This window comes from Sphingosinicella microcystinivorans, assembly GCF_003634215.1.
GTDB classification, from domain to species: Bacteria; Pseudomonadota; Alphaproteobacteria; order Sphingomonadales; family Sphingomonadaceae; genus Sphingosinicella; species Sphingosinicella microcystinivorans.
The window spans coordinates 1,702,870-1,759,934 of record NZ_RBWX01000007.1 but is presented as its reverse complement, the minus strand read 5'-3'; the positions used below and the strand labels follow the sequence as shown (position 1 = coordinate 1,759,934).

Here is a 57,065-nt window from a genome sequence, read left to right as displayed (position 1 = left end):
CTGAACGGCGCCCGCCTCTATGTCGATGTGATCGAAATCAATCCGCCACTGGCGTTCTATGTAACGGCTCCACCGATTCTCGTATCTCAATGGGTAGGAGACGGGAGTACGCAAGCATTTTTGCTTTATACCGCAGCCCTTCTGTTCGTATCTCTTGTGTGGTCTGGACGGATCATCTCGGCAAGCGATGATTTAACACGGATCGAACGCATCGCCCTTTTTGCGGGTGCGATCGCATCGCTGATCGTGCTGCCAATCCCTTTCGTTGGCCAGCGCGAACATCTCATGATCATTTTTTCGCTGCCGTATTTCCTAGCACTTTGTCTCGACGTTTCGGGCTCCAAGAGAAAGCCCTTAGAAGCTTTTGCCCTCGGCGTATTTGCGTTCTTTGGTTTGGCGATGAAGCCCTATTTTCTGTTTGCACCGCTGATCGTCACGGTAGTGACGTATTTACAGAAAAGGAGCGTAAGGCGTGTTTTTTGTATAGAAAATATAACAATTGCAATTTTGTGTATATTTTACTTCGCTTTTATAATTGTTTTTCATCAGGAGTACGTGGAGCATATTGTTCCAATGGCGGCAGAGGTTTACCATGCCTATGGATATGCATATTTATTGGTTGTGACGAAGCTGCATTTTTTAGTATTTCCGGTTGTTTTGTATTTACTGGTTCTTCAGTTTGAACTTTCCAAAAATTCCTACACGCTTAGATTTGCCGCTGTGGCAAGCGGCTTTTGCGGTGCCTATTTGGTCCAATTCAAGGGCTGGCCCTCGCACGCATACCCGATGAACGTATTCCTGTTACTCACGCTCTGCGTGATGATTGTGCGAGGTTTTTCAAAGAAACTCCACACGGTGACGGCGATTATGGCACTCGCGGTGATGGTTTTGCCGCCTGTCATTGAGGGGCCATACAAGTCACGGCTCCTTCGCCCCTTCCTCGCTTCCTACCCGGTGCCCGGCGTTGCCCCGTCCGTTTTGGTATTGTCATCGAATCTCAGGGCGAGCTTCCCTTTTGTCAACTTGACTGGTGCAACCTGGACAAGCCGCTTTCCAGCCCAATGGCTGGTTCCCGGTGCGGTTGGTCGGCTTGCTGGTTCCAATTGCCAAAACGATCACAATTCATGCAGAAAAGTGAGGGAAATATTGAACTATTCCCGCCGTGCAACGGTGGACGATTTAATTGCTTACAAGCCTGGCCATGTTTTCATCGACGAGCGGAAACGGAAATCATACTTTGTTGATGGAAAGTTCAACTATCTCGCATATCTCTCTGCCGATCCTCGGTTTGCGGATGTTTGGAAAAACTATCGCAAGGCCGCTACTATTCAGGGCTACGTGCTCTGGGTTCGCGTAGACCAGCCAGACGCGCCGCGGTAGTTAACCCGCCGTCCCGATCCCGTCGCAGTCCAACCCGAACGCCGCGAGCCCCGTTTCAAGGAGTGAGGCGAGCATGGGGGTGCGCATGAGGGCATCGGGGATGTCGCGGATTTCGTCGGTGACGGTGGCGATGGCTTCCTCCCATTCGGCGGCGTCGTAGTCGCCGGCGCCGAGCAGCATGAGCGTGTAGAGTTCGACCTGCTCGTCGTCGTTCAGGTCCTCGATCATGCTGCGAAGCTCTTCCTCGACAGAGGTGTTCGTGGAATCTTCCAGGACATCCACGGCCTTGTCATCGGCCATGTTCGAGCTGTCGTCGGGATCGACCGCGGGAACCTGTGCGTCGTATTCGCGTGCCCTCAGCACGATGCGGCATACGTCTTCGAGCGAAATCGTCAGTTCCATCGTGCGGCTCCGATCCTTGCCTTCGAGTCTCTGCTTCCTGAAGCCGATCATGCCACGGGTGCGCGGCACTTTCTTGAGGCTCGTCAAAAAGAACGGTTCAGGCGGCGCAGAGTTTCGCTTTTGCGGCGTCGTATTCGCGTTTCAGGCGGGCGACGAGTTCGGCGGCGGGGAGAACGGCCTTCACTGCGCCGATGCCTTGGCCGCAGCCCCAGATGTCTTTCCACGCCTTGGCGCCGGTGTTTCCGCCGCTGCCGAAGTCCATCTTCGACGGGTCGCTGACGGGGAGGTTCGCGGGATCAAGGCCCGCATTCACGATGGACGGGGCAAGGTAGTTGCCGTGCACGCCGGTGAAGAGGTTCGAATAGACGATGTCCGACGCGCGGCTATCGACGATCATCTGCTTGTAGCGCTCGTCGGCGCGCGCTTCGGTGGTGGCGATGAAGGCCGAGCCGATATAGCCGAAATCGGCGCCCATGGCCTGGGCGGCGAGCACGGCGCTGCCGGTCGCGATGGAGCCGGAAAGCGCGATCGGTCCATCGAACCATTCGCGGATTTCCTGCACGAGCGCGAAGGGGGAGAGCGTGCCGGCATGGCCGCCCGCACCTGCCGCGACCGGGATGAGGCCGTCCGCGCCCTTTTCGATGGCCTTCCTTGCGAAGGCGCCCGTGATGACATCGTGGAAGACGAGGCCGCCGTAGCTGTGGATCGCTGCGTTCACATCCTCGCGCGCGCCGAGCGAGGTGATGATGAGCGGCACCTTGTATTTCACGCAGAGCGCGAGGTCGTCCATCAGCCGGTCGTTCGACTTGTGGACGATGAGGTTGACCGCGTAGGGCGCGTCCTTCTCCGTCAGCTCGCTTGAAAGGCGCTGCAGCCATTCTTCGAACTGCGCCAGCGGGCGTGCGTTCAGCGACGGGAAGCTGCCGACGATGCCCGCGCGGCACTGCGCAATGACGAGATCGGGGTTCGAAATGATGAACAGCGGCGACCCGATCACCGGGATCGAAAGCCGCCCACGAAACAGCGCTGGCATGGTCAAGGCGAGAAACTCCCTATGATGCGGCCAGGAGCTCCTTCAGCGGTGTGCCGGCATCGGCGAGGCGGGCGGGCTCGATGACCGCGCCTTTTTCGACGAGTGCACGCCCCTGAATGAAATCCTTCGCCGCACTGATGCAATCGAGCGCGATGACCCGGCCACCCTTCAAATAGATAAGGCTGAAGCTGCGCGCGCTCGGTTCGCCGCGAAGTACGGTGGCATCGTGGCCCGTGGAGAGGCCGACGGTTTGCAGGCGGAGGTCATACTGGTTGGACCAGAACCACGGCGTCGCCGTGTAGGGCTGCGGGTTGCCGAGGATGGCGCCGACAGCGGTTTTCGCCTGATCGACGGCATTCTGCACCGACTCGAGGCGGATACGTGCGCCTTCCGCGAAACGGCTCTCGTGGGCCGCACAATCGCCGATCGCGTAGACGTGGGGAAGGGCCGTGCGGCAGAAAGGGTCGACATCCACACCATTGCCGCCGCTCGCCCCCGCATCGAGAAGCGGCTCGACCGAAGGCATGAGGCCGATGCCGACGATCACCGCGGCCGCGGGAAGCCGCTCGCCGCTGGCGAGACGTACAGCCGTGACGCGGCCGGCATCTGTTTCCAGCGCTTCAATGGCGGCGGAGAGGCGCAGGTCGACGCCGTGGGCGCGGTGCTCCTCTTCATAGAAGCGGGACACCGTCTCTCCGGCAACGCGCGCGAGCACGCGCGGAAGCGCTTCGAGCAGCGTGACCTTGTGACCCTGTTTGACGAGGACAGCCGCCGCCTCAAGGCCGATGTAGCCGCCACCGATGATCACCACCGGCCCGCCGCCTTCAAGGTCGGCGCGGAGCGCATCGACGTCCGCGATCGTGCGGATCATGTGGACGTTGTGGCTGTCAGCGCCGGGCAGGGGCAGGGGGCGCGGGCTGCCGCCGGCTGCCCAGATGAGATCGCCGTAGCCGAGATGCTCGCCCGCATCCGTTGTGACGGTGCGTGCTTCGGGGTTCACCGCGACGACGCGCGTGCCGAGATGCAGGGTGACGTTCTTGTCCGCCCAGAACGTCTCCGGACGGAGTAGCAGCCGGGGGGCTTCCTTTTCGCCGGCAAGGTAATCCTTGGAGAGCGGCGGGCGTTCATAGGGCGGAACGGCTTCGGCGCCGACCATGGTGATGGTGCCCGTGAAATTCGCCATCCGCAAGCTGATGGCGGCCTGGGCGGCGGCCTGTCCCGCGCCCACGATCAGAACGTCGCTTGTGCTCAATCTTCATCCCCATAGATATGAACGGCGAATTCTCCGCCGGAGGTTGCACGGCCGCGATACATGCCGGGCGTGTTGAACGAAAAGGCCGACGTGCCGTCTGGAGATACGGCGATGACACCGCCGACGCCGCCAAGAGCTTTCACTTCTGCCTGTACGGCGTCGACCGCTGTCTGCACGTTTTCCTTGCCGAAACGCATGCGCGCGCAGATTTCGTGCGCAACGCCGACACGGATGTAATATTCGCCCGATCCTGTCGCCGAGACGGCGCAGCCGCGGTTGTCGGCATATGTGCCCGCACCGAGCACGGGCGAATCACCAACGCGGCCCCAGCGCTTGCCCGTAAGCCCGCCAGTCGACGTGGCGGCGGCGAGGTTGCCATGCACATCCTTCGCGACGGCGCCAACAGTGCCGTATTTCATGTCGGCGTCGAACACCGCACCGGTCTTTGCATTCTCCTTCATTTTCTGGAGTTGCTGCCAGCGCTCCTCAGTCCGGAAGTATGAAGGATCGACCTGATCAAGGCCACGCTCGCGGGCGAAGCGGTCTGCCCCGGGCCCTTGCAGCATGACGTGCGGGCTCTTTTCCATCACGGCGCGGGCCGCAGTGACGGGATTGCGTGTGCGGGTGAGGCCTGCAACCGCACCAGCCGCGCGGTTGCGGCCGTCCATAATGGCGGCATCAAGCTCGTTCACGCCTTCATAGGTGAACACTGAGCCCCGGCCAGCATTGAAACCGGGATCGTCCTCCAGAACCTTTACGGCGGCCTCAACGGCATCTAGCGCGCTGCCGCCAGATGCCAACACAGCCTTCCCGGCTTCAAGCGCAGCCGCGAGCCCGGCCCGGCGGGCGGCGTCCTGCGCCGGCTCCAGCTTGCCCGGTGCCATCGCCCCGGCGCCGCCGTGGATGAGAAGCGTCCAATCCTGCATGGCGAAGGCCCCATTCGAAATGAAAAAGGCGGCGAAGGCGGCTGCAATGCCAAGCGAATTTCGCATCATGGCCCAGTTTTCCCCCAACCGTTGGCGCAGGGCTTACCCAGTGCGGGGAAGGAGCGCAACAGGTCGCTATCAGGATGCGGGAAACGCGCCTTCGAACCGCGCGAGGGCGGCATCGAGAAGGCGCTGATCCGCGTTTTCCGCGCGGGGGCGGCTTGCGCTGAGTTTCTGCGTCGGAGCGTCTCTAAGCGCGATCGGTATGCCAGTGGCCGCTTCGTAGCGCGAAGCCACGAGGCCCAACCACCCCTTCGGATCGTCGCAAATGGCCTTGTAGGCGTAGGTCTGAACAGTGGCCTGTGGAAGCCCGCCCAGGTCGCGGTCTATAATCGCGCGCGTCGCTGAAACCTGAGCGGCGATCTGCTCGTGGACGCTGAAATAGTCGGAAAGCTCCAGCGTCGAGGGGCGCACCGAGAACCAGCCGGCCTCGCCCCCATGGCTCTGGCGCCGTGCCGAAAGGATCGAGAGCGCGGTTTCGAGCGGATCGCGCGTTATCTCGATGAAGACGCTGCCCGGGAACAAATCCGCCAGAAACGGGATGCGGAGCCCATTCTTCTGCCACTTGTTGATAAAGGGGCCGCCCGCGATGCCCTGAAGCGCGGCAATCGTCTGGCGCATCATGGCCTTCCTGGCCTCGTCGAGCGGGGCGGGGGTCTCCGATGTGCCGAGATGCAGATTCCAGAACCGGTAGCCCTGGCTCGGCCCCTGCGAACAGTTGGTCTCGCCGAAACGGTTTGCAAGATCATCGGTGCCGCCGAACGCGCGCCGAGGCCCGGCAAGCATTGCCGTCAACACCGGGCTTGCGGGCGTTGCCATCAGGAGGTTCGAAAAATATGCGCATCGGAGATGCCGGGTCGCCAGAATGGAGGCGAGGGTGGAGCCGACGCGCGGGAGGCCCACGATGAAGATAGGCGGAATATCAAGTTTTGGCGCAATTCGGCGCGCGATAGGCTCAAGCTGCGCGAACACGGCGCGCGCGATATCCCTCCCCGGTTTCACGTTTTTCCCCATTCTGCCCAGTTGCATAGTAGCGCGGAATCGAAATGGATTGAACCTCTAACGGGCGAGTGCCGAGGAACGATTGACCGGGGAAGCCCCCGCGCCTATATGACCCCCGCTTTCGGGCCCAACAGGTCTTCGGGGCGGAGTAGCTCAGCTGGTTAGAGCAGCGGAATCATAATCCGCGTGTCGGGGGTTCAAGTCCCTCCTCCGCTACCAACCCACACAACCGATACGGTGCGGCTTGTCTGCCTTGCGATGTTATGTCGTTGATGGCAGTTTGGGAAAAAATTTGTCCCGAAGAGAAAGCTCATGACGCTCGGCTCGAAGATGTGGTTGTGGGCTCGCCGTGTCGCGATCGGGCTTTTCGTATTTCTGCTGCTCGCCGTGCTCGTTGGCGCGGTCTACGAGTTCTTCGCGCGGCGCAGCGCGGATTTTCAGTATTCGGCGCCGGGAACATTGGTCGATATCGGCGGACGCAGGATCCATCTGGACTGCCGGGGCGGCGGTTCGCCGACCGTGATCCTCGAATCCGGGCTAGACCTCAATGGATCGCTGGCGTGGTACAAGGTGCACGATACACTTGCGAAGACGACGCGCACCTGCGCTTACGACCGCGCCGGAATCATGTGGAGCGACCCGTCGCCGGACGTGCGCGACGGTGATCATGTTGCGCAGGACCTCCACGCGGCGCTGACCGCAGCAGGCGTCGACGGACCTCTCGTTCTCGTCGGCCATTCGCTCGGCGGCCCGTACATCATGAACTACACGCGCCAGTTCGGCGCATCGGTCGCCGGGCTGGTGTTCGTGGACGCATCGCATCCCGATCAACTCGAGAAGCTGGCCAAGCCCGGCGAGAAAAAGCTGAAAGTGGAGCTGCCGCTTGCAGCGCGGGCCATGGGTGCGCTCGGTTGGACAGGACTGCCCCGCGTGCTTTCGGGGGCGCTTTTCCCCGAAGAGGACAGCCCCATCGCCCCGCAGCGCAAGGCTTATTCGCCCACCAGCATGCCCGGTATGCTCGATGAGCTCGACTCGCTGGAAACGACGCTTCATCAGGGCGGCGCCCTCAGGAGCCTCGGCGATCGGCCGCTTGTCGTGCTCACCGGATCGAAGCCCTATCCGAAGGAAGCCCTGGCGGCACAGGGCATCACGGAAGCGGAAGGCCGTGTCCAAATGCAGAAGTGGGTTGATCTTCACCGTGACGAAGCGCGCTGGTCGACAGAGTCACGGCATGAAATCCTTCCCGATGCAGGGCACTATATCCAGATCGACCGCCCGGATGCTGTTGTAAGCGCGGTGAACGAAGTGGTGGGCAAAGTCCGCAGCGGTACAAAAGGGTAGAGTGTCGGAATTTTTGACATGTCTTTTTCCGTTACTTAACGGTTAACCATTACTTGACCTAATATTTCGACAAATTTGAAAATTGGCACACCGGTTGCTTGTTGTTTGCGCAATACAAGAGATTTGGAGTTGTGTTGCGATGAACATCAAGATGATCGGTGGAGCAGCGCTTCTGTTTGCGGCGTCGACCGCACAGGCTGCGACGATGAGCGTTACTTACGAAGCGCCGGGTGCGACGAATACGACGGCGACCTTCGACTATTATGGCGTCGAGACGTTCAATGGAAAAGCCGGGGACACGAGTTTCACCTCGTCGTTCACCTATGACGGCAATACGATCGAACTGACCTACAACGACGTGAAGGTGATCGGCGCGAACCAGTATGGCGGCGACGGCGGTTCGGACTATGCGGTTGCGGGCCTCGGCTACGGCACGCTGAGCTACTCGATCGACATCACGCAGTCGGGCAGCGCCGGTGTGAACTACTTCGGCTACTGGCTGTCGGCGCTCGACGCGGGCAACACCGTGAAGTTCTACAGCGGCGCTTCGGAGGTTTTCGCCTTCGCCCCCGTGAACGTCCTCGCGCTTGTCAGCGGCCAGCCCGACTACTGGGGCCACCCGGTGACGGGCGAGAACGCGGGCGAACCCTACGTTTTCCTGAACTTCTTCTACGATGGCGGCACGTTCGACCGCATTGAGTTCATCCAGGCGCCGGGCGGTGCCGGGTATGAATCCGACAATCACACGGTCGGCTTCTTCAAGGACAAGGGTGACGGGACGCCCGTGACGGACGTACCGGAACCGGGTGCGCTCGGCCTCCTCGGCCTTGGTCTCGCACTTGCAGTGGTGGCGCGTCGCCGCAAGGCTTGAAGCACGCTTTGATCGCTGAACTTCGCGCCGGGGTGGCTGGTCCATCCCGGCGCGATGCTATTTGGCGAGCCAGTCTGTAATTGCCGTGAAGAGCGCTTGCCGCGCTTCGGGGCGGGTCAGCGTGTGATCGGCGTTTTCGAGCCATACGGGTTGGACGTGCGCGCCGAGCGCGGGAAGCAGCGCGGCGAACGCCTCTGCCGTCGCGTCGCCGCGTGAGAGCGGCACGAGGATGGGCCCCGGAAACGCGTTGATCGCAACGATGAGGCGCGCGGAAAGGGCGCTTTCCGGGGCGGTGTCTCTGTTGAGCAGGGTTTTCAGCGCACCCTTCACATCGATCCCGCCAGACAGGATACGTAGCCAGTTGCGCGGATCGAGAAGGCGTTTCAGCGTGCGGTTGCGCTGCGCGGCGGCCGGCATTTCGGCGACATCGCTGTCGAAACTCCACGGATTGAGCAGGACGAGGCGCTGAATGCCGCTTGCAGCACCGAACAGCGCGAGCGCTGCCGCGCCGTCGCAAAGGCCGATGCCGACGATATCCGAGCTGCCTTCGGTGCGAAGCACGGATGCGGCGGCGGCGATGTCGTCCGCGCTGCCGAGAAAGCCCGTGTCCTCGCCCTCGCTGTCTCCAACGCCGCGCCGGTCGAAGCGCAGCGCGGCCATTCCTTGGCCGCCGAGCGCCTCCGCAAGCCGGGTGAACAGCCGATGCGGCCCGACCCTTGTCTGGACGCCGCCCGAAACGATAAGCGCGGCGCGCGGCGCTTCGCCGGGGTGAAGCGTGGCGGCGAGGGGCGTTCCTCCGCAGGATATGGCGAGCGGGCGGATCATCGCATCCACCCGGTGATGTCGTCCGCAAGTGCGGAGGCGAATGCCGGAGCCGGGGCGGGCTCGGCCTGACGCCAGACCGGCGGGCCTTCCACCGAGGACACGCGCAGCGACACGGCAGCTTCCGGTAGCGTCAAGGCCGTGAGCTGCGCGGCTAGCGCGGGCGTTACGTCATAGCCGGTCAGCGCGACCGTTTCGCCGCGCCCAAAGCGAGTTTCGTAAACCGACGGCGAGACGCGAACGCCCTCGCGTTCCTGATCCGCGATCGCCTGCGCGCGCATCATTTCGCGCAGGAGGCTGGCGCCGGAGGCGGCGGGAGAGATGCGGTAGAGGCCTTGGCTTCCGGAACCGTCCGTAAGCAAGGCGCCGCCGCGCACGGCGACCACACGAAGCGGGCGCTGCGCGAGCGCTTCGATCAGATGCGCCGTCGCAGTTTGCCACGCCGCCACATCGGGCACCCCCGCCGCATCGCCCGTGCCCGGCAAATCTGGAAGGAGGCTGCCGATTCCGCGCGCCGCGAGCGCGCGGCCGAGATCGGCGAGCAGCCGCCGCGTGCGGTTCATCTCTTCAAACAGTGGCGGCAGGAACAGGACGCACGGCCCGGTATCGGGGCCGCGCAGGATCGTCGGCAGGTCGTATGGCCCGGCGCTGAGCAGCGTGAACCGGAACGGATCCACCTAGGCGGTAGCCTTCCGCGCGATGAAATCGACGAGGTTGCCGAACGTGGCAAAAAGATCGGCATCGACTTCATCGTCGTCGATCACGATGCCGAAGCGGTCTTCCATCTCAGTGAGAAGGCCCGCAACCGCCATCGAATCGATCTCGGGCAGCGCGCCGAACAGCGGCGAGGACGCATCCAGACCGGCGGCGGCCGTTTCGGGAACGCCCAGCACCTCGATGAGAATGCGCCGCATCTGATCGGCGTGGGAAGCGGTGTCTGCTGTCATCTCAACCCTGTATGCACTGTCGTTGCCCGCGGGCGGTATACTGGCGCCGTTTGCAGAGGTAAATGCAGGCCAGACGGCGGAGCGTAGAGGGGCGGACAAAGGGGCGGATGTCGTTTCGGGAAACATGGCGGACGCTGGGTACGGCGACGACGCTGTCTTACGCGCTCGGGCGCGTGGCGGCGCGGATTCCGGGCGTGTCCTGGCATCGCTACCGGCTGATCGCCGTGCCGCTCTCGGGTATGCCCAAAATGCCGCGCGGCCATGTGGTGCGTGAACTTTCCGCAGGCGAACTCAAGACTTTAGTCATTGATGCCCCCCTAGACGTACAGGCAGATCGGTTTGCGCGCGGGCTCATCTGCCTCGGCGCGTTCGATGGCGAGGTGCTGGTCGGGGTCAACTGGCTGGCGCGGGGGCAATATGACGAGGACGAGGTGGACGTGCGGTTTCTGCTCCCCGATGACGCGGCGTGGGATACGGGGCTCTGGATACGCGAGGACCGGAGGCTCGGCCGTGCGTTCGCGGCGCTGTGGGCGGGAACCGGTGCCTGGCTCGCGGCGCAGGGCCTCAAACGCTCGTTGAGCCGTATTGCGGACTACAATCTCGGCTCGCTGCGCCCGCATGAGCGCATGGGCGGCAGAACGCTCGGTATGCTCGCAGCGGCAAGGCTTGGCGCACTCCAGGTCGCGACGGGCGTGCGGCCGGCGGCTGTTCGTGCCGGGGCGGGGACGCCTGCGGTCTGCGACCTGAGGGGCCGCTGAACCATGCGGGTTGATGCGCTTCATCTCGGCCACGACGGTGCGCGCGCGGCGCTTATCGAAGGCGCGCACACCACAACCTACGCCGAACTCGAAGCGCTCGTCGGCCAGATGGCGAGCGGGCTTGCCGCGACCGGTGTTCGCCCCGGTGACCGGGTCGCGGTGTGGCTCAGCAAGACCACGGGTAATATCGCGGCGCTGCTGGGCGCGATGCGGGCCGGTGCGGTCGCGATCCCTGTCAATCCGGTACTGAAGGCGCCGCAGGTCGAGCACATCCTTGCCGACAGCGGCGCGACGGTGCTGCTGACCAACAATGCGCGTGCGGAGACGCTGCGCAACACGCCGCGGGCATGCCGTGTGCTGCGCGCGGAGAAGGACTGGGGCGCGCTGATGACGGGTGCGCCTGTGGCGGTGGACCGTACGCCGGAGGACCTTGCCGCGATTCTCTATACCTCGGGCAGCACCGGGCGGCCGAAAGGCGTGATGCTCTCGCACGCCAATCTCGTGCTCGGTGCGGCAAGCGTGTCTGAATATCTCGGCGTCACCGCTGAAGAGCGCATCCTGTGCGTGCTGCCGCTTGCGTTCGATTACGGCCTTAACCAGGTGCTGACAGCACTGAAACAGGGCGGGGCGGGGATCCTGCTCGACTATCTCTTGCCGCGCGACGTCGTGAAGGCGGTGGCCCGGCACAAGGCAACCGCGCTGGCCGGCGTGCCGCCGCTCTGGATGCAGCTTGCCGAGGTGGAGTGGCCCGCAGAGGCGCGCGGTCTGCGCTACATCACGAACTCTGGCGGGCGAATGCCTGCAGCACTGACCAAACGCCTGCGCACACTTCTGCCCGATACGAAAATCTACCTGATGTACGGTCTCACCGAGGCGTTTCGTTCGACCTACCTCGATCCGGCGCTCGTCGATTCCCACCCTGATTCGATCGGCAGGGCGATTCCCCGCGCCGAACTGCATGTTTTGCGCGCCGATGGAACATCCGCATCGACGGGTGAGCCGGGCGAGCTGGTTCACGCCGGGCCGCTGGTCGCGCAGGGCTATTGGAACGACCCCGAGCGGACCGCGGTGCGTTTTCGCCCCGCGCCTGCGTTCTTCGAACACACGGGCATGGCCGTATGGTCGGGCGACACGGTGATGCGGGACGGGGAAGGGCTGCTCTATTTCGTCGGCCGCGACGATGAGATGATGAAGATCTCAGGGAATCGCGTGAGCCCCACGGAGGTGGAGGAAGCGATCTTCGCGACCGGCGCCGTGAGCGCGGTCGCGGTGTTCGGCGTGGCGGACGAGCGGCTGGGCCAGGCGATGGTCGCTGTGGGCGTGCGGGCCGCCGGGCTCGGCGAGGCGGAAGCGGAGGCGCTTGCGCGGCGGGAGCTTGCCGGATTAGTGCCTGCCTATATGGTGCCGCGCCACTTCATCTGGGAGACCGACTTGCCGCGCAATCCGAACGGCAAGATCGACCGCGCGGCACTTCGCGCGAGGCACGTTCAATGAGCCGCGATCCGCGAATCCATCCGCTGTTCCGCGAACAGGACGGCGAACTCGCGATCGCAGGGCGCACCGTGGGCGAATGGATCGCGGCGGCAGGCGGGCGGACGCCGCTCTTCATCTACGACCGGGCGATTATCGCTGCGAAAATCGCGGACTTGCGCGCGGCTCTGCCGACCGAGGTCGGCATCCATTACGCCATGAAGGCGAATCCGATGCCGCAGCTCGTCGCGTGGATGGCGGGGCAGGTGGATGGGCTCGATGTCGCTTCGGCGGGCGAACTGCGTGTCGCGCTCGCGGCCGGTGTTGATCCGGCGCATATCAGCTTCGCAGGGCCGGGGAAGCGCGATTTCGAGCTGGAGCTCGCGATCGGTGCGGGTGTCACGCTCAACATCGAATCCGCGCGGGAGTTCGCACGCGCCGCGGCGATCGGTGACAGGCTCGGGAAGCGAGTGCGTGCTGCCGTGCGCGTCAATCCGCCGTTCGACCTCAAGGCCTCCGGGATGCGGATGGGCGGCGGGGCGAAGCCGTTTGGGGTCGATGCCGACAAGGTGCCGGCACTGCTCACAGAAATTGCAGCCGAAGGTGCCGATTTCCGGGGGTTTCATGTCTTCGCCGGGTCGCAGAACCTCTCCGCGGAGGCGATCATCGAGGCGCAGAGGAAGACGCTGGACCTTGTCGCTGACCTTTCGGAGTATGCGGAGGTGCCGCCGCCGCTCGTCAATCTCGGAGGCGGCTTCGGCCTGCCGTATTTTCCGGGCGATCAGTCGCTTGACCTCGCCGCCGTCGGACAGGCGCTCGGCAAGGCCCTCGCCGCGCGCGATCCCATCCTGGCGGAAACACGTTTCGTCGTGGAACTCGGGCGGTATCTGGTCGGCGAAAGCGGCGTTTATCTGACGCGCGCGATCGACCGGAAGATGAGCCAGGACGAAGTCTTCATCATCACCGACGGCGGCCTGCATCACCAGCTCGCCGCAAGCGGCAACTTCGGCACGGTGATCCGGCGCAACTATCCCCTTGTGAATGCAAGCCGTTTCGGGGCGCGGGATGCGGAGAATCTGAACGTTGTCGGCTGCCTGTGCACACCGCTCGACAAGCTGGGTGACAAGGTCGTTCTACCCGCCACCGAAGTCGGGGACATCATTGCGGTTTTCATGGCGGGCGCCTATGGCCTTACCGCCAGTCCAACAGCCTTCCTGAGCCACGACCCTCCCGCCGAAATGCTTGCGTAAATAGCAAAATTTGCTATTGGAAAGGTCGGGAAAAGAACGATGCCGTAACCTTTTGACGGTATCGGGTTCAGGGGCGGAAAGGCGGCCAGCCGGCACGCATAGGGCGTGTCGGCCTGATTTTGTCTCCCGCGGACGCGGGGGCGTTTGAAGAGGGGACTCATCTCAGATGGCGAAATCTTTTAATGTGGTCGTTCCGGCCCTGGCGGCGGCCCTGGCGCTTTCCGCCTGCGCCTCGAACGGTGGGCTGCCGACCTTGCCGCCCGCGCAATTCCAGGCTTCCGAAGACGGCCCCGGCGCCGAATATATTGTGGGTCCGCTCGACTCCCTCAGCATCTTCGTGTGGCGCAACCCCGAGCTTTCGACGTCTGTGACCGTGCGTCCCGACGGCCGCTTCACGACGCCGCTCATCGAAGACATGGTGGCGACGGGCAAGACCCCCTCGGCGCTCGCCCGCGAGATCGAACAGAAGCTCGCGACCTACATTCAGGAGCCGATCGTTTCGGTGATCGTGAACAACTTCAACGGTCCGCTTTCGCAGCAGGTCCGCGTCGTTGGCGAAGCGGCTCGTCCGCAGGCGATCCCGTTCCGTTCGAACATGACCCTTCTTGACGTCATGATCGCGGTCGGCGGTCTTACCGAATACGCCGCCGGCGACAGCGCCCGTCTCATTCGCTACGACAAGGCGAGCAATTCCCAGAAAGAATATGCGGTCAAGATCGAAAGCCTGCTGAAGGGTGGCAAGACGAATGCGAACGTCGCCGTGCAGCCCGGTGACGTGATCATCATTCCGGAAAGCTTTTTCTAAGCTTTCCGGAATAGTTACGGAGATCGGCCCCAGGCCATTCATCCTTGTCAGGCAGGTGGTCCGCAAAAGCCATGAATTCGATCCAGGAAGAAGTGATGACGACCCTTTACGGGGTCTGGCGCAAGCGCTGGTACGGGCTTGCGCTGATGTGGGCCGTGTGCCTCGTCGGCTGGGTGTTCGTGGCGACGATCCCCAACACCTATGAATCGCGCGCCCGCGTCTACGTCGATTGGGCATCGCTGATCCCGGAAAAGCTCGGTTATCAGGGCGCAAACCTGTTGCGGCAGGTGGACGTCGTTCGGCGGACACTGACATCGCGCGTGAACATGGAGAAGGTCGTTCGCCGCACCGAGCTTGATGTCGGCCTCGAAAACGACAAGGAACTGGATGCGCTGATTGCGCGGATGACGAACAACATCTCCGTCCAGAGCCAGCAGGCAGACCTTTTCACGATCGTTTACAGGTCAGACGATCCCGACCGCAGCAACGCCCAGAACGCCAACCTGGCGCGTCGCGTCGTCGACAACCTTATCCAGATCTTCATGGAAGAGAATGTCGCCTCCGACCGGGACGACATCAACGAGGCGATCCGCTTCTTCGAAGATCAGTTGGCCGAGCGCGCGCGTCAGCTTGAAGAGGCGGAACGTCGCAAAGCGGAATTCGAGGAGAAATACCTCGGAATGCTTCCCGGCGAGGGGAGCATCTCAACGCGGCTGGCGGATGCGCGCAACAAGCTCGACAATGTCGAGATCGAACTGGCACAGGCGCGGAACTCGCTTCAGGCCTTGCAGCGCCAGATTGGTGGAACGCCTTCGACCATCAATGCGCCTTCGTTCGTGATCGAAGGATCGTCGATGGCATCGAGCCCGACGCAGCAGCAGATCGCAGCGCTCGGCCGCAGTCTCAGCGACATGTACGCACGTGGCTGGACCGATCAGCACCCCGATGTGGTTGCAACCAAGGCGCAGGTGCGGCGTCTTGAGCAGCAGGCTGCGCGCGAGGCGAAAGACCCGGCGCTCCGTCAACAGGCCGCTCAGGCGAATCCCGTCTACGTCAACCTCAGAAGCATGGTTTTCGAGCGTCAATCCGCCGTCGCAGCGCTTGAAGCGCGGCGCGCTCAGCTTCAGAACACAATTTCCCAAATGTCGTCGCGGCAGGTCCAGCAGCCCGGCATCGTCGCCGAGCAGGCGAAGCTCAATCGCGATTACGACGTGCTGCAGTCGCAGTACAACCAGCTGCTGAAATCGCGTGAGGAAATCCGCCTCCGCAGCGATGTCGAAACCAAGACGCAGCAGGTGAAATTCCGCGTCGTCGATCCTCCTTCGCAGCCGCGTGAGCCGATCGCACCGAACCGTCCGCTCTATCTCAGCCTGGTGCTGCTGGTCGGGCTTGGAGCGGGCGCGGCGGTGTCGTTTCTGCTGAGCCAGCTGCACACGACCTGCATCACGGCGGCACAGCTGGAAAAACGCTTCGACTATCCGGTGCTGGGTTCGGTCACGGAGATCGTTTCGGACAACCAGCGCGCCCAGAACAGGGTGTGGCTATGGGGGTTCGGCGTGCTCAGCCTTGGGCTCATCGTGATCTATCTTGCCCTGCTGCTGTATGAACTCGTTTAACGCCCTGGCCTTGGCTGTGTGTGCGGAAGGTAATGAAGATGAGTGAAGAGAAACCGTCCGAAACGCCGCGCGCCTCTCTGCTTGAGCGGGCGGCTGGACGGCTTGATCAAGCTGTGCCGGCGAAACCCGCAGCGCCGCGTCCCACCGTGACGCCGGCAGCGGCCGCGCCAGCCCCTGCGCCGCGCGCACCCGCACCGGCAGCGTCTGCCGCAGCGGCGCCGGCCCCGCAGGTGCAGCCTCAGCCGCAGTTCGCAACGCCGGAAACGCCCGTGGTGCACCTGCCCGCGGACGACAGCAACCGCATCAGTCGCCGCGGGGTTATCGATCTCGCTGAACTTCGCGATCTCGGCTACGTGGTGCCGGACGCGCCCGCGACTGCCACCGCAGAAGAGTTCCGCATCGTCAAGCGGCAGCTTCTCATCAACGCCATGGCACGCGGCGAAAACGAAATCCGCAACGGAAATCTCATTCTTGTGTGCTCGGCGCAGCCGAACGAGGGCAAGACGTTCTGCGCGACGAACCTTGCGCTTTCGATCGCCTCGGAGCGGGATCTCACTGTTCTGCTCGTCGATGCCGACTTCGCGAAGCCCGAGATTTTGTCGACGCTCGGCCTTGAAGGCGGCAAAGGCCTGATCGACGTGATTGCCGATCCGACGCTCGACCTTTCGGATTGCCTCATTCGCACCAACATCGAGAACCTCTCGGTGCTGCCCGCCGGCCGCCAGCACAACCTGACGACCGAACTTCTCGCATCGGAACGCATGGGCGACATGGTCGAGGAAATCGCCAAGCGCTACAGCGACCGCATCGTGATCTTCGATTCCCCGCCTGCGCTCGCGTCTTCGGCGGCCTCGGTGCTTGCCATGCACGTGGGCCAGGTGATGTTCGTGGTGGAGGCCGAGAACACGCGTGAGACCGAGCTTCGCGACGGTCTTTCGATGATGAATGGCTGCGAGCACGTGCAGATTCTGCTCAACAAGGTGCGCTATGCCGGTGTCGGCAGGCGCTTCGGGACATATTACGGCTATGGAAGCTGATGTGGGTGCGACGATGAGCGGGGCGGGCCGGGAGGTAGGGCGCTGCCGTACGCTGGCGGCAACGGGCGTGGTCGTGTCCATGCTCACGGCGATGGTTCCGTCGTCCGCGTACGCTGACGTCGAACTCAAGCCGTTCGTGTCGCTCCGCCAGGTGGTTTCGGATGGCTCGAACCGTGATGCGCGGGGATGGCTGGAAGCCGGCGCGGGCTTTGCTGCGCTGCTTGATACCAACCGGGTCGATGGCAACATCAGCTATCGCTATTCACGCCGGTTCGAGGAATTCGGGAGCCTCAGTCAGAAAGACCGCCACAATGCGAACGCGAATATTCGTGCGGAACTGATCGACGACTTCCTGCTGCTCAACGCCGGAGGCACGGCATCGCAATACGCCACCGACGTGCGCGGCTTCAATGCGATCAATCCCGATGATGAGAGCGGCAACCAGACGCAGATATTTTCTGGTTATGTTGAGCCGAGCATCCAGCAGCGCATCGGTGACTTCGCGACATTCCAGGGCCGCTATCGCCTGGGCGCCGTTTCCGCGGACTCGCCACGCGAGCGGCTTAGCAGCCCCGGTAGCATCGGCCTCGATCCCAGCGACGGTATCGGGTCGCGCCTGAGCGATTCAATCTCGCAGACGGCGAGCGTCACACTCGCGTCCACGCGGGCGACAAACACCATCAACTGGTCGCTGAATGCGCAGGGTACGCACGAGGATGTCGATCAGCTCAACCAAAAGTATCGCGGCTACAGCGCAGGCGGTGAACTGAGCTTCCGTATTTCCCGCAAGATCGAGCTCATTGGCAGCGGCGGCTACGAAGATATTGAAAATACACAGGACTCTATTCTTTTCGACGAGGTGACCGGGCTACCCGTTCTCGATGAGAACGATCACTTCCAGGTCGACCCTGCGATGCCGCGCCGTACGGCTTATGATTTTAGCGGCGTCTACTGGAACGGAGGGTTCCGCTACACGCCATCACGTCGGACTTCGCTCGAATTCCGGGCCGGCGAGCGCTATGGCTCTGCGAACTTCTTCCTTGATTTCAATCACCGCTCGCGCGGCGGTTTGAATGTGCGCGCCAATTTCCAGCAGACGCTGAACAGCTTCAGCCGTTTGTTGACGCAGTCGATCAATGGCGTTCCGGTCAATGCGGTTCGTGTCGGCGGGATTGACCAGCTTGGCGTTCCGTTCTGCGTTTTGGGTATCGATCCGGAATCGGATGATGGCGGGTGCCTGGGTGGACTGACGCAGTCGCTGACGCCCGCAACCTTCAAATCTGACCGCGGCCTGGTGATGGTCTCGCGCACGCTCGAGGCGCTGACCTGGTCGGCATCAGCCTACTACGACAAGCGCCGTTACGTGGATGCCCAGCAGTTGCAGGCGCCGAACCAGGTGGAGCTTCCCACCAATCTCTTCGGCGATGATGAGTCCTTCGGCGTGCGCGGTCGCGTTGCGCTTCGACTTGGCGAGCTGCAGACACTGGGTTTTGACGCGCTTCTGGCGCGGAACAGCTATGCGCTTTCAGTCAAGCGCAAGGACACCCAGTTTACGATCGGTACGCAGTACTCGCGCCGGTTGAGCAAGAATTTGAGCGGAAACGCAGCAATTTACGGGACGCATCGCATCACCGAGACACGCGGGGATTCGTCAACGTTCACGGCATCCGTGGGTGTGAGATACAATTTCTGATAGCGGATTGACTGAAACGTCATGACTTCGGGGTAAGCTGAGGGGCGTTTTCGAGGAACACAGGCAAAAGCATGTACACCGAGTTCTACAACCTGAACGGACGCCCGTTCCAGCTGACGCCTGATCCGCGCTTCTACGTCGACACGCAGACGCACCGGAAGGCGATGGCCTATCTCACCTACGGCCTTGGCCAGGGCGAGGGCTTCATCATCATCACCGGCGATGTCGGCGCGGGCAAGACGACGCTCGTTGGCCGTTTGTTGCAGACGATCGACCGCTCGAAGCTGGTCGTCGCGAACATTGTCACGTCGCTGGTGGATGCAGACAATCTTCTGAAGATGATTGCCACGGGCCTTGGCATCAATGCCGAGAACCTGGATGTGGCGACGCTGCTCACGCGCATCGAGAACTTCCTGCGCGTGCAGCACCAGCAGGGACGCCGCGTGCTGTTGATCGTGGACGAGGCGCAGAACCTGCCGATCGGCTCGCTCGAACAGCTTCGGATGCTTTCGAACTTCAGTGCGGGTGCACAGCCGCTGAGCCAGACGATCCTGCTGGGTCAGCCGGAGTTCCGCGAGAAACTCGCCAACTCGTCGGAGCTCGAACAGCTTCGCCAGCGCGTGATCGCCTCTCACCATCTGGAGCCGATGCGCCGCGATGAGATTCCCGCCTATGTCGAGAACCGACTGGCGCTCTGCGGCTGGGCGGGGGATCCGGCCTTCACCGAGGACGCTTACGATGCGCTTTTCGACTATTCGGGCGGCGTCCCGCGCAAGCTGAACAACCTTTGCGCGCGTGTTTTGCTGTTCGGAGCGCTCGAAGAAAAGCACGAGATCGACGAATCGATCGTGCGCGAGGTGACCGACGATCTGCAGCGCGACAATGCGCCCCGCGATCGTGAAAAGGTCATTCAGCCGAACAGCGGTTCACTGGCTGCCGTGCCCGGCACGCAGGCCGGTTATACGGTTCAGCCGGTCGCCGGGATTGGCGGAGGCGCTGCAGCGGCGCTTGACGATCGCCTTCTCGCGCGCATCGATCGCCTTGAACATTATGCTTCAGAAAACGACCGTAACCTCCGGCAAGTACTTCGGATTCTTTCCGATCTTGTCGAGCAGAACGAGGTCGAGCGCGGCCCTTACGGCGTTAGCCGAAGCGCATGAGCGGCGCGGTGGGAAACCACGGCGTCTGCAATGCGATGTCGATCGATGTGGAAGAGCACTTCCAGGTCGGCGCGTTCGAGGCGACAATCCGCCGCGAGGATTGGCCGCGATGGGATAGCCGCGTCGTCCGCAACACCGAACGTGCGCTTCAGCTTTTTGCCGACAAGGACGTCTCCGCGACGTTCTTCACGCTCGGTTGGGTCGCGGAGCGCGAACCGGCTTTGATGCGCCGCATCGTCGAGAACGGCCACGAGATTGCCAATCACGGCTACGCGCACGACCGGGTGCACACGTTCACGCCGGAGAGCTTCCGCGCGGACATCCGCAAGGCGCGCGCGCTGATCGAGGATGCAGCGGGTGCCGAGGTGAAGGGATATCGCGCGCCGAGCTTTTCCATCGGCAGCGGCAACCGCTGGGCGCTCGAGGTGTTGGCCGAAGAGGGCTATGCCTACAGCTCTTCGGTCGCACCGATCCGGCATGACCATTATGGCTGGCCGGAAGCGCCGCGCTTCCCGCACACGCCGGTCGCGGGATCGGACATGATCGAAGTGCCGGTGACGACGGTGGAATACGCGGGGCGCCGCATGGCGTGCGGTGGCGGCGGTTTCTTCCGGCTGCTGCCCTACGGTCTTTCGGAATGGGCGATCGATCGCGTGAACCGGGTCGAAGGGCAGGCGACGGTGTTCTACTTCCATCCCTGGGAGATCGATCCCGAGCAGCCCGTGGTGCCGGGCGCGCCGCTCAAATCGCGTATCCGCCACTATACGAACCTCGATGTGATGGAAGCGAAACTCGCGCGCCTGCTGGACCGGTTCCGCTGGGACCGAATGGATCGGGTGTTCCTCGGTCGTGAGACGCTGAAGGCGGCGGCATGAACGCGGAAAGCCCAATCGCGCCGACGGTCACGGAAATCGATCTCGATGATGCCGCGGCAGCGGCAGCGTTCGACGCGGCGGTGCAGACGCATCCCGGCGCCACACCGTTCCACCGGACGGCATGGGGAAGGGCGATCCGCGACGCGCTGGGGCATACGCCGCACTATCTGATGGCAGGAGACGCGGTGCTGCCGCTGATCGCCCTCAAGTCCGGGCTGTTTGGATCGGCCCTGATTTCGAACGCTTTTGCCGTGCGCGGCGGGCCGTTGGCCGCCGATCCGTGCGCGCTCGCGGCGCTCGACAAGGCGGCATGGGGGATTGCCGAGGCGGCGGGCATCGGCGTGCTCGAATATCGCGGCACCGAGGCGCTGCACCCGGACTGGGCCGTGAAGGCGGAGACCTATGCGAACTTCGCGCGGCCGCTTGCTGCAGACAGCGACGCGAACCTGAAGGCGATCCCGCGGAAGCAGCGCGCCGAGGTGCGCCGCTCGCTGACGATGGATCTCAGCGTGCGCGTCGCTTCGGACGAAAAGGCGCTTCGCGACCATTTCGCTGTGTATTCGGAAAGCGTGCGCAACCTTGGGACGCCGGTGTTTCCGGCGCGGCTGTTTGCCGAGATCGTCCGCCACTTTGGCGATGATGCGGACATTCTCACCGTGTATCATCAGGACACGCCCGTCGCCTCGGTGCTGTCGCTCTACGACGCGGAGACAGTCTATCCCTATTATGGCGGCGGCACGGCGGCGGCGCGGGCGCTGCGCGCCAACGACCACATGTACTGGATGCTGATGGAGCACGCCGTGGCGCGCGGACGGCGGGCGTTCGATTTCGGGCGTTCGAAGTATGATACTGGCGCATTCTCCTTCAAGAAGAACTGGGGCTTCGAGCCGCAGCCGCTCGTGTACGAATATCGGCTGGCGGAAGGGCGCACGATGCCCGACGTCAATCCCAATAACCCCAAGTATAAACTGATGACCGATGTGTGGAGCCGCCTGCCGCTGTGGCTTGCGAACCGGATGGGGCCGCTCGTTTCGCGGTCGCTGGGGTAGGGCGATGGGTGATCTTTTGTTCCTTGCGCACCGCATTCCGTATCCACCCGACAAGGGCGACAAGATCCGGTCGTGGAACATCCTGAAATATGTCGCGGAACGCGCGCCGGTCCATCTCGGGGCGTTCGTGGACGATCCCGAGGACATGAAGCACGCCGATTTCCTGGCGAGCGTCTGCAAATCCGTGAAGCTCATCCCGATGGACCCCAAGGACAAGCTGAAGCGCGCGTTTTCGGGTTGGCGCAAGGGGGAGGCGCTCAGCATCTCGCTTTTCGACGACCGCGCGATGAAGCGCTGGGTGTGGGACCGCGTGAAGCAGCACGACATCGACCGCATGTTCGTTTTTTCAAGCCAGATGGCACCTTATGCGCTCGGCCATACGTCGCAGGGCCGGCGCACGGTAATGGACTTCGTCGACATCGATTCCGACAAGTTCGCGCAGTACGCCAAGGAGAGCCGCTGGCCGAAATCGTGGCTCTATGCGCGCGAGGCGAAACTGCTTCAGTCGTTCGAGAAGCAGGTGGCGCGCCATGTCGACGTCAGCCTGTTCGTCTCCGACGCGGAAACCGCGATGTTCAAGCGGATCGCCGGTTCTTATGCGCACACGGTCGATACGCTGCACAACGGCGTCGATCTCGATTACTTCTCGCCCAGCGCCGACTTCACTCCGCTTGGCGATGAGGCCGGGATCGGGGCAGGTCCGAAGCTCGTATTCACCGGCGCAATGGACTATCGGCCCAATGCCGATGCCGTCTGCTGGTTCGCCGATGCCATCCTGCCGCTTATCCGCAAGCGCTATCCGCAAGCGCGGTTCTTCATCGTTGGCGGCAAGCCGACACCGGAGGTGCAGGCGCTGGGCAGCCGCGAAGGCATTATCGTGACTGGGCGCGTGCCCGATGTGCGGCCCTATGTTGCCGCGGCGGATGTGGTGGTTGCGCCGATCCGCATTGCGCGCGGCGTGCAGAACAAAGTGCTGGAAGCGATGGCAATGGCCCGGCCCGTAGTGGCGACCGAGGCTGCATGGTCCGGCATCGATGCGGAACCGGAACGGGATCTCCTCGTGCGCGACGACGCGGCAGCCTTCGCTGCAGGTGTTTGCGCCGTGCTGGAAGACCCGGCGCTCGGCACGCGCCTTGCCGAAAGCGGACGGCGACAGGTCGAAAGCCGCTACGCATGGTCCGCTCAGCTCGCGAAACTCGACGGGTGGCTGGGGCTCGGCGCGGCAGATCCGAAAGTAGAAGCGGCATGAACGATATGAGCGAGTTCGAAGCCCGCACAGGTGCGACCGGAAGAGGGTGGCGCGCGGCGATCATCGCTTGGGCGGCGGTGGCCGTCGCGATCCTGCTGCTGCTTCGCAACGATGTCGCGCACATCTTCAACCTCTGGTGGAATACCGACACGTTCGGGCACTGCCTGCTGATCCCGCCGATCCTTGCCTATCTGGTGTGGCAGCGTCGCAGCGAGCTTTCCGCGCTGACACCCAAGCCCTGGTATCCGGCGGCGATCCTGATGGTGATCGGCGGCGCGGGCTGGCTGGTGGGCGAGGCTTCGGGTGTCGCTCTTCTGCGTCACATGGCAGTCGTCGGGCTCCTTATCGTCAGCGTGCCGCTGGTATTTGGGCTCACCGTTTCGCGCGGGCTCGCGTTCGTGCTGTTCTTCGCGCTGTTCATGATACCGGCTGGCGAGCAACTCGTCCCGATCCTGCAAACGGTGACGGCGGCGATCTGCATCAAGCTGCTCGAATGGTCGGGCATTCCGGCCTTCATTGACGGCGTGTTCATCGCCATCCCGAACGGCAATTTCGAAGTCGCCGAGGCGTGCTCGGGCGTGCGCTTCCTCATCGCGATGATCGCGTTCAGCGTGCTCGTTGCAAACCTGTGCTTCAAGAGCTGGACGCGGCGCATTCTGTTCGTGCTTTCGGCGATCGCGCTGTCGATCATCGCGAACGGCATCCGCGCCTTCGGCACGATCTACATCTCGCACCTGACGACACCGGGTTTCGCGGCGGGTGTGGACCACATCATCTACGGCTGGATATTCTTCGCGATTGTCATGTTTCTGCTGGTCGCGGTCGGCTGGCGCTTCTTCGACCGACCGGTCGACGACCCCGCGTTCGATCCGGCGCGGCTGCAGCCTGCGCCTCCCGCGCCGTCCGCGCCGCGCGCAGCCTATGTTGCGGCGGCGATCGGTATCGCCGCGATGGCGGCGGGTCCCGTGTACGGACTTGTCGTTGCGAACCGTGCGCCCGATACCCAGACCGCCGCAATCGTTCTTCCCGAGTTGGTAGGCTGGCAGCGGATCGAAGGGCGCGCAGAGTGGCAGCCGCACTACAAGGGCGTCTCCGCGGAGGCCATCGCACGCTACGTAGACGGCGAAGGTCAGCCGATCGACCTCTACATCGGTGTGTTCGACCGTCAGAGCGAAGACGGCGAGCTCATCGGCTACAAGCAGGGGCTGCTTCCGCCTGAAACCGACTGGTCGTGGGCGCGCAACGAGAAGGGTCCGCCGAACGGCCGCGCGCAGCAGATCAAGAATGGCGGAACGGTGCGCGACAACTGGCAGTTCTTCCTGGTGAACGGCAAACTGACCGGCAGTGATTACACGGCCAAGATCGAAGGGCTGAAATCGCGGCTGCTCGGCGGCGAGACGCTGGCGGGCACGCTCGTGATCTCTGCCGACCGGCGTGACGAGCTGGTAAGCGCGATGCCGACGATCGAACGTTTCGCGGCGGCGCTCGGCCCCGTCGACACCGTGATCGAGACCGCCACGGTGGAGCGCTAGCTTATGTGTGGCATCGCCGGATATTTCGACCAGCGCGAGCATCGCACGATCCCGGAGCCGGTGCTGCGCGCCATGACAGACGTGATCGCGCACCGAGGCCCCGACGGCAGCGGCTTTTACCGTGCGCCCGGCGTGGGGCTTGGGCACCGGCGGCTCTCGATCATCGATATCTCGGGCGGCGTTCAGCCGATGCCGAGCGAAGACGGCAAGATCCAGATCATCTTCAACGGGGAAATCTACAATTTCCGCGAGGTGCGCCGCGAGCTTCAGGCGCTCGGCCACACCTTCAAGCGCGACAGCGACACCGAGGTGATCATCGAAGCGTGGCGCGCATGGGGCGAGGCTTGTGTCGACAAGCTGCGCGGCATGTTCGCCTTCGCGATCTGGGACGAGACTGCGCGTACGCTGTTCCTTGCGCGCGATCGGCTCGGCGTGAAGCCGCTTTACTACGCCGATCTCGGCGACGGGCGGTTCATCTTCGGGTCGGAGATGAAGGTGCTGCTGATGTGGCCGGGTCTTTCCCGCGCCATCGATCCGCGCGCCATCGAGGATTATTTCGCCTACGGCTACGTGCCGGACGACAAGTGCTTGCTGGGCGCCGTGAAGAAGCTCCCTGCCGGGCACACGCTGACACTGCGCTGGGGCGCCGCTACTCCGGCCCGCCCACGCCGCTACTGGGACATCGCATTCGACGGCCGCGTGAATGGCTCGCCCGAGGCGCTGGCCGAGGAACTGACCGCGCGGATGCGCGAGGCGGTGGCGCTGAGGCTGGTTGCGGACGTGCCGGTGGGCGCGTTCCTTTCGGGCGGCGTCGATTCAAGCGCGGTGGTCGCGCTGATGGCGGGGCTGATCGATACGCCGGTCAACAGCTGCTCGATCGGCTTCGACGATCCGGCTTACGACGAGACAGGCCACGCCGAGGCGATTGCCAAACGCTACGCGACGCATCACCGCGCCCGCACGGTGACGACCGACGATTACGGCCTCATCGACACACTCGTGCGTGCGTTCGACGAGCCGTTCGCCGACGCCTCTGCGCTGCCGACCTACCGCGTGAGCGAACTTGCGCGGGAGACGGTAACGGTGGCGCTTTCAGGCGACGGCGCTGACGAGGCGATGGCCGGCTATCGCCGTTACCGGCTCTACATGAACGAGGAGCGGGTGCGTGGTGCGCTTTCGCCGGGGTTGCGGCAGACCGTCTTCGGGCGGCTCGGCCGCGCTTGGCCGAAGCTCGACTGGGCGCCGCGTGTGCTGCGCGCAAAATCGACGTTCGAAGCCATCGCGATGGACAGCGCAGAGGCCTATTTCCACGCCGTGAGCGTGACGCCGGACCGCATTCGCTCGCGTCTGTTCTCGGACGCGCTGAAACGCGAGATCGGCGGTTACTGGGCCGGGACACTCTATACCGACACGATGTGCAGCGCGCCCGCCGACGACATGCTCGGCCGCGCTCAATATGCCGACATGATGATCTGGTTGCCCGGTGACATCCTGACCAAGGTGGACCGCACCAGCATGGCGGTGAGCCTGGAGGCGCGCGAGCCTCTGCTCGACCACGAACTCGTCGGCTGGATGGCCGGACTGCCGAGTGACTTCCGGCTGCACGGCGGGGAGGGCAAGTGGCTGCTGAAGAAGGCGATGGAACCCTATCTGCCGAAGGATATCCTGTACCGGCGCAAGATGGGCTTTTCGGTACCGATCGACCGTTGGTTCCGCGGGGCGCTGGCTGACCGTGTCGCTGCGCTGGCGAATGGCTCCCACGTCGCGGGCAGCGGCTGGTTCGACATGAACTATTTCGCTGCCTGCGCCGCAGCACACCGCAGCGGCCGCGCCGATCACAGCCGGCTTTTGTGGCAGATGCTGATGCTGGAAGGTTCGCTCGCGGCGCTCACCGCAACGCCGGCGGCGGCGCTCGCCGCCTGAAGGTCTACGGGGCCGGTATTGCGGCTGTAGTGACAGGAGCCGAATCAGCGGGCTGTTCAGCCGCAAGCGCTGCCGGCTCCAGCGCCGCCTCACTTTTCGCCGAAGCGACCGCGCTGGAATGCGCGCGCGCGATATCGGCGGCCGCGTCGGTCTGGCGGACCTTTACAGTTTTCAATGTCGGTGCCGGGCTTGTCTGGTCGCGTTCTGACATCAGCGGTGTCATCGTGCTTGCGTAAATCGAGCTGTCACGCAGCGCGTGATACGTGAGCAGAAGCCCGATGCCAGCAAAGAGGATCACTCCGGCAAGCCAGAGCAGAATCGTGTTACGCGCAGCCGTGTGCCGTTCCGTGCGGACGTGAGACGCCATGTTCAACCCTTCATCCGGCGGCTGCCATGACTTCGTTGCCGAAGCTGCGACAGGCGCCACCGGCCTCTTTCCCTAAGACCCAGGACTTGAGAGTTTGTTACTCTTCGAATTGTGCGCACAATAAATGCATAGACTGTGCCAAAATGGGAAAGGTGCGTGTTTCAAGGATGTTACGTCACAGCTTGTGACATAACCGCAATGAAGTCAGCGAAAACGTAAAAGATTTCGACATTTACCCGTAGTGCGCGGAGGCGAAAAAAAGCCCGTCAGGCGGCGCATTAAGGCCGAGCGCGGTGCGGTCTGCCGCTTCGAGGGCGCGGCGTAAATCGTTGGCGCTCCAGCTGCCGTCGCCGACCAGTTTCAGGCAGCCGACCATGGAGCGGACCTGATGATGAAGGAACGAGCGGGCGGCGGCGTGGATCGCGATTCGGTCACCCGTCCGCACGACGTCGAGCTGGTCCAGTGTCTTGAGCGGGCTTGCCGATTGGCAGTGGACCGAGCGGAACGTGGTGAAGTCGTGGCGCCCCACAAGGATCTGTGCAGCGGTGTGCATCGCTTCCACGTCGAGCGGGCGCGCGACATGCCATGCGAGCCCGGACTGCCACGTGAGCGGCGTGCGGCGGTTGATGATGTCGTAGCGGTAGCGGCGGCCCGTGCAGTCGAAACGGGCGTGGAAATCAGGCGCAGCGACCTCGCACGCAACGACCGCGACCGGAGCGGGGCGGAGGTGGGCATTCAGCGCCTCCTGAAGGCGGAACGCGGCGAGCGGCTTGGCGATATCGACGTGCGCGACCTGACCCTCGGCATGGACGCCCGCATCGGTTCGCCCGCAGCCATAGACGAGCGTCTTTGCCTGCGTGACGGCGAAGACGGCCTCTTCCAGCGTCTGCTGAACGCTGGGGCCATTGTCCTGCCGCTGCCAGCCCACGAAGGGCCGGCCGTCGTATTCGATGGTCAGCTTGAAGCGCTGCATCAGCCGAGCCGGGTTCCCGCCGGAACCGGGAAGCCGCGCAGCACTTCGGCTACGTCCATCGCGCGCTTGCCCGGGCGCTGGACGAGCGTGGGCCGGATCGCGCCGGTGCCGCAGCCGATGGTGAGCTGGTCGTCGAGCGTGACGCTGGGGCCGCCGCTGGCATCCACCACATCGCAGGCGAGGATGCGCAGGCGTTCTTGCCCGAGCAGCGTGAAGGCGCCGGGGGCGGGGTTGAAAGCGCGGACGGCGCGTTCGACCTCCGGGGCGCTCCTGGAAAAATCGAGCGCAGCTTCGGCCTTGTCGATCTTGTGCGCGTAGGTGACGCCCTCGGCGGGCTGCGGCTCGGCGGAGAGCGTGTCGCGGGCCAAGGCTTCGACGATCAGCTTCGCGCCCATCGCAGCGAGTTCGTCGGTCAGCGCCCCAGCGGTCTTGGCGTCCACGGGAGTCTCGGCGGTGAGCAGCATCGGGCCGGTATCGAGCCCGCGTTCCATCTGCATGATGGTGACGCCGGTTGAGGTGTCCCCCGCGAGGATCGCGCGCTGGATCGGGGCGGCGCCGCGCCAGCGGGGGAGGAGCGACGCATGGATGTTGAGGCACCCGCGGCGCGGCGCATCCAGAATCGCTTGCGGCAGGATCAGCCCGTACGCGGCGACCACGGCAACATCCGCGCCGAGCGCCGCGAAGGCCTCCCGGTCCGCCTCGTCCTTGAAGTTCACCGGAAAGCGCACGGGCAGGCCCAGCCGCTCGGCCGCCTGTTGCACCGCCGAGGCTTGCGGCTGCTTGCCGCGCTGCGCGGGGCGGGGCGGCTGCGTGTAGACGGCGGCGACATCGTGCCCCGCGGCCACAAGCGCCTCGAGCGCCGGCACGGCGAAAGCCGGGGTTCCCATGAAGACAATCCGCATCCCCGACCCGCTAGCCGCCGCGCGGAGCACTTGCAAGACGCCCGCGCACGCCGATAGATGGGCGCCGTATGTCGTCCCCCGAAATCGACGCGCTCAGCCAAGCGCTCTCGCGGCTCCCCGGTCTCGGCCCCCGCTCGGCCCGCCGCGCCGTGCTGCACCTGCTAAAACGCCGCGAGATCGCGCTGAAACCGCTGATCGCGGCGCTGCAGGCGGTGGAGGAAAACCTCGCCACCTGCGACATCTGCGGCAATGTGGACACGGCGAACCCCTGCGGCGTCTGCACCGATCCGCGCCGCGACGCGAAGCTGCTGTGCGTGGTGGAGGAGGTGGCGGACCTGTGGGCGATGGACCGCGCGCGGCTGTTTCCGGGGCGCTTCCACGTGCTCGGTGGGCGCCTTTCCGCGCTTGAAGGCGTCGGGCCGGGCGATCTCAGCATCGCGCCGCTGATGGCGCGCGTGAACGCGGGCGGCATCGAGGAGGTCGTGCTTGCGATGAACGCCACGATGGAAGGCGCGACGACGATGCACTACCTCGCCGAGCGGCTGGCGGACTGCGGCGTTTCGGTGACGCAGCTCGCGCACGGCGTGCCCGTGGGCGGGGAGCTCGATTATCTCGACGAAGGCACGATCGCGCAGGCGCTGCGCGCGCGCAGACCTGTGGCCTGAGCAGAGCGTAACCTTGCGCGACATTCCGGCACCTTGACCCCGCGCGCGGGCGTACCTAGCTAGCATTCATGGCCATTCTACCCATTCTTGAGGCGCCGGACGCCCGCCTGCGGCAGATATCCGAACCCGTTGAGCGCGTGGACGACGACCTGCGCCGCCTGATGGATGATATGCTGGAGACGATGTACGACGCGCCCGGCATCGGCCTTGCCGCCATTCAGGTGGGCGTGGCGAAGCGCGTGCTGGTGATCGACCTGCAGGAACCGGCGGAAGGCGCAGAAGATGTGCCCGCGAACCGCGTGAAAAAGCCGCTCTATTTCGTGAACCCCGAAATCACGTGGGAATCCGAGGAGCTGGCGACCTATAACGAGGGCTGCCTTTCGGTGCCCGAGCAATATGCGGATGTGGACCGCCCCGCGCGCATCCGCGCGACATGGCTGGATTACGACGGCAAGGCGCACGACGAAGAGATCGACGGTCTGCTCGCCACCTGCCTGCAGCACGAAATGGACCACCTCGAAGGCATCCTCTTCGTGGACCACCTCTCCAAGCTGAAACGCGACATGCTGCTGAAGAAGCTCGCGAAGCTCCGCAAGGGTGCAAAGGCCGCCTGATGACCATTGAAACTGCTGAAGACGCAAACCGGAGCTTCCGGACCTTCCTGCCGCGCGCGCTTGCCGGCAAATGCCCGGCCTGCGGCGAGGCGAAGTTGTTCCGCAGCTTCCTGAAACCCGTGGACCACTGCCCGAAATGCGGCGTGGCATGGCACCACCACCAGGCCGACGACTTCCCGCCCTACATCGTCATCCTGCTGCTCGGCCACATCCTCGTGCCGACGATGTACGAGGTGAACACGGCGTTCGACGTGCCCTACGAATGGCAGATCCCGATCTGGATCAGCCTGACCGCCGCGCTGGCACTGGCGATGATCCAGCCCGTGAAGGGCGCGGTGATCGGGTATCAGTGGGCGAGGCGCCTGCACGGGTTTGGGGATGAGGTGGCGGAGTAGGGGGTCGGCTCCTCCTCGGGTTATTTGGAACTTTGATCTTCGATTCTAGAAAGCAGTCGTCGGTTTGGCTGTTTCTTTCTTGAAGTTCGAGAGCACTTCGTCCGGATACCGCCCCCAAATTGCCGACTATTAATTTGTAAGACTTCGCCAGTAAGCAGAGAAAAGCTCGGCGCATGTGCCATTGTTTGTTGATATAGATGACATGTCATTAAGGGGCTGTGGTGTGGCCCACAGCACATGAGAAATCTGCCCCCTGACAACACCCTCGTCACTCGTTGATAAGCCTTTCGTGGTGACGAATACCCGTTTCGGAGGGGGCTCCTCAATTCCATAGTCCTTGCCGACGTCGAGCAATGCCATGTTTTGGCCGTGGAAACCAAAGCCAAGGAAAATGATCGTTTCCGCTCTGCAAACCTCTCGTCGGATATCGAATGCGAGATCCGAGGACTCCGAAAACGTTCGGATCCTTGAAGCGACAGTATTGAGGTCGAACTGATCAGAGGCAAACGGGACGTAATCGGGAGAGCCCTCGAACACGGAGCCGATTGTCCCATAAGGGTGGATGAAGCGAACGTTCTGCATCAGCTGTGTAGCCTGCGGTAACGTAATCCTAAAATACATCGCTGCTGCATGCATCAAGAATATCTGTAAGCATCGATCATAATTGAAGACTACAAACGTGACGTTCTCAAATGCGAGTTCTGGACGATGGGCGGGCACGCCTGTAAAAAGCTGCCTTGCCAAACTGTAGTACCAGGTGTCGGAGAGGGCGGTCATGCGAAATGGGGCATTGTTCTCCTTGCCGGGCTTCATTTTGCTTTGAGCCTCGGCAAGTGAAATCGCACGCGCAATTCCGAGCTTGCCAAGCTGGACGAACTCTCGATTTTCGAAATGGGACTCGAGAAAGGTATCGATCGAGAGAGCAAGTTGCATGGCTTCAGCCACAGCTCTGGATGACTGTATGAAGCTATTTTCACCCCAGCTGTGTTCAGTCACCAGTTGCTTCAATGCAAAGAAGATCTTGTGGTCGCCCTTGTTGACGCGATCGCCAAAATCTACATCCAAGGACAGAAGTTTCGCGATCTCTCCAGTCAGCGTAGTACCAATAGGCATCCCCGCCTCATGGCTGGCGCCTGCACCGACAATGAAAAGCGTGGGTGATTTAAACATAGCCGCTTCATATGTTATATCTGCTAAAGCAAAAATAGGGCTTTCGATCCAAATGGACGGATCAGGCCTTCAGAACTACCTCTAACTTTGCGTTCACCTGTTTCCTCAACGGATTTACAACCTTCAGCCGCCGCGTGACGAAGCCGTTCTGCACATCTTCCGAGAGCCGTAAGGTGCCATTCGGCATCCGCTGACGCTGTCAGGAGCAGGGCGTCCCAGAACTGCGGCTTGTAATTGAGACGAGGCCCGCCGCCGGAAAAGCCTTTCCGTTGGTCCATTTGCTCTGATCAGAGACTAAAACAGCGTTTACGATTTACAGCCGCGACGAGGAAGGAACCTGTGCCGTCACCGGCCGACAGGATAATGGGTTCGATAAAGGCGAAGCCGTAGCGACCGCGTGATACCTTCGCTTTCAGGCAGCTGTCCCCACTTGTGAGCCGTTTTGCGAAGGCGCGCGTTGTGGGAATGGAAATGTAAGTGCCGCGTTCCGTCGATAATCGGAGTTCCGGAAAGATTCGGGACTCTCTGCGCCCCCCATACCCCGGACGTGAGATATTCTCGACAAAGTAAGTGGCCTGCTTCTCCGTGCGCGGGGTGTTGAGATCGTGTAGATAGCCAAACTGGTACGCCAGAAAGAGGCTGAAGCTGAAGACGATCGTTGTCCAGACGAATGCCTGACGTGGCCGCGAACGCAGAAGAAACAGCGTGCCGAACGCCGCAAGCAGCGGAAACTTGAGCGTCGCGACCTTCATTGGAGGCGCAACGACCATAGGCGACCCTGAGGCAACCCAAATCAGGCTGGAGGCGGCGAACATTAAACCGCTCGCCATCAGCACCACCAGGACCGGCCCGACAAAGCGTGATGGCAGCGCAGGCACCAATGCGGGTTTCGGCGTGTCATCAATGTCACCCGTCCAGCGGCGACTGTCGATCGGCTCAGGTCCTTTGCTCATTTTGCCAACATGGCGCCGGACAATTAAGATGATGCTTAAAGTGGCTGAGCGCACGCGCCCGCTCTCACCGACTTCGCCTAACTGGCTTGTCGGCAAAGCTCCGTATCCTCTCCCCGAAAAGGGCGAGGAAGCGGGCGCCCCCCTTCCTAAATCTGCACCTGGCTTCCCAGTTCGACGACGCGGTTGGTGGGGATCTTGAAGAACTCCATCGCGCTTTCGGAGCTTTTGCTCATCCATGCGAACAGCCGCTCGCGCCATGGGGCCATGCCCGGCTTTTCCGCGGAGACGACGAGCTTCTGCCGGCCAAGGAAAAAGCTGGCGGTCATCATGTCGAACGGGGCGCCGATGCAATCGAGCGCCGCGAGTTCGCGCGGGATATCGACGTCTTCCATGAATCCGTAGTGCAGGATCACGCGGTAGAAGCCTTGCCCGGCGCCGTGCACCTCCAGCCGTTTGCCTGGATCGACATAGGGCACTTCTTCCACCCGCACGGTCAGGATCAGCACGCGCTCGTGCAGCACTTGATTGTGCTTCAGATTGTGGAGGAGGGCAGAGGGGACGCCTTCTGACGAGGCCGACATGAACACAGCCGTGTTGCGCACGCGGTGGGCCGACGCGATGGCCGACTTGATGAAGACCGGCAGCGGTATGTCCGCTTCCTCCAGCCGCGTGTTCATCAGGCGCCGCCCGGTCGCCCAGGTGGTCAGCACAGTGAACAGCACGCCCGCCACCGCGAGCGGGAACCAGCCGCCATCGGGGATTTTGGTGATGTTGGAGGCGAAGTAGATGCCGTCCACCGCCAGGAACAGGCCGATCGTGCCCGCCGCCAGCCAGCGGTTCCAGCGCCACACCTTGAACACCAGGAAGCCCAGCATCACCGTGGTGATGAGCATCGTGCCGATAACAGAGATGCCGTAGGCCGAGGCGAGCCGGGTCGATTCCCCGAAGCCGAGCACGAGCACCAGAACCATGACCAGCAGGCCCCAGTTGATCGCTGGAATATATATCTGCCCCGCAGCCTTCTCGCTGGTGTGCAGCGTGCGGAGGCGCGGGAGGAAACCAAGCTGGATCGCCTGATGCGTAACGGAAAAGGCGCCAGAGATCACCGCCTGGCTGGCGATGATCGTGGCGGCTGTCGCGATGAGCACGAGCGGGAGCCGGGCCCATTCGGGCGCCATCAGGTAGAACGGGTTCTCGACCGCCTCTGGCGTGGTGAGAAGCAGGGCGCCCTGGCCCATGTAGTTCAGCATCAGGCACGGATAGGCAAGTGTCAGCCAACTGAGGCCCACTGCCTTGCGCCCGAAGTGGCCCATATCGGCATAGAGCGTTTCAGCGCCGGTAACGGCGAGGAACACCGATCCCATCGCAAGGAACGCAAGCCGGCTATCGTAGAGAAAGAACTCGAACGCCCGCCACGGGTTTAGAATGCCGAGAATTTTCGGGTGCACGGCGATGTTGACCACGCCAAGCGTCGCAAGCGCCGCGAAGTAAACGAGCACGATCGGTCCGAACAGCGCGCCCACACGCGCCGTGCCGCGCGACTGGATGAGAAACAGCGCGATCAGGATCGCCACGGCGATCGGCACCACCAGCGGCTGAAGGTTCGCTTCAACGACGGTCAGCCCCTCAACCGCCGAAAGCACCGAGATCGCCGGTGTCAGCATCGCATCGCCATAGAACATCGATGCGGCAAGAACGCCCAGCAGCACCAGCACACTGCTCCAACGGCTGCCGCCCAGATGACGCGAGACAAGCGCGAGAAGTGCGAAGGAGCCGCCCTCTCCGCGATTGTGCGCGCGCATCGCGACAAGCACGTACTTCACCGTCACGATCAGCATCAGCGACCAGAAGATGAGACTGAGCACGCCGAAGATGTGCAGCCGATCCACTGCCAGCGGATGCGGTCCGATAAAGCTCTCCTTCAGCGCATAAAGAGGCGACGTGCCGATATCGCCGAACACGACGCCGATAGCGCCGAGCATCAGCACGGGGAGGCTATCCCTGGGGCCGTGGGTGGGTGAAGCCGTGGTGTCGGCGGGGGAGGCATCTATATGTGTTGTCATGCCCCGGATGTGGGCCCTGGCGGCATAAAGATTCCATGTGGATTCACCGGGCGCCTCTCGACGTAAGCGCTTGGCGAGCGCAATTTCCGGCGCATGGAATGCGAAGCGACTGGCCGGCAATTCCGGCCGAACGACATGACCAGGCGCGTGGGCGGATATGCGGCCACGCTGCTGCTGATCGCGGGTGCGACGCTCGCCGGCCTGATGATCGCCCCGCGCTGGGGAAACGAGCCGGTGGCGCTGCTGTACATTCCGCCGGTCCTCGTTGCCGCCATCACGTGCGGATTGTGGCCTGCGCTTGCCGTCGCCGTGGCCTCTACGCTCACCTACAACTTCTATTTCACCGAGCCGTACGGCACCTTCATCATCAACAGCCCGGCAGATGTGGTGACAGTAGCCGTGCTGTTCCTCGTAGCCGTGGTCACCAGTCGGCTCGCCGCTTCCCTGCGAGAACAAAGCCGCCGCGCCGACGAGAATGCCGCCCGGAACGCCACGATCGCAGGCCTCGCGCGGCGGCTGCTTTCATGCGCCGGTGAACAGGACATCGCGGACGTGGCGGTTCGTGAACTGGCGCGCCTGTTCGGCGGTCACGCCGTACTCCTTACCGGCCGCGAGGTCCCCCGTATCGTGGCGGCGGGTTCCGCTGGCATCGTGCTCTCGCCGAGTGATCTTGCCGCCGCTGCGCTGACGCTCGAATCCGGCGAGGCCTCTGGCCGAGGCGTGGACCGGGTCCATCTCGCCGATTGGCAGTTCCATCCCGTCGCTTCGGATCATGCCGTGCTCGCAGCAATCGGCCTTGCGCGCGAGGATGGCGTGCCGCCGGTGCCAGAGGACAAACGCCAGCTGCTCGGCAATTTGCTCGACCAGATCGCGCTCGCGCTGGAACGCGCCCGGCTGGAAGGCGAGGCGCGCGAGGTTGCTGCGCTGCGCGAGCGAGACCGGCTACGATCGGTCCTGCTCACCTCGATCGGAGAAGACGTGAAGCCGCGCCTCAACGCCATCGCCGCGGCTGCCCGCGCGCTGCGTCGCGCCGAGGGCGGAGACAAGGGTCTTGCCGCTACGGTCGCCGCCGAAACCGCGCACCTCGATCGCTACATCGACGGCCTCGTCGATCTCAGCCCCGGCGCCACGCAGGAGCCGCTGTCCATCGGTTTCCTGTTGATAGATTTTCATCGCCGCACTGTCCGCCGGGACGGTGAGGAGGTGCACCTTACGCCCAAGGAATATGCGGTTCTGGCGGAATTGGCCAAGCACATGGGGCGTGTGCTTACCCACCGGCATCTTCTGCGCTCCGTATGGGGACCGGCGCAGCAGGACAATATCGACTATCTGCGTGTCGCGGTGCGCGCCCTTCGGCAAAAGCTGGAGCGAGATCCTGCCCGGCCCGAGTTGATCATCAACGAACCTGCCGTCGGTTATCGCCTCGTTGCGCCGTGATCGAGGCTGCGCGCTCGCCCACTTTGCCGAAATATCGCGTCACGAAGACGATGTAGGGTGCAAAGATGTTCAAGTCGCGAGCGAAGAGGGGCACTCGCTTGACCGCATCTGCTCCATAAAACCGTGGCCCCTGAGAAACCTTTGGTTCAGGTTGTGGTTCTTATTCGTCGGTTCGGCGTGATGTGAAAAAGGGCGGGCACGCGTTGCTTGGGTTTCCTGTGGTTATGATCGCAGCTTCGTTTCGTAAGCTGGCGTGTGCCTGAAGCTCTGCCGGGCTTGTCCGCACTGTGCGCGCTGATCGCTCTGGCTTGGCCCACCCAGGCTTTGGCGCAGTCGGACGTTGCCGAGCCGTCTCGTCAGCAGCAGGAGCCGGTGCCGCAATCGATGGAGCTTTCCGCCGCGCAGCTGTTTGACTTTGCCAAGCAGGCAGATGCCGCCGACGATTTCGAGACGGCTGAGACGGCCTATCGCGCGCTGGCCGCAAACCCTGACATCGAAGTGCGGACGGAGGCCCGGTTTCGCCTTGCCATGATGCTGGCGGACAAGCAGAAGCGGCATCGCGACGCGGCGGTTCTTTTTCGCGAAATTCTGGATGAAAAGCCGAATGCGGCGCGCGTGCGCGTGGAACTCGCGCGGGTGCAGGCGCTGATGGGCAACCTCGGCGCGGCGGAGCGTGAATTGCGGGCGGCGCAGGCGGCGGGCTTGCCGCCGGAAATCGAGCGGCTCGTGCGCTTTTACGCGCAGGCGCTCGGCGCGCGGAAGCCCTTTGGTGGCAGTCTTGAGGTCGCGTTCGCACCCGACAGCAACGTCAACCGCGCCACGCGCTCCGAAACGCTGGGGACGGTGATCGGCGACTTCGACCTGAGCCGCGATGCGCGCGAAACATCGGGGCTGGGGTTGTCTCTGCGGGGGCAGGCCTATGCGCGCGCGCCGATCGACCCCAATATCGATATCCTGCTGCGCGCTTCCGGTGCGGCGCGGGTGTACCGCGACGGCGAGTTCGATGATTATGCGGCATCTTTTCAGGCCGGCCCACAGCTGCTTTCCGGAACGGACAGGATCAGCCTTTCGGGGTTGGTGGCGTGGCGGTGGTATGGCCGCAAGCCCTATGAGTTTTCCTACGGCCTGACCGGCAACATCCAGCATCCGCTCGGACGACGCGGGCAGATGCGCGTCGACGGCGCGGTGACGCGAGCCAAAGATCGCCGCTCTTCGCTGCGCGATGCGGACCGCTACAGCTTGTCCGTCGGCGTCGACCGCGCCTTCACGTCCAGCTTCGGAGGCGGTGTGCATGTCTCGGGCCTGCGGCAGGCGGCGCGCGACCCCGGCTATTCCACGGCGAGCGGGGGCATCGGCGGGTACGTTTTTGTTGAAATGGGCAAGATCACGACGGTGCTCAGCGCGAAATACGAGCATCTGGAGGCCGATCGCAGGCTGTTTCTCTATCCAAAGCGGCGCGTGGACGACCGCTATGAGGTCGGCATTTCAGCAACGTTAAGAAAGTTCAGGATAGGTTCGTTCGCGCCCATATTGAAACTTTCGCGCGAGCGGAATGCATCGACCATAGAACTATATGATTACACGCGCGTTTCAGGTGAAGTCGGGGTCACGGCAGCGTTCTAGTGGGCTGGGAGTAGCGTTATGAATTCGATGGTTCGGGTAAAATGGGCGCCTCTCGGCGCGATTTCTCTCCTGCTTGCGGCCTGTGGAGGCGGAGGCGGCGGAGGCGTGAACACCACACCGCCAGCGCCCACGCCAACCCCTACACCAACGCCTACGCCGACCCCCACACCGACACCGACCCCAACGCCTGAACCCGATATCGCGGACCTCGTCGAAAGCCAGACCTTCACCGGACCTTCAAGCCGGAACACCGTCTCGCTTCGGATGCCGGAGGGGATTGTTGAAAATACGTCGGTGAACATGGGGGAGATCAGCATCTCCTTCAACGCCGCGACCGGCACCTACACAATGACCCGCGACGGCATCACCCAAAGCTTCTCGCCCGCCGATCGCGTGGCGACGAGCAGCGATGCGGACCGCCGGTATATCGTAGGTACGCCCGGGTCTTCCGAAGCGCTCACGCTGATCGACACGTCATACACATCCGATCTTCGGACACGCTATGTCGGGCTCGGGTTCTGGCAATCGAACACGCGCAGTGACACCCTGCAGAACACGGCGTTCGACGTTTTCGTCTACGGCTTCCCGACCGATAACGCCGCCGTGCCGAGAATGGGATCGGCGCAGTACACGACAGACGTGTTCGGGCTGACCACGCAGGTCGGCCGCGATCCGCTGACCTTTGCGGGCACGGGGCCCACCGTGTTCGACTTCGACCGCAGCACGTTCACGATCGATACGAACCTCCAGGAATACTACTTCGTGACCGGCGCCGGGGTGACGGGTGCCTTGTCATTCCGCGCGGCGGGTACGCTCAATTCCGGCGATGGCGGGTTCTCAGGGACATTCCGCTATGAAGGATCGCTCGATCCCGTCGCGGGGCAGCTGAGCGGGCGCTTTTACGGCCCCGACGCGCAAGAGGCCGGCGGCGTGTTCACCGGCGACAACGGCACGGGCGGCACGGTCGTGGGCGGTTTCACCGCTGCCAACCCCGCAGCGCTCGACCGAAACATCACGCTGACGGACCTCGATCACAACATGGGTCTTTTCGCGCTGGGAGGCGAATACAGCGGTCTCCAGCTCAAGGACGGCACGGACGACGGCACGTCCGAAGCCCGGCTGCTGACCAAGGGCCTGTTCTATTACACCGACGGCCGCTACGCGATTTCCGGCGCGGGTGGCCCCGAAGTGGAATTCGCCGCGACGGACCGCGTGGACGGCAGCGCCGATGCCTACACGGTTTACCGGAAAACAGTGGCCGGCGAGACGATCGAGATGTCGCTCTACAAGCCGAATGGCCCGGGCGAGATCGAGCTGACCTACGCGAGCTTCGGCGAATATGCCCGCTTCAAGGAAACCGCGGACGCGAACGAGATCACGCGGACCTTCTTGAGCTACGGGCTGGAGACGGCGCCGGGGATTCTTCTCGGTCGGACGGGCAGTGCGACATACAATGGCGTCGCCATCGGTACGGCGGCCAGCGGGGGCGGGCAGCAGCAACTCGCCGTGACCGGCACCTCGCAATTCCAGATCGATTTCGGCACGCAGGCTTACGGCGGCTGGCTGAGACTTCAGGGCGCGGACCGCGTCAGCGGCTCAACCGTTGATTTCGGCCAGTTCGATCTCGTGGCAGGCACGGGGCTGGCGCAGAGTGAGTTCCTCACCGGACTGACGAAGGCCGGGAGCTCCGTGGGCGATATTTACATGCGCTTCTTCGGCCCGAACGGGGAAGAAATGGCCGGCTCATTCGGTCTCATCTCCGGCGGCCGCGTGATCACCGGGGCAACCGCCGCCGTTCGCGACTAGCGCGCGCGGCGGCGTTGCCGTCTGCCCGTTTACTCGACGACGGGGAGTTCGATCCGGCTCGGGTACTGCGCGGAGGTGTAAATCCGCTGCGTCGCCTTCTTGTAGTCCTCCGGCTTCGCGAAGAAGATGTTGGGGACGAAGGTCTGCGGGTTGCGGTCGTAGAGCGGGAACCAGCTCGACTGGATCTGCACCATGATGCGGTGACCCTTGAGGAACCTGTGGCTGACGTTCGGCAGGTTGATTTCATAGGGGACGACCTTGTTGGCGGGAATCGCCGACGGCTTTGACGGGTCGTCGCGGTAACGGCCGCGCAGGATGTCCATCGAGATCGCAAGCTCGTAGCCGCCCATCTCTGGCGCGGGCGCGTACTCCGCCGGGTAGACGTCGATCAGCTTCACGACCCAGTCGCTGTCCGTACCGCTCGTGGAGGCGAAGAACTTGGCGATCGGCTGGCCTGCGAGGCGCACGTCCTCGGTCAGCACCTCGCTGACGAAGGTGACGACGTCGGGCCGCGCCTCGGCGAAGCGCTGGTCGTCCACGAGCCAGCGGCCCCACGACGTGTTGGGATTGTAGGTCGAGAGGATCGGGCGCTCGCGGTACGTTACCGGGCGTGCGGGATCGGAGACATATTCGGCGAAGGCCGCGCGGGCAGCGGGCGCCTTCCAGCCAAGTGCGCCGTTCGCTTGCAGGTAGATCGGCTTCGACTGCGAGGGACAGCCGCTCGCGCAGGAGATCGGCCAGCGATCGTAGCGATGCCAGACGTTGGCGCCGGTTTCAAACGCGGTGACGGGCGCGAGATCGGCCTTCGGCGCGCCGTTCTTGAGGTGCGCATCGAAGAAGGGGATCAGCACCTCGCTGCGATACCAGGCGGAAGTGTTGCTGCCGAAATCGATGGGCCCCAGCTTCGTGCCGCTCGCCATGTTGCTCTGGCCGTGCTGCCACGGGCCGATGATCATGTAGTTGTCGGCGTTGCCCGCGTCCCTCGGCTCCATCGCCTTGTAGACGGCGGGGGCGCCGTAAATGTCTTCCTGATCCCATAGGCTGTGGACGTGAAGCGTCGGAACCTTCAGCGGTTCCTTCGCGAGGATCTTGTCGAGAGCCTGACCCTGCCAATATTCGTCGTAAGTCGGGTGCGCGGTCGCCTTCTTGAAGATCGGGAAATCCTGGATCCCAAGGACTTTCGCCATGCCGCTCGCGGAGCCGGCACTGAGCCAGCTTTCATAGGTATCGTAACGGTCGAACTGGAGCCCGTACTTCGACGACCTGTCGGCGGTCATCCGGTAGACCCAGTCGAGGAAGCTCTGGCGATAGGCGCCGTTGTGGAACCAGTCGTCGCCGACCCAGCCATCCACCAGCGGATTGATCGGAACCGCTGCGCCGAGCGCGGGATGCGGGTTCACGAGGCTCATGAGCGTGGTGAAGCCGCCGTAACTGACACCGATGGTGCCGACCTTGCCGTTCGTCTCCGGTACGTTCTTCACGAGCCAGTCGATGCTGTCCCACGTGTCGGTCGAATGATCGGTGTTCGCGGGATTGAGCGGGCCGACGAGCGGGCGGGCGACCACGTAGTCCCCTTCGGAGCGATAACGCCCACGCACGTCTTGCACGGCGATGATGTAGCCGGCGGCGGCAAGCTCCGCATATGTGACGGGCAGCGCCAGCTTGTAGGTGTTGGAGGCGAGGCCGGTGATCGCCTTGTCCGCCGAATAGGGCGTGCGCGAGAAGATGATCGGGGCATTCTTCGCGCCCTTGGGGATAACGAGATTGACGTGAAGCTTCACGCCATCGCGCATCGGAATCTGCACCTCGCGGATCGTGAAATCCTTCACCTCGTCCGAAGGTTTGAAATCGGCGGGGATGTCGCTGATCGGCAAAGGCTCGGCAGCAGCGGGGAGGGCGGCGGCAAATGTTGTGGCAAGCAGAATGGCGAGACAGCGGCGTGCGAGCATGTGAGTTCCCCTATGATCTTGCCGTGACCATAAGCCATATTCCCGTTCGGGCAAGTAATTCTCTATTCAGAAAAAATGGGCCTGATCCATTCTCTGGCTGGCGCATTCATCATTTGTCATATTGATAGGGATTATGAAGATCTGAAAGCAGGGGAGAAGATCGTGCGGTGTCCATCTGCCATGGCGGATGAAGAAGAGCGGCTGAAGGCGCTCGGTGCATATGATCTCGAAGGTAAAGGAGGGCTACCGAGCCTTGATCCTGTCGTCGAGATCGCGACGCGGCTGTTTGATATGCCTGTTGCGGCCGTAAATCTGATCGGCAGCGACCATGTATTCTTTGCGGCGAGCCATGGTATCGGCGATACGGACATGCGGCGCGAGGTTTCATTTTGCGCGCATGTCATCACGCAGGATGATGTGCTCGTCGTGCCCGATACGCTGCAGGACCCGCGTTTTTTCGACAATCCGCTGGCCACCGGCGATGATCCGGTCCGCTTCTACGCGGGCGTGCCTATCCGCGCACCGTCCGGTCACGCGCTTGGTGCACTGTGCGTGATCGACACGAAGGCGCACCGCGTATTTACGCCCGGCGACCGGATGCGCCTGAAGGAACTGGCGCGCGTCGCTACCGAGCGGCTGGAGCTCAGGCGTCTGGAAGTGGCGGAAAGCAGTGGACGTGCGCCTTTCGAAAAGAGCGCGGCGACATCGCCAAACGCCATCATCTGCTTCGATCGCGATCTCAACATCACCGCGTGGAACGCCGCTGCTGAGGTCATGCTCGGCTACCGCGCGGGCGAGGTGATCGGCCATTCGATCGACATGCTGATTCCCGAAGAGGGCCAGGCACCGATCCGCGAGATGGTGCGCAGCGTGCTTGCGGGACGCGCGGCGACGAGCGGTGCGGACTGCCGCGAATACACTGGCATCCGCAAGGACGGTACGCGCGTGCCGGTGGAGTTCGCCTGGTCGAGCTGGACCGATGATGGCGATCGCTACTTCGGAGCGATCGTGCGCGATGTCACCGAACGCCGCGCGCAAGAGGAGGCGCTGAACCGGCTCGCCAATTTCGACACTCTGACCGGTCTTGCCAACCGCAACCTCATCTATCGCCGCGCCGACGAAGCGATCCGCGCGGGCAAGGCGGCTGCGATGGCGATCATCGACCTCGACGGTTTCAACGACGTCAACAACACGCTTGGTCACGAAGCAGGAGACGCGCTTCTGCAAGAGGTGGCCACCCGGCTGGGTGACCGGGCAGGCCCGCAGGATGTGGTGGCGCGCATAGGCGGCGACGAGTTCGCGATGCTTCTCGTCGGTATTGAGGACAGAGAGTCGGTGCAGGAGGTGGTGGAGGGCGGAATCGCCGACCTCGGCGTGCCAATCCGTGTCGCCGGGCGGGACGTCCGCATCGGATGCAGTGCCGGCATCGCGATGAGCCCGCTTCATGCCGTCGATGTGCGCGGGCTTGCGGCAAGTGCCGACCTCGCCCTGTTTCAAGCCAAAAGCGAGGGTGGTGGCCGTGCTTTCGTGTTCATCCCTTCGCTGCGTATGGCCGCCGCCGCCCGGCGCGACAGCGACGCCGCGCTGCACCAGGCCGTGGAACAGGACGAGTTCGTGTTGCACTACCAGCCGCAGTTCCGGCTTTCCGACGGCGCCCTTACCGGCGCGGAGGCGCTGCTTCGGTGGCAACATCCGAAGCTTGGCCTGCTTTATCCCGCCGATTTCCTTTCGGCGCTTGAAGCGGGTTCGCTTGGGGCCGCGGCCGGCACGCGCCTGCTTGATGCGGCGTGCTGTCAGGCGGCGCTGTGGCGGAGCCAAGGCGTGGAGGACTTCCGCATAGCGGTGAACCTGTTCGCGGCGCAGTTCCGGGACGGCGACCTTGTCGATACTGTGCGCGCGACGCTTGCGCGCCACACGCTGCCGCCCGAAGCGCTGGAGCTGGAGATTACCGAAAACATCGTCCTCGACCGCGAGGACAAGACGCTGCCGCCGCTGCGCATTCTGCGCGAGATGGGTGTGCGGTTGGCCTTCGACGATTACGGCACCGGCTATGCCTCGCTAAGCCTGCTCAAGACCTATCCGTTGACGCATATCAAGATCGACAAGAGCTTCGTGCAGGGGATGGTCGATTCCGGAAGCGACCGCGCCATCGTTGCCGCAATCATGGATCTCGCGCGCGGCTTCGCGCTCGATGTGATCGCCGAAGGTGTCGAGACCGAAACGCAGCGCGAATTGCTGCGCGTTGCCGGTTGCGACGAGATTCAGGGTTTCCTGATGGGACGACCGATCCCAGCCGATGCCTTTGGCGAGACCTTCATCAGCAGATATGCCGGAAACGCTGCGGGCGCTTTCAGGCCTTGAGCAGACCGGCGATCTCTGCCGCGGCAGTTTCGGGGGTCTTCAGGGTGACCGGGTCTTCGCCAGGGAAGGCCTTCGCGCGCATCGCCGTGGCTGTGCCGCCGGGATTGTAGACGTGCGTCTTGATCTTGCTGATCGCGGCAACCTCGAGCCCGTAGGTTTCAATGAGGTTCGCAAGGGCGGCCTTGCTGGCGGCATAGCCACCCCAATAGGCGCGCGGCGTTGTCGCGACGCCGGACGTCACCGCCACGACATGGGCATCCTTGCTGGCGCGGAGCAGCGGATCGAAAGCGCGGATCAGGCGGTAGTTCGCCGTCACGTTCGTCTTGAACAGCTTCTCGAAGTCCTTCGGCTCCATATGGCTGACGGGCATGAGATCGCCGAGGATGGCGGCGTTCAGCACCAGCGCATCAAGCCTGCCCCAGCGGCCGCCGACCGCCTGCGCGAGCCGATCGACAGCATCGCCATCCGTGATGTCGAACGGCGCGATGGTCGCGGTGCCGCCGGCCTCGTGGATTGCGGTTTCCGTCGCTTCCAGTCCGCCTTCGGTGCGTGCGGTGAGCAGCACGTGGTAGCCATTGGCTGCCAGCGTCTTCGCGGTTGCGGCGCCGATGCCGCGGCTGGCGCCCGTGACGAGCGCAACGGGTTTATCGATGTCGCTCATGCTTAGCTCGCGCGCTCCGCCAGCAGGACGAGCTGGTCGTCTGCTGCGGCTTCCTCGTAGTCGGTCAGGCGCGTCGGGTACTCGCCAGTGAAGCAGGCATCGCAATACTGCGGAGTTTCCTCAACGCGCATGTCTTCGCCGAGAGCCTTGTAGAGGCCGTTGATCGAGAGGAAGGCGAGGCTATCCACCTTGATGTAGTCGCGCATCCGCTGGACATCCATCTGCGCCGCGAGGAGCTTGGCGCGTTCCGGCGTGTCGACGCCGTAGAAGCAGCTGTGCCGCGTGGGCGGGGAGGCAACGCGCATGTGCACCTCAGCAGCGCCCGCCTCGCGCATCATCTGCACGATCTTCACAGACGTGGTGCCGCGCACGATCGAATCGTCGATAAGCACGATGCGCTTGCCCTGAATCACGGGGCGGTTGGCATTGTGCTTCAGCTTGACGCCAAGGTTGCGGATGGCATCCCCCGGCTGGATGAAGGTGCGCCCCACGTAGTGGGAGCGGATGATGCCGAGCTCGAAGGGCAGGCCCGATTGCTGGGCATAGCCGATGGCGGCGGGGTTTCCGCTGTCCGGCACCGGGATCACCACGTCAGCGTCGACCGGGCTTTCGATCGCGAGTTGCGCGCCGATGTTCTTGCGGACCTGATAGACCGAAAGGCCGTCCAGCAGCGAATCGGGGCGCGAGAAATAGACATGCTCGAAGATGCAGGGCCGGGGGCGCAGCGTCTGGAAGGGACGGAGCGAACGCAGGCCCTTTTCGTTGATGACGACCATCTCGCCCGGCTCGATCTGGCGCAGGTACGTGGCGCCGACGACATCGAGTGCTACGGTTTCGGAGGCGAGGATGTAGGCGTCGTCGCGGCGGCCGAGAACGAGCGGGCGGATGCCGAGCGGATCGCGGCAGGCGATGAGGCCTTCGTTCGTCAGCATCACGAGGCTGTAGGCGCCCTCCACCTGCTTCAGCGCGTCGATGACGCGGTCGAGCAAGGGACGATAGGTTGAGGTGGCGACAAGGTGGATGATGACCTCGGTGTCGCTCGTCGACTGGAAGATCGAGCCGCGGCGGTTCAGCTCCCGGCGGACATGCGCGGCGTTCGAGATGTTGCCGTTGTGGGCGACCGCGAAGCCGCCGGTGGACAGCTCCGCGAAGAGCGGCTGCACGTTCCTGAGCGCGGAGGCGCCGGTGGTGGAGTAGCGGACGTGACCGATGGCGGCCTCGCCCGGAAGTTCCCGGATCACCTCGTCGCGATCGAAATTGCCGGCGACGTGGCCCATGGCGCGGTGGCTATGGAAGGTCTTGCCGTCATAGCTGGTGATGCCGGCGGCCTCCTGGCCCCGGTGCTGCAGCGCGTGCAGACCAAGCGCGGCGAGTGCGGCGGAACCCTCGGCGCCCCAGACACCGAAAATACCACATTCCTCCTTCAGCTTGTCGTCGTCGAAGGGGTGCGAAATCATATCAAACATTGGGCGCTCCGTGGCGGGCGGGCGATTCGTCGGTTCATATAGGGCGCCTCGCCTGGTTTGTCGCGGGGTTGTCATAAACGCATGGCTGCCAGACCCTCAGCGCATGTCAGGCTGCGTGCCTGAAACCGGCCGCGAAATCCCGTCCGGCCGGCTCCTGGAACAGATACAGGTCGAATTCGGGCAGAATCGCGATCAGGTGATCGAAAATGTCTGACTGGATGGCTTCATAGTCCGTCCACACTGTCGTGTTCGTGAAGCAGTAAAGTTCGAGCGGCAGGCCCGTGGGCGTCGGATCGAGCTGGCGGACCATCGTGGTCTGCCCCTCGGCAATGCCCGAATGCGCGTGGAGATACGCTTCCACATAATGGCGGAAGGTGCCGAGATTGGTAAGGCGACGGGCATTCACGCTGTCTGCTGCGTTCCGTTCCCTGTTCCAGCGATCGATCTCTCCGACTTTTTCAGCGAGATACGGCGCGATGAGCGCCGTGCGTTTCAGGCGCTCGATCTGTTCGGCGCCGAGAAAACGCACGCTGGTCTGATCGATCAGCAGCGCGCGCTTGATCCGGCGCACACCGGATTCAGACATGCCGCGCCAGTTCTTGAACGCTTCCTTGATGAGGCGGCTTGTCGGAATCGTGGTGATCGTCTTGTCCCAGTTGCGGACCTTCACGGTGTGGAGCGCGATGTCGATGACGTCGCCGTCCGCGTTCTGGCCCGGCATCTCGATCCAGTCGCCCACGCGCAGCATGTCGTTGGAGGTGATCTGGATGGAGGCGACGAGCGACAGGATCGTATCCTGAAACACCAGCATCAGCACGGCGGCGAGCGCGCCGAGACCCGAAAGCAGGATGAGTGGCGAGCGATCCATCAACGCTGAGACGACGAGCACCGCCGCCGCGCAGTAAACGAGGATCTTGCCGACCTGCACATAGCCCTTGATCGGTCGCTCCGCGGCATCGTCGCGGCGCTGGTACACGTCGTTCAAAAGGCTGAGGCTGCTGCTGATCGCCATGGCGATCGTCATGATCGAGAACGCGGCAGCGACGTTCCGAATGATGGTGTCGGCCGTGTCCGACAGATGCGGAACGCCGGCGATCCCCATTTGAACGATGATGGAGGGCACGAGGTAGGAGAGGCGCCACGCGATCCGCGAAAGCGTGTGCGTCTCCTCGCCGAAATGTGTGAGCGCGAGCGCGCGGGTCAGACCTTTAAGAACGATGACCTTGGAAAGCCAGTTGGCGAGGGCTGCAACCGTGATGAGAACGGCAAGCCCGATAAGGGTCTGAAGCCAAGGCTGGTCGGTGAAAGCAAAATCGAACGCGAAAATCATGTCCTCCTTTGGGCTGGGGGCCTTTATTTCACACCGCGCCGGCTCTGGCCACCCGCAGTGTCCCGCGCTAAGCGAAGCGCATGGACCTGAAATTCGATGAAAAGGGGCTGGTGACAGCCGTTGTGACCGATAGCCGCACCGCAGAGCTGCTGATGGTCGCGCACATGAACGCCGAAGCTTATGCGAAGACGCTGGAGACGCGCGAGACGCACTTCTGGTCGCGCTCCCGGCAGGAGCTTTGGCACAAGGGCGCGACGAGCGGGAACACGATGAAGGTCGTGGAGGTCCATGTCGATTGCGACAAGGACGCCGTGTGGCTGAAGGTCGAGCCTGCGGGACCGGCTTGCCATACCGGGGCGCGGACCTGCTTCTTCACACAGGTAGGTTGACGTTTACGTAAGCGTCAACTAGATAGGGTGTATGCCGCAGCACCCGATGGAAGCCGTCCGCGAGGATGAAACCTTCACCATCACCGACCTCGCCGCCGAGTTCGGCGTCACACCGCGCGCTATCCGTTTCTATGAGGGCGAAGGGCTGCTCGAGCCTGCGCGCCAAGGCCAAAACCGCGTCTATTCCCGAGGTGACCGTGCCAGGCTGGCATGGATTCTACGCGGCAAGAACGTCGGCTTCAGCCTTGCGGAGATCAGGGAAATCCTCGACCTCTACAATGCGGGCGACGGCCGGGTGCGGCAGCGCGAGAGAACGCTGGAGCTTTGCCGTCGCCAGATCGGCGTTTTGACCAACCAGCGTAACGATATCGATGCTACGATTGCCGAGCTTCAGGAGTTCGTAGCCGTTGTGGAGGGCCTGTTGCCCTCGAACCCAAGATAACGCCAGATCCGGGGAGTCCTGATATGCCCACCTACCGCGCGCCTGTCCGCGACACCAAGTTCATCCTCGACGAGGTCATCGGCCTCGATCGCTATTCGAACCTGCCGACGTTCTCCGAAGCGACGCCAGAAATGATCGCGGCGATTCTGGAGGAGGGCGGAAAGTTCGTGGAAGGCGTCGTGCAGCCGATCAACTTCTCCGGCGACCGTGAAGGCTGCACGCGCCACGCGGACGGATCGGTAACGACGCCCAAGGGGTACAAGGAAGCCTATCAGGCGTTCTGCGAGGGCGGCTGGGGCACGCTCCACATGAGCCCGGAATTCGGCGGACAGGGGCTGCCCTATACGGTGAGCGTGGCGTTCGAGGAGTATCTGAGCTCCGCGGGTATGGCCTTCGCCATGTATCCGGGGCTTACGGCGGGCGCGATCGCCTCCATCGAGGTGAAGGGCTCCGAAGAGCAGAAGGCGAAGTATCTGCCGAACATGGTTTCCGGCAAGTGGACCGGCACCATGAACCTCACCGAGCCGCACTGCGGCACCGACCTCGGGCTGATCCGCACCAAGGCGGTGGACGCGGGCGACGGCAGCTACCGCATCACCGGCACCAAGATCTTCATTTCGGCGGGCGAGCACGACCTTTCGGAGAACATCGTGCACCTCGTCCTCGCGAAACGCGAAGGTGCGCCGGACAATGTGAAGGGCATCTCCCTGTTCATCGTGCCCAAGTTCCTGGTGAACGAGGACGGCAGCCTCGGCACCCGCAACGGCGTTTCGTGCGGTTCGATCGAGCACAAGATGGGCATTCACGGCAACGCGACCTGTGTGCTCAACTACGACGAGGCCACGGGCTATCTCGTCGGTGAGCCCGAGCGCGGGCTTGAGGCCATGTTCATCATGATGAATGTCGCGCGCCTCGGGGTAGGCCTGCAGGGGCTGGCGCAGGGCGAGGTCGCCTATCAGAACGCCGTCACCTATGCGAACGACCGGCGACAGGGCCGCGCGCTGACCGGCGCTGCGGACCCGGCCGAGAAGGCGGACCCGATCATCGTCCACCCTGACGTCCGGCGGATGCTGATGGACGGCAAGGCGTTCACCGAAGGCGCGCGCGCGCTGATGCTGTGGGGCGCTTTGCAGGTCGACCTTTCGAAGAAGGCGCAGACCGAGGAAGAGCGGACGAACGCCGACGAACTCATCAGCCTGCTGACACCGGTCATCAAGGGCTACATGACCGACAAGGGCTTCGAGACGGCAGTGGGGGCGCAGCAGGTTTACGGCGGCCACGGCTATGTCGGCGAATGGGGTATGGATCAGTTCGTTCGCGATGCTCGTATCGCGCAGATCTATGAAGGCACGAACGGCGTTCAGGCGATGGACCTCGTTGGCCGAAAGCTTGGGCGTCACGGCGGCAAGGGACTGATGCTGCTCGCCTCCACGATCGGCGAGGAGATCGCCGCCGCGAAGACCGACGAGAACTTGAAGCCGATGGCCGAAGCGCTCGAAAAGGCGGGCAACGAGCTTCAGACCGCGACGATGTGGCTGATGCAGAACGGCATGGCGAACCCGAATAATGCGGGGGCAGGGGCGACGCCGTTCCTGCACCTTATGGGCATCGTCGTCACCGGCTGGATGTGGCTGAAGATGGCGCGCGCCGCGCAGGCCGCGCTTACGGCAGGTGCTTCCGACTCTTCATTCTACGAGGCGAAGCTGGCGACCGCTCGATACTATACTGCCCGCTACCTGCCGGATGCGGGCGCGCTGCGCCGCAAGATCGAAACCGGCGCAGAGACATTGATGGCACTTCCGGCGGACGCATTCGCGCGCGCCTGACATTCAAGGAGCAAACCCAATGGCTGAAGCCTATATCTACGATGCCGTCAGGACACCGCGCGGACGCGGCAAGGCAAACGGCAGCTTGCACGAGATCACGCCGATCCAGCTTGCAACGCAGGTGTTGCAGGCGGTGCGCGATCGCAACCCGATCGATACAGCAGACGTCGATGACGTCGTGCTCGGCTGCGTCGCGCCGATTGGCGAGCAGGGGTCGGACATCGCGCGCGTGGCCGTGCTGAACGCGGATTACGCCGAGACGACGGCAGGCGTGCAGATCAACCGCTTCTGCGCCTCCGGCCTCGAAGCGACGAACATGGCTGCTGCCAAGGTGATGGCGGGCGAGGCGGAGTTCGCAATCGGCGGCGGCGTCGAATCCATGTCGCGCATCCCGATGGGTGCGGACGGCGGCGCGTGGGCGATGGACCCGGCGGTTGCGCACAAGCTCTACTTCGCGCCGCAGGGCATCGGCGCCGACCTGATCGCCACCAAGTACGGCTTTTCGCGCGATGATGTCGACGCCTATGCGGTGGAAAGCCAGAAGCGCGCCGCGCGGTCCTGGGCGGAAGGGCGCTTCGCGAAGTCTATCGTGCCGGTGAAGGATGTGATCGGCGAGGTCGTGCTCGACCGTGACGAACACATGCGCCCCGAAGCCGATATGCAGTCCCTGGGCAGCCTCAAGGCGAGCTTCACCGACATGGGCGAGACGATGCCGGGCTTCGATGCGATCGCGCTGCTCAAGTATCCCGAGGTCGAGCGCATCAACCACGTGCATCACGCGGGCAACAGCTCGGGCATCGTGGACGGCGCGGCTGCTGTGCTCGTCGGCAGCAAGGCGATGGGCGAGAAATATGGCCTGAAGCCCCGTGCGCGCATCCGCGCTATGGGCTCGATCGGTTCCGAACCGACGATCATGCTGACCGGCCCCGAATTTGTCGCGCAGAAGGTGTTGAAGCGCGCCGGGATGTCGAAGGACGACATCGATCTCTTCGAACTGAACGAGGCCTTCGCCAGCGTGGTGCTGCGCTACATGCAGGCGCTCAATATCCCCCACGACAAGATCAACGTGAACGGCGGTGCCATCGCGATGGGCCATCCGCTCGGCGCTACGGGCGCCATGATCCTCGGCACTGTGCTCGACGAGCTCGAGCGCACGGGCAAGGGCACGGCGCTCATCAACCTGTGCGTCGGCGCGGGCATGGGCACCGGTACGATCATCGAGCGTATCTGAGCGAGCGGAGAGGACGAATGACCATGGAAACCATCAAGTACGACCTCGACGCCGACGGTATCGCGCTGTTCACGATCGACGTGCCCGGCCAGTCGATGAACGTCATCACCGCCGAACTGACCCGCGACTTCGACACGATGATATCGAAGATCGAGAAGGACGAAGCCATCAAGGGCGCCGTCATCACCAGCGGCAAGGCGAGCGGATTCATGGCCGGCGCCGATCTCAAAGGTATCGGCGGCACCATCTCCAGCGGAGATGGTGCGGGCGGCGCGTCGAAGATGGCGAAGCTGTTCGACGGCGTGTTCACGCTGAACCGCTTGTTCCGTCGTCTGGAAACGAGCGGCAAGCCCGTGGCGGCGGCGATCAACGGCATCGCGCTGGGCGGTGGGCTCGAACTTTGTCTCGCCTGCCATTACCGCGTCGTCGCGGACAATCCGAAGCTGCAGCTGGGCCTGCCCGAAGTGATGGTCGGCCTGTTCCCCGGCGCGGGCGGCACGCAGCGCCTGCCGCGTCTGATGGGCATTCAGGCAGCTTCGATGTATCTGCTGCAGGGCAAGTCGATGTCTCCGCAGGAAGCGCTCGGCTTTGGCGTGGCGAACGAGCTTGCACCGGCCGACGAAGTCGTCGCCAAGGCAAAGGCCTGGGTGAAGGCGAACCCCACCAAGGGCGTGCAGCCCTGGGACCAGAAGGGCTTCAAGTTCCCGGGCGGCGTCGGCCAGTTCAACCCGGGCTTCATTCAGACGTTCGTCGGCGGCAACGCGATGGTTCTGAAGATGACGAACGGCAACATGAACGCGCCGCGCGCGATCATGTCGGCGGTCTATGAAGGGTCGCAGGTTCCGATGGACCTCGCGATCCGCATCGAGAGCAAATACTTCGCGAAGGTCGTTGCCGACCCGCAGGCGATGAACATGGTGCGCAGCCTCTTCGTGAACAAACAGGCGGCCGAAAAGGGCGCGCGGCGTCCGAAGGGCGTGGCGAAGATGCCGACCAAGAAGCTTGGTATGCTTGGCGCGGGCATGATGGGGGCGGGTATCGCGCTCGTTTCGGCGCGCGCGGGTATCGAGGTCGTGCTGCTCGACCGCACGATCGAGGCGGCGGAGAAGGGCAAGGCTTACACCGCCGACAAGCTGAAGCGGCTGCCCAAGGAGAAGCTCGACGAGATTCTCGCGCGTATCCATCCGACGACCGATTTCGCCGACCTCAAGGGCTGCGACTTCATCATCGAGGCGGTGTTCGAGGACCGCGCCATCAAGGCGGAAACGACCGAGAAGACCGAAGCCGTGGTCGGCGCCGACACGATCTTCGGTTCCAACACCTCGACGCTGCCGATCACCAGCCTTGCGAAGGCATGGACGAAACCGGAGAACTTCATCGGCGTGCACTTCTTCTCGCCGGTGGAAAAGATGCCCCTCGTCGAGATCATCGTCGGTGAGAAGACGGGACCGGAAGCCATCGCAAAGGCGCTGGATTATGTCGCTCAGATCAAGAAGACCCCGATCGTCGTCAACGACAGCCGCGGCTTCTACACGTCGCGCTGCTTCGGCACTTACACGGCCGAAGGTTCGGTGATGGTTGGCGAGGGTGTGAACCCGGCGCTTGTCGAGAATATCGGCAAGCAGATGGGGATGCCGGTGGGCCCGCTCGCGGTGTTCGACGAGGTTTCGATCGAGCTTGGCCACAAGGTGATGCTGCAGACGAAGAAGGACCTCGGCGACGCTTACAAGGCGACCGCGGCGGATGACGTCATCGAGAAGATGGTCGCGCTCGGCCGCCTCGGCCGCAAGGCCGGGAAGGGGTATTACGATTATCCCGAAGACGGCAAGAAGGCGCTGTGGGCCGATCTCGGCAAGACCTTCGGCCAGAAAGCGGATGCAGATCAGCCTTCGGCGAATGAGGTCAAGACGCGGCTTATCTACCGCCAGCTCGTCGAGTGCGCGCGCTGCTTCGCGGAAGGTGTGCTGGAGACGCCGGAAGACGGCGATCTCGGAGCGATCTTCGGCTGGGGTTTCATGCCGCACACGGGCGGACCGTTCAGCATGATGGACACGATCGGCCTCGACGAGGTCGTCCGCACGCTTGATCGCCTCGCACAGCAGCACGGCGAACGCTTCGCGCCGCCGCAGTTGCTCCGCGACATGGCGGCGAAGGGCGAAACCTTCTACGGCAACGCGAAGCTGAAACAGGCCGCCTGATCATTGCTGGAAACAGGGAAAAGGGGCTGCTGGAAACGGCGGCCCCTTTTTCGCGTGGGGCAGTCGTTCAGCGCATCTTAACGTTGAATCCGCACTATGACGTCAAAGGCGTTTCACGGGATTCGGAACGGCGCAGAATTGACTCAGGTCGTCGCACGTTTCGGTTCCGTTCGTCTAAAGGGCTTTTCAGAATGGAGCATTTGCCTCATTCTGGCACGGTAGTGGAGTTTGAGTAGCCTGCGCGGGGGTGCAGGTGGCGGGTGGGAGACTAGCGATCATGCGATTGCATTTGATCGTCGCGTTTGTTGTTTCCATTCTTGTGGGTGCGCCGATTGCGCCCCAGCCAGCCACGGCTGCAAGCCTTGTTTCCGTTCCCAAATATGCGGCGATCCTTGTCGATGCGGACAGCGGCGAAGTTCTCTATTCGCGCAACCCCGACGAAGCGCGCCATCCCGCCTCGATCACCAAGGTGATGACGCTCTACCTGACCTTCGACGCGCTCGAACGCAAACAGCTGCAGATGAGCGACAAGGTTTATTTCTCACCAAATGCCGCAGCGCAGCCGCCCTCCAAGCTCGGCGTGCCGCGCGGTGGATGGATCACCGTGGAGCAGGCGATCCGCGCGCTCACCACGAAATCCGCGAACGATGTTGCCGTGGCGCTCGCCGAGCGGCTCGATGGCTCGGAGGTCGTCTTTGCGCGCGCCATGACCGAGAAGGCGAAAGCGCTCGGCATGAACAGCAGTGCGTTCTTCAACGCATCGGGCCTCCCGAACGCGGCGCATCACACGACCGCGCGTGATCTCGCCACGCTTTCAAAAGCGCTCATCCGCGATTTTCCGCAATATTATCCGTATTTTTCGGAGCAGCAGTTCAACTTCCAGGGCACGGTGATGCCCAACCATAACAAGCTGCTCGGCAAGTTTGTCGGCCTTGACGGGATCAAGACAGGCTACACCAACGCTTCCGGTTTCACGCTTGCCGCCTCTGCGGTGCGGGATGGGCGTCGGCTGATCGCGGTGGTGCTGGGCGCGCCGACGTCTTCAGCGCGCAACGCCAACATCGAGGCGCTGCTCGCCTCCGGCTTCGATGTACTGAAAAAGCGTCGTCAGGGCGAGCACCTGACGGTCGCGATGTCGATGAACGAAGTGCCGCAGATGCTGGACTTCCAGCAGGCTGTGACGGAGCAGGGTTCCTCCGACGACGTCAGCGTCTGGCGCAGCGCGATCCGCAGCGACCAGACGCCGATACCGCCGGCGTCAGCTCATTCCGGCAAGAAATCCGGCACCGACAAGTAGCGCTCGCCGGTGTCGTAGTTGAAGCCGAGCACGCGATGCTTCGGGTTCTTGTCGAGGTGCTGTCGGATCGCGGCGAGCGTCGCGCCTGATGAAATCCCCACAAGCGTACCTTCTTCGCGCGCGGAGCGGCGTGCCATTTCCTTGGCGTCGTCCGGCGCGACCTGAATGATGCCGTCGAGCAGCGCCGTATCCATAACGCCCGGCACGAAGCCCGCGCCGATGCCCTGGATCGGGTGCGGACCCGGCTGGCCGCCCGAAAGGACCGGGGAAAGCGTCGGCTCCACGGCATAAACCTTGAGGCCTGGCATCTTGGGTTTCAGCACCTTGGCGCAGGCGGTGATGTGCCCGCCGGTGCCGACGCCGGTGATGATCGCGTCGAGCCCGTCCGGGAAATCGGCGAGGATTTCCTGCGTCGTCGTCTTCACGTGCGCGGTCACGTTCGCGGGGTTTTCGAACTGCTGCGGCATCCATGCGTCGGGGGTCGAGCCGACGATCTCAACGGCGCGCTCGATGGCGCCCTTCATGCCTTTCTCACGCGGTGTGAGATCAAAGGTCGCGCCGTAGGCGAGCATCAGCCGGCGGCGTTCCAGCGACATCGATTCGGGCATTACGAGTACGAGACGGTAGCCTTTGACGGCGGCGACCATGGCAAGCCCGATGCCGGTGTTGCCCGAGGTCGGCTCCACGATCGTGCCGCCTGGCTTCAACGCGCCGGAAGCTTCGGCGTCCTCGATCATCGCGAGCGCGATGCGGTCCTTGATCGAACCGCCGGGGTTTGCCCGCTCCGACTTCACCCACACAGAGGCGTCCGGCCCAAACAGGCGGTTCACCCGGATGTGCGGCGTGCCGCCGATCGTTTCCAGTATGCTTGCTGCCTTCATGTCGATCTCTCCTTGAGTGCGCCCGGAACATCAAAACTATCGGCTCGGCGAAGCTCTGGAAAGCGCCAAGCCCAGAGTGCGGTGACGACAATCGTGCCGACGCCGCCGATCACCACGGCCTCGACAGGGCCGAACCACGCGGCGGTGAGGCCGGATCGTGCCTCGCCAAGCTCGTTCGAGGCCGAGATGAAAAGCATGGAAACCGAGGATACGCGTCCGCGCATCGCGTCCGGCGTGTAAATCTGGATGAGCGAGGAGCGCACGTAGACGCTCACCATGTCCGCCGCACCGAGCACGCCGAGCGCGCCGAGCGACAGCCAGAGATCGCGCGACAGGCCGAAGACGACGATGGCGATGCCGAAGATCGCGACGCACACGAACATCTTGATGCCGACGTGCCGGGCGAGAGGCCTTCGCGACAGCCAAAGCGCAACGATTGCGGCGCCGACTGCGGGCGCGGCACGCAGGTGGCCGAGGCCTTCGGGGCCGACGGCGAGAATATCACGCGCATAAACGGGCAGGAGCGCGGTGACGCCGCCGAGCAGCACGGCGAACAGATCGAGCGATATCGCGCCCAGCACCACCTTGTTGTCCCGCACGTAGCGCAGCCCGTTCATCACCGATTCGAGAGGGTTCGCCGTGACTTCCGATTTGGGCAGCGGCACGCGCGAAATGAGGAACATGGCGATGAGGCTGATCGTGAGCATCGCCGCGGAGACGACGAGAGGCGCGGCGGGATTCGCCGCATAGAGATAACCACCGAGCGCCGGGCCGCCGATCGCGCCGATCTGCCAGCCGATCGAGTTCCAGGCGATTGCGGTCGGCAGCATCCGCACGGGCACAAGGTTGGGCGCGAGAGCCGAGAGCGCCGGCGAAGCGAATGCGCGTCCGACGCCAAGCAGCGCCGCCACCACGAACAGCGCGGGTATGGTGATGTCGCCCGTCAGCTCCAGCGCGCCGAGCCCGGCGGCGCAAAGCATCTCGAGCGCCAATGCACCGCGCACGATATAGCGCCGGTCCACCTTGTCGGCGATGTAGCCGACGACGAGCGACAGCACGAACAGTGGCAGGAACTGTGCGAGGCCGACCATGCCGAGCAGGAACGCAGCCTCGCGCTCCGGCATCGTCTCGCGCGCGATATCGTAGACCATCCAGCCGATCACGATGACGAGGATCATCTGCGACGTCGTGGAAGCGAGTTTCGTGATCCAGAAATAGCGATAATCGGGTATCGCGAAGACGGACGTCTTATCCTCGGCAGCGGCGGTCATGGCGATGCGCTTAGACGGCTGCAGGGCTTTGTGCAAAGCAGAGAAACTGCTGCAGCCACGGGAAAAACTTCATTCGGGGCTTAACCCGAAATTATCCATGATCGGGCGAGGGTGAGGCATGAGCGGGCGGGGTCCATCTCTTGCGGAAATCATCGGCGCGAAACTGGCAGGCCTGTTTCGCGTCCGCCCGCCGCTTTGTGCATTGCCACCTGTCCCGTGTGCCTTGCGCTGCGTGACTGTCGCTGCCCCCTGTACCATCGACGACAGGCTGGCGGCGGCCTACCGCGACCTGCTGCGTATGCCCGCCTGAAGTGCGCATCGGGTGGCCGCCCCGGCGTAGCA

General features: G+C 63.4%; 49 protein-coding genes and 1 tRNA gene (1 of these 50 running past the window's edge). 30 read left to right on the top strand and 20 right to left on the bottom strand.

Features of this window, described 5'->3' with window-relative positions:
• A protein-coding gene (locus DFR51_RS08345) for a GtrA family protein (protein ID WP_121049148.1) crosses the window boundary here: on the top strand, window positions 1-1,380 show its 3' portion. Its footprint begins 519 nt before the window's first position; 1,380 of the gene's 1,899 nt are visible here — the last part of the coding sequence; the start codon falls outside the window, past its left edge; its stop codon occupies window positions 1,378-1,380.
• Here the strand turns inward: DFR51_RS08345 and DFR51_RS08340 are convergent, their stop codons facing one another.
• From DFR51_RS08340 to DFR51_RS08320, 5 genes are all read right to left on the bottom strand, one after another.
• The gene (locus DFR51_RS08340) at window positions 1,381-1,833 is read right to left on the bottom strand and encodes a DUF3775 domain-containing protein (protein ID WP_243446551.1); all 453 of its coding nucleotides are present in this window, start codon (window positions 1,831-1,833) and stop codon (window positions 1,381-1,383) included.
• A gap of 46 nt (window positions 1,834-1,879) precedes the next feature.
• Window positions 1,880-2,815, bottom strand: coding sequence for an NAD(P)H-dependent flavin oxidoreductase (locus DFR51_RS08335; protein ID WP_420853155.1), 936 nt, complete (start codon window positions 2,813-2,815; stop codon window positions 1,880-1,882).
• Window positions 2,816-2,834: 19 nt separating this feature from the next.
• Window positions 2,835-4,067, bottom strand: coding sequence for an NAD(P)/FAD-dependent oxidoreductase (locus tag DFR51_RS08330; RefSeq protein ID WP_121049142.1), 1,233 nt, complete (start codon window positions 4,065-4,067; stop codon window positions 2,835-2,837).
• Entirely contained in the window at window positions 4,064-4,993 is a 930-nt protein-coding gene (locus tag DFR51_RS08325) for an isoaspartyl peptidase/L-asparaginase family protein (RefSeq protein WP_121049998.1), read from the bottom strand. The genes DFR51_RS08330 and DFR51_RS08325 overlap by 4 nt, the downstream gene beginning before the upstream one ends.
• Window positions 4,994-5,131: 138 nt before the next feature.
• Entirely contained in the window at window positions 5,132-6,067 is a 936-nt protein-coding gene (locus tag DFR51_RS08320; RefSeq protein WP_243445420.1) for a sulfotransferase, read from the bottom strand.
• Between the two features lie 130 nt (window positions 6,068-6,197).
• Here DFR51_RS08320 and DFR51_RS08315 point away from each other — a divergent pair.
• The 3 genes from DFR51_RS08315 to DFR51_RS08305 all read left to right on the top strand — a co-directional run bounded on the left by DFR51_RS08315 (window position 6,198) and on the right by DFR51_RS08305 (window position 8,267).
• Window positions 6,198-6,274, top strand: a tRNA-Met gene (locus DFR51_RS08315).
• Between the two features lie 93 nt (window positions 6,275-6,367).
• A complete protein-coding gene (locus DFR51_RS08310; RefSeq protein ID WP_121049135.1) occupies window positions 6,368-7,396 on the top strand; it encodes an alpha/beta fold hydrolase in 1,029 nt (342 codons plus the stop codon).
• Window positions 7,397-7,535: 139 nt separating this feature from the next.
• Window positions 7,536-8,267, top strand: a complete 732-nt coding sequence (locus tag DFR51_RS08305) for an Npun_F0296 family exosortase-dependent surface protein (protein WP_121049132.1) — start codon at window positions 7,536-7,538, stop codon at window positions 8,265-8,267.
• Window positions 8,268-8,324: 57 nt separating this feature from the next.
• Here DFR51_RS08305 and DFR51_RS08300 read toward each other — a convergent pair whose 3' ends face one another.
• The 3 genes from DFR51_RS08300 to DFR51_RS08290 are packed head-to-tail and all read right to left on the bottom strand — an operon-like array spanning window position 8,325 to window position 10,036.
• On the bottom strand, window positions 8,325-9,092 hold the full coding sequence (locus tag DFR51_RS08300) for a hydrolase 1, exosortase A system-associated (RefSeq protein WP_145987967.1): 768 nt from the start codon (window positions 9,090-9,092) through the stop codon (window positions 8,325-8,327).
• On the bottom strand, window positions 9,089-9,766 hold the full coding sequence (locus DFR51_RS08295) for an alpha/beta hydrolase family protein (protein ID WP_121049127.1): 678 nt from the start codon (window positions 9,764-9,766) through the stop codon (window positions 9,089-9,091). Before DFR51_RS08295 ends, DFR51_RS08300 begins: the two co-directional genes overlap by 4 nt.
• On the bottom strand, window positions 9,767-10,036 hold the full coding sequence (locus DFR51_RS08290) for an acyl carrier protein (RefSeq protein ID WP_121049124.1): 270 nt from the start codon (window positions 10,034-10,036) through the stop codon (window positions 9,767-9,769).
• 107 nt (window positions 10,037-10,143) lie between these two features.
• Between DFR51_RS08290 and DFR51_RS08285 the strand changes: the two genes are divergently transcribed.
• The 13 genes from DFR51_RS08285 to DFR51_RS08225 all read left to right on the top strand — a co-directional run bounded on the left by DFR51_RS08285 (window position 10,144) and on the right by DFR51_RS08225 (window position 26,453).
• On the top strand, window positions 10,144-10,794 hold the full coding sequence (locus DFR51_RS08285) for a hypothetical protein (protein ID WP_121049122.1): 651 nt from the start codon (window positions 10,144-10,146) through the stop codon (window positions 10,792-10,794).
• Between the two features lie 3 nt (window positions 10,795-10,797).
• Window positions 10,798-12,288: an acyl-CoA ligase (AMP-forming), exosortase A system-associated gene (locus DFR51_RS08280; protein ID WP_121049119.1), complete on the top strand. Its 1,491-nt coding sequence runs from the start codon at window positions 10,798-10,800 to the stop codon at window positions 12,286-12,288.
• Window positions 12,285-13,514: a pyridoxal-dependent decarboxylase, exosortase A system-associated gene (locus tag DFR51_RS08275; protein ID WP_121049116.1), complete on the top strand. Its 1,230-nt coding sequence runs from the start codon at window positions 12,285-12,287 to the stop codon at window positions 13,512-13,514. Before DFR51_RS08280 ends, DFR51_RS08275 begins: the two co-directional genes overlap by 4 nt.
• A gap of 166 nt (window positions 13,515-13,680) precedes the next feature.
• Complete coding sequence (locus DFR51_RS08270) at window positions 13,681-14,319, top strand: XrtA/PEP-CTERM system exopolysaccharide export protein (RefSeq protein WP_121049113.1); 639 nt, start codon at window positions 13,681-13,683, stop codon at window positions 14,317-14,319.
• A 95-nt stretch (window positions 14,320-14,414) separates the two neighbouring features.
• Entirely contained in the window at window positions 14,415-15,935 is a 1,521-nt protein-coding gene (locus DFR51_RS08265) for an XrtA system polysaccharide chain length determinant (RefSeq protein ID WP_160119225.1), read from the top strand.
• Between the two features lie 38 nt (window positions 15,936-15,973).
• Window positions 15,974-16,972 carry an XrtA-associated tyrosine autokinase gene (locus DFR51_RS08260; RefSeq protein ID WP_243445419.1) on the top strand — a complete coding sequence of 333 codons (999 nt, stop codon included), beginning with the start codon at window positions 15,974-15,976 and terminating at the stop codon, window positions 16,970-16,972.
• The gene (locus tag DFR51_RS08255; protein WP_121049104.1) at window positions 16,962-18,665 is read left to right on the top strand and encodes a porin family protein; all 1,704 of its coding nucleotides are present in this window, start codon (window positions 16,962-16,964) and stop codon (window positions 18,663-18,665) included. Before DFR51_RS08260 ends, DFR51_RS08255 begins: the two co-directional genes overlap by 11 nt.
• A 71-nt stretch (window positions 18,666-18,736) precedes the next feature.
• Window positions 18,737-19,825, top strand: a complete 1,089-nt coding sequence (locus DFR51_RS08250; protein WP_121049100.1) for an XrtA/PEP-CTERM system-associated ATPase — start codon at window positions 18,737-18,739, stop codon at window positions 19,823-19,825.
• Entirely contained in the window at window positions 19,822-20,700 is an 879-nt protein-coding gene (locus DFR51_RS08245) for an XrtA system polysaccharide deacetylase (protein ID WP_121049097.1), read from the top strand. The genes DFR51_RS08250 and DFR51_RS08245 overlap by 4 nt, the downstream gene beginning before the upstream one ends.
• Window positions 20,697-21,749, top strand: a complete 1,053-nt coding sequence (locus DFR51_RS08240) for a FemAB family XrtA/PEP-CTERM system-associated protein (protein WP_121049094.1) — start codon at window positions 20,697-20,699, stop codon at window positions 21,747-21,749. The genes DFR51_RS08245 and DFR51_RS08240 overlap by 4 nt, the downstream gene beginning before the upstream one ends.
• 4 nt (window positions 21,750-21,753) lie before the next feature.
• Window positions 21,754-22,998: a TIGR03087 family PEP-CTERM/XrtA system glycosyltransferase gene (locus DFR51_RS08235; protein WP_121049091.1), complete on the top strand. Its 1,245-nt coding sequence runs from the start codon at window positions 21,754-21,756 to the stop codon at window positions 22,996-22,998.
• Window positions 22,995-24,530, top strand: a complete 1,536-nt coding sequence (xrtA, locus tag DFR51_RS08230; protein WP_160119224.1) for an exosortase A — start codon at window positions 22,995-22,997, stop codon at window positions 24,528-24,530. Before DFR51_RS08235 ends, xrtA begins: the two co-directional genes overlap by 4 nt.
• 3 nt (window positions 24,531-24,533) lie before the next feature.
• Window positions 24,534-26,453, top strand: coding sequence for an XrtA/PEP-CTERM system amidotransferase (locus tag DFR51_RS08225; RefSeq protein WP_121049085.1), 1,920 nt, complete (start codon window positions 24,534-24,536; stop codon window positions 26,451-26,453).
• A 4-nt stretch (window positions 26,454-26,457) separates the two neighbouring features.
• Here the strand turns inward: DFR51_RS08225 and DFR51_RS08220 are convergent, their stop codons facing one another.
• From DFR51_RS08220 to fmt, 3 genes are all read right to left on the bottom strand, one after another.
• A complete protein-coding gene (locus tag DFR51_RS08220; RefSeq protein ID WP_121049082.1) occupies window positions 26,458-26,820 on the bottom strand; it encodes a hypothetical protein in 363 nt (120 codons plus the stop codon).
• A gap of 232 nt (window positions 26,821-27,052) precedes the next feature.
• Complete coding sequence (truA, locus tag DFR51_RS08215) at window positions 27,053-27,793, bottom strand: tRNA pseudouridine(38-40) synthase TruA (protein ID WP_121049079.1); 741 nt, start codon at window positions 27,791-27,793, stop codon at window positions 27,053-27,055.
• Window positions 27,793-28,695, bottom strand: coding sequence for a methionyl-tRNA formyltransferase (fmt, locus tag DFR51_RS08210; RefSeq protein ID WP_121049075.1), 903 nt, complete (start codon window positions 28,693-28,695; stop codon window positions 27,793-27,795). Before fmt ends, truA begins: the two co-directional genes overlap by 1 nt.
• A gap of 68 nt (window positions 28,696-28,763) precedes the next feature.
• Between fmt and recR the strand changes: the two genes are divergently transcribed.
• From recR to DFR51_RS08195, 3 genes are all read left to right on the top strand, one after another.
• On the top strand, window positions 28,764-29,360 hold the full coding sequence (recR, locus tag DFR51_RS08205; protein ID WP_121049073.1) for a recombination mediator RecR: 597 nt from the start codon (window positions 28,764-28,766) through the stop codon (window positions 29,358-29,360).
• A 68-nt stretch (window positions 29,361-29,428) separates the two neighbouring features.
• Window positions 29,429-29,974, top strand: coding sequence for a peptide deformylase (def, locus tag DFR51_RS08200; protein WP_121049070.1), 546 nt, complete (start codon window positions 29,429-29,431; stop codon window positions 29,972-29,974).
• Window positions 29,974-30,369: a DUF983 domain-containing protein gene (locus DFR51_RS08195; RefSeq protein ID WP_121049067.1), complete on the top strand. Its 396-nt coding sequence runs from the start codon at window positions 29,974-29,976 to the stop codon at window positions 30,367-30,369. The genes def and DFR51_RS08195 overlap by 1 nt, the downstream gene beginning before the upstream one ends.
• 129 nt (window positions 30,370-30,498) lie before the next feature.
• Here the strand turns inward: DFR51_RS08195 and DFR51_RS08190 are convergent, their stop codons facing one another.
• From DFR51_RS08190 to DFR51_RS08180, 3 genes are all read right to left on the bottom strand, one after another.
• Window positions 30,499-31,539, bottom strand: coding sequence for a hypothetical protein (locus DFR51_RS08190; protein ID WP_121049064.1), 1,041 nt, complete (start codon window positions 31,537-31,539; stop codon window positions 30,499-30,501).
• Between the two features lie 287 nt (window positions 31,540-31,826).
• Window positions 31,827-32,588 carry a tryptophan-rich sensory protein gene (locus DFR51_RS08185; protein WP_126494834.1) on the bottom strand — a complete coding sequence of 254 codons (762 nt, stop codon included), beginning with the start codon at window positions 32,586-32,588 and terminating at the stop codon, window positions 31,827-31,829.
• 50 nt (window positions 32,589-32,638) lie between these two features.
• Window positions 32,639-34,555 (bottom strand): potassium transporter Kup, encoded by a 1,917-nt coding sequence (locus tag DFR51_RS08180; RefSeq protein ID WP_121049058.1) that lies wholly within the window; start codon window positions 34,553-34,555, stop codon window positions 32,639-32,641.
• 135 nt (window positions 34,556-34,690) lie between these two features.
• Between DFR51_RS08180 and DFR51_RS19555 the strand changes: the two genes are divergently transcribed.
• The 3 genes from DFR51_RS19555 (at window position 34,691) to DFR51_RS19140 (ending at window position 39,421) form a co-directional block, all read left to right on the top strand.
• Entirely contained in the window at window positions 34,691-35,992 is a 1,302-nt protein-coding gene (locus tag DFR51_RS19555; RefSeq protein ID WP_160119223.1) for a DUF4118 domain-containing protein, read from the top strand.
• Window positions 35,993-36,268: 276 nt separating this feature from the next.
• Window positions 36,269-37,615: a surface lipoprotein assembly modifier gene (locus DFR51_RS08170; protein ID WP_243446550.1), complete on the top strand. Its 1,347-nt coding sequence runs from the start codon at window positions 36,269-36,271 to the stop codon at window positions 37,613-37,615.
• Between the two features lie 105 nt (window positions 37,616-37,720).
• Entirely contained in the window at window positions 37,721-39,421 is a 1,701-nt protein-coding gene (locus DFR51_RS19140; protein ID WP_197723760.1) for a transferrin-binding protein-like solute binding protein, read from the top strand.
• 29 nt (window positions 39,422-39,450) lie between these two features.
• On the opposite strand, the gene DFR51_RS08155 is transcribed toward DFR51_RS19140, so the two are convergent.
• A complete protein-coding gene (locus DFR51_RS08155; RefSeq protein ID WP_121049046.1) occupies window positions 39,451-41,370 on the bottom strand; it encodes a CocE/NonD family hydrolase in 1,920 nt (639 codons plus the stop codon).
• A 180-nt stretch (window positions 41,371-41,550) separates the two neighbouring features.
• Here DFR51_RS08155 and DFR51_RS08150 point away from each other — a divergent pair, with 180 nt between their 5' ends.
• Window positions 41,551-43,731, top strand: coding sequence for a putative bifunctional diguanylate cyclase/phosphodiesterase (locus DFR51_RS08150; protein WP_197723625.1), 2,181 nt, complete (start codon window positions 41,551-41,553; stop codon window positions 43,729-43,731).
• Here the strand turns inward: DFR51_RS08150 and DFR51_RS08145 are convergent.
• The 3 genes from DFR51_RS08145 to DFR51_RS08135 all read right to left on the bottom strand — a co-directional run bounded on the left by DFR51_RS08145 (window position 43,721) and on the right by DFR51_RS08135 (window position 47,188).
• Window positions 43,721-44,392, bottom strand: a complete 672-nt coding sequence (locus DFR51_RS08145) for an SDR family NAD(P)-dependent oxidoreductase (RefSeq protein ID WP_121049043.1) — start codon at window positions 44,390-44,392, stop codon at window positions 43,721-43,723. The genes DFR51_RS08150 and DFR51_RS08145 overlap by 11 nt on opposite strands.
• A 2-nt stretch (window positions 44,393-44,394) precedes the next feature.
• Window positions 44,395-45,858 (bottom strand): amidophosphoribosyltransferase, encoded by a 1,464-nt coding sequence (gene purF, locus DFR51_RS08140; protein ID WP_420853119.1) that lies wholly within the window; start codon window positions 45,856-45,858, stop codon window positions 44,395-44,397.
• A gap of 106 nt (window positions 45,859-45,964) precedes the next feature.
• The gene (locus tag DFR51_RS08135; RefSeq protein ID WP_121049040.1) at window positions 45,965-47,188 is read right to left on the bottom strand and encodes a mechanosensitive ion channel family protein; all 1,224 of its coding nucleotides are present in this window, start codon (window positions 47,186-47,188) and stop codon (window positions 45,965-45,967) included.
• Window positions 47,189-47,268: 80 nt separating this feature from the next.
• Between DFR51_RS08135 and hisI the strand changes: the two genes are divergently transcribed.
• The 6 genes from hisI to DFR51_RS08105 all read left to right on the top strand — a co-directional run bounded on the left by hisI (window position 47,269) and on the right by DFR51_RS08105 (window position 54,571).
• Entirely contained in the window at window positions 47,269-47,577 is a 309-nt protein-coding gene (gene hisI, locus DFR51_RS08130) for a phosphoribosyl-AMP cyclohydrolase (RefSeq protein WP_121049037.1), read from the top strand.
• A 31-nt stretch (window positions 47,578-47,608) separates the two neighbouring features.
• On the top strand, window positions 47,609-48,019 hold the full coding sequence (locus DFR51_RS08125; protein WP_243445417.1) for a MerR family transcriptional regulator: 411 nt from the start codon (window positions 47,609-47,611) through the stop codon (window positions 48,017-48,019).
• 23 nt (window positions 48,020-48,042) lie between these two features.
• Window positions 48,043-49,845, top strand: coding sequence for an acyl-CoA dehydrogenase C-terminal domain-containing protein (locus DFR51_RS08120; protein ID WP_121049034.1), 1,803 nt, complete (start codon window positions 48,043-48,045; stop codon window positions 49,843-49,845).
• Between the two features lie 19 nt (window positions 49,846-49,864).
• The gene (locus DFR51_RS08115; protein WP_121049031.1) at window positions 49,865-51,076 is read left to right on the top strand and encodes an acetyl-CoA C-acetyltransferase; all 1,212 of its coding nucleotides are present in this window, start codon (window positions 49,865-49,867) and stop codon (window positions 51,074-51,076) included.
• A gap of 23 nt (window positions 51,077-51,099) precedes the next feature.
• Entirely contained in the window at window positions 51,100-53,274 is a 2,175-nt protein-coding gene (locus tag DFR51_RS08110; protein WP_121049983.1) for a 3-hydroxyacyl-CoA dehydrogenase NAD-binding domain-containing protein, read from the top strand.
• A 277-nt stretch (window positions 53,275-53,551) separates the two neighbouring features.
• Window positions 53,552-54,571 (top strand): D-alanyl-D-alanine carboxypeptidase family protein, encoded by a 1,020-nt coding sequence (locus tag DFR51_RS08105; protein WP_121049028.1) that lies wholly within the window; start codon window positions 53,552-53,554, stop codon window positions 54,569-54,571.
• On the opposite strand, the gene cysK is transcribed toward DFR51_RS08105, so the two are convergent.
• Both cysK and DFR51_RS08095 read right to left on the bottom strand, forming a co-directional pair.
• Window positions 54,538-55,452 carry a cysteine synthase A gene (gene cysK / locus DFR51_RS08100; protein ID WP_121049023.1) on the bottom strand — a complete coding sequence of 305 codons (915 nt, stop codon included), beginning with the start codon at window positions 55,450-55,452 and terminating at the stop codon, window positions 54,538-54,540. The two genes, DFR51_RS08105 and cysK, sit on opposite strands and share 34 nt — an antisense overlap.
• Window positions 55,449-56,723 (bottom strand): MFS transporter, encoded by a 1,275-nt coding sequence (locus tag DFR51_RS08095; RefSeq protein WP_121049020.1) that lies wholly within the window; start codon window positions 56,721-56,723, stop codon window positions 55,449-55,451. The genes cysK and DFR51_RS08095 overlap by 4 nt, the downstream gene beginning before the upstream one ends.
• Window positions 56,724-57,065: the final 342 nt, after the last annotated feature.

What these genes read in the sequence shown, in the direction of transcription:
- DFR51_RS08340 (WP_243446551.1), bottom strand. Translation starts at nt 1,833, where the DNA reads ATGATCGGCTTCAGGAAGCAGAGACTCGAAGGCAAGGATCGGAGCCGC.
- DFR51_RS08335 (WP_420853155.1), bottom strand. Translation starts at nt 2,815, where the DNA reads ATGCCAGCGCTGTTTCGTGGGCGGCTTTCGATCCCGGTGATCGGGTCG.
- DFR51_RS08325 (WP_121049998.1), bottom strand. Translation starts at nt 4,993, where the DNA reads ATGCAGGATTGGACGCTTCTCATCCACGGCGGCGCCGGGGCGATGGCA.
- DFR51_RS08320 (WP_243445420.1), bottom strand. Translation starts at nt 6,067, where the DNA reads ATGGGGAAAAACGTGAAACCGGGGAGGGATATCGCGCGCGCCGTGTTC.
- DFR51_RS08310 (WP_121049135.1), top strand. Translation starts at nt 6,368, where the DNA reads ATGACGCTCGGCTCGAAGATGTGGTTGTGGGCTCGCCGTGTCGCGATC.
- DFR51_RS08305 (WP_121049132.1), top strand. Translation starts at nt 7,536, where the DNA reads ATGAACATCAAGATGATCGGTGGAGCAGCGCTTCTGTTTGCGGCGTCG.
- DFR51_RS08300 (WP_145987967.1), bottom strand. Translation starts at nt 9,092, where the DNA reads ATGATCCGCCCGCTCGCCATATCCTGCGGAGGAACGCCCCTCGCCGCC.
- DFR51_RS08290 (WP_121049124.1), bottom strand. Translation starts at nt 10,036, where the DNA reads ATGACAGCAGACACCGCTTCCCACGCCGATCAGATGCGGCGCATTCTC.
- DFR51_RS08285 (WP_121049122.1), top strand. Translation starts at nt 10,144, where the DNA reads ATGTCGTTTCGGGAAACATGGCGGACGCTGGGTACGGCGACGACGCTG.
- DFR51_RS08280 (WP_121049119.1), top strand. Translation starts at nt 10,798, where the DNA reads ATGCGGGTTGATGCGCTTCATCTCGGCCACGACGGTGCGCGCGCGGCG.
- DFR51_RS08275 (WP_121049116.1), top strand. Translation starts at nt 12,285, where the DNA reads ATGAGCCGCGATCCGCGAATCCATCCGCTGTTCCGCGAACAGGACGGC.
- DFR51_RS08270 (WP_121049113.1), top strand. Translation starts at nt 13,681, where the DNA reads ATGGCGAAATCTTTTAATGTGGTCGTTCCGGCCCTGGCGGCGGCCCTG.
- DFR51_RS08265 (WP_160119225.1), top strand. Translation starts at nt 14,415, where the DNA reads ATGACGACCCTTTACGGGGTCTGGCGCAAGCGCTGGTACGGGCTTGCG.
- DFR51_RS08260 (WP_243445419.1), top strand. Translation starts at nt 15,974, where the DNA reads ATGAGTGAAGAGAAACCGTCCGAAACGCCGCGCGCCTCTCTGCTTGAG.
- DFR51_RS08255 (WP_121049104.1), top strand. Translation starts at nt 16,962, where the DNA reads ATGGAAGCTGATGTGGGTGCGACGATGAGCGGGGCGGGCCGGGAGGTA.
- DFR51_RS08250 (WP_121049100.1), top strand. Translation starts at nt 18,737, where the DNA reads ATGTACACCGAGTTCTACAACCTGAACGGACGCCCGTTCCAGCTGACG.
- DFR51_RS08245 (WP_121049097.1), top strand. Translation starts at nt 19,822, where the DNA reads ATGAGCGGCGCGGTGGGAAACCACGGCGTCTGCAATGCGATGTCGATC.
- DFR51_RS08240 (WP_121049094.1), top strand. Translation starts at nt 20,697, where the DNA reads ATGAACGCGGAAAGCCCAATCGCGCCGACGGTCACGGAAATCGATCTC.
- DFR51_RS08235 (WP_121049091.1), top strand. Translation starts at nt 21,754, where the DNA reads ATGGGTGATCTTTTGTTCCTTGCGCACCGCATTCCGTATCCACCCGAC.
- xrtA (WP_160119224.1), top strand. Translation starts at nt 22,995, where the DNA reads ATGAACGATATGAGCGAGTTCGAAGCCCGCACAGGTGCGACCGGAAGA.
- DFR51_RS08225 (WP_121049085.1), top strand. Translation starts at nt 24,534, where the DNA reads ATGTGTGGCATCGCCGGATATTTCGACCAGCGCGAGCATCGCACGATC.
- DFR51_RS08220 (WP_121049082.1), bottom strand. Translation starts at nt 26,820, where the DNA reads ATGGCGTCTCACGTCCGCACGGAACGGCACACGGCTGCGCGTAACACG.
- truA (WP_121049079.1), bottom strand. Translation starts at nt 27,793, where the DNA reads ATGCAGCGCTTCAAGCTGACCATCGAATACGACGGCCGGCCCTTCGTG.
- fmt (WP_121049075.1), bottom strand. Translation starts at nt 28,695, where the DNA reads ATGCGGATTGTCTTCATGGGAACCCCGGCTTTCGCCGTGCCGGCGCTC.
- recR (WP_121049073.1), top strand. Translation starts at nt 28,764, where the DNA reads ATGTCGTCCCCCGAAATCGACGCGCTCAGCCAAGCGCTCTCGCGGCTC.
- def (WP_121049070.1), top strand. Translation starts at nt 29,429, where the DNA reads ATGGCCATTCTACCCATTCTTGAGGCGCCGGACGCCCGCCTGCGGCAG.
- DFR51_RS08195 (WP_121049067.1), top strand. Translation starts at nt 29,974, where the DNA reads ATGACCATTGAAACTGCTGAAGACGCAAACCGGAGCTTCCGGACCTTC.
- DFR51_RS08190 (WP_121049064.1), bottom strand. Translation starts at nt 31,539, where the DNA reads ATGTTTAAATCACCCACGCTTTTCATTGTCGGTGCAGGCGCCAGCCAT.
- DFR51_RS08180 (WP_121049058.1), bottom strand. Translation starts at nt 34,555, where the DNA reads ATGACAACACATATAGATGCCTCCCCCGCCGACACCACGGCTTCACCC.
- DFR51_RS19555 (WP_160119223.1), top strand. Translation starts at nt 34,691, where the DNA reads ATGACCAGGCGCGTGGGCGGATATGCGGCCACGCTGCTGCTGATCGCG.
- DFR51_RS08155 (WP_121049046.1), bottom strand. Translation starts at nt 41,370, where the DNA reads ATGCTCGCACGCCGCTGTCTCGCCATTCTGCTTGCCACAACATTTGCC.
- DFR51_RS08150 (WP_197723625.1), top strand. Translation starts at nt 41,551, where the DNA reads ATGGCGGATGAAGAAGAGCGGCTGAAGGCGCTCGGTGCATATGATCTC.
- DFR51_RS08145 (WP_121049043.1), bottom strand. Translation starts at nt 44,392, where the DNA reads ATGAGCGACATCGATAAACCCGTTGCGCTCGTCACGGGCGCCAGCCGC.
- purF (WP_420853119.1), bottom strand. Translation starts at nt 45,858, where the DNA reads ATGTTTGATATGATTTCGCACCCCTTCGACGACGACAAGCTGAAGGAG.
- DFR51_RS08135 (WP_121049040.1), bottom strand. Translation starts at nt 47,188, where the DNA reads ATGATTTTCGCGTTCGATTTTGCTTTCACCGACCAGCCTTGGCTTCAG.
- hisI (WP_121049037.1), top strand. Translation starts at nt 47,269, where the DNA reads ATGGACCTGAAATTCGATGAAAAGGGGCTGGTGACAGCCGTTGTGACC.
- DFR51_RS08125 (WP_243445417.1), top strand. Translation starts at nt 47,609, where the DNA reads ATGCCGCAGCACCCGATGGAAGCCGTCCGCGAGGATGAAACCTTCACC.
- DFR51_RS08120 (WP_121049034.1), top strand. Translation starts at nt 48,043, where the DNA reads ATGCCCACCTACCGCGCGCCTGTCCGCGACACCAAGTTCATCCTCGAC.
- DFR51_RS08115 (WP_121049031.1), top strand. Translation starts at nt 49,865, where the DNA reads ATGGCTGAAGCCTATATCTACGATGCCGTCAGGACACCGCGCGGACGC.
- DFR51_RS08110 (WP_121049983.1), top strand. Translation starts at nt 51,100, where the DNA reads ATGGAAACCATCAAGTACGACCTCGACGCCGACGGTATCGCGCTGTTC.
- DFR51_RS08105 (WP_121049028.1), top strand. Translation starts at nt 53,552, where the DNA reads ATGCGATTGCATTTGATCGTCGCGTTTGTTGTTTCCATTCTTGTGGGT.
- cysK (WP_121049023.1), bottom strand. Translation starts at nt 55,452, where the DNA reads ATGAAGGCAGCAAGCATACTGGAAACGATCGGCGGCACGCCGCACATC.
- DFR51_RS08095 (WP_121049020.1), bottom strand. Translation starts at nt 56,723, where the DNA reads ATGACCGCCGCTGCCGAGGATAAGACGTCCGTCTTCGCGATACCCGAT.